The sequence below is a fragment of the Nocardiopsis sp. NPDC058631 genome (assembly GCF_042716955.1).
In the GTDB taxonomy this organism is placed as follows: domain Bacteria; phylum Actinomycetota; class Actinomycetes; order Streptosporangiales; family Streptosporangiaceae; genus Nocardiopsis.
This window is the reverse complement of the sequence record NZ_JBHXQY010000050.1, coordinates 1-48,546: the sequence shown is the minus strand read 5'-3', so window position 1 is coordinate 48,546 and position 48,546 is coordinate 1. Positions and strand designations below refer to the sequence as shown.

Sequence of the window (48,546 nt, the reverse complement as noted above, 5' to 3'; positions counted from 1 at the left end):
CTCACGATCCGGACCCTCACAGGCCGGTGACGCGCAGGCCCGCGTGGGTCTTGTACCGGCGGTTGACCGCGATCAGGTTGGCGGTCAGCGCCTCGACCTGGTGGGCGTTGCGCAGCCGTCCGCCGAAGACGCCGCGCACGCCGGGGATCCGCTCGGCCAGGGCGCGCACCGCGTCGGTGGCGGCGCGGTCCTCCCCCAGCACCAGGACGTCGAGGTCCACCTCGTCGACCGCGGGGTCCAGCAGGACCACTGCCGACACGTGGTGGAAGGCGGCCGTCACCCGGCTCCCGTCCAGGATCAGGGCCGCCTGCTGGGCGGCGCTCCCCTCCGGGACCTCAAGCGCGAAGGAGCCCTTCTTGTCGAACCCGAGCGGGTTGACGCAGTCGACCACGATCTTGCCCGCGAGGGGTTCGACCAGGCCCTCCAGCAGCTCCCTGTGCCCGTCCCACGGCACGGCGACGATGACGATGTCGCCCCCGGCCGCGGCGGCGGCGTTGTCCAGGCCCCGCACGTCCACCCGGGAGGACTCCCCCTCCACCAGTGCGCGCGCGGCCTCGTCCGCCCTCTCGGCGCTACGGGACCCGATGAGGACGGTGTGCCCGGCCAGGGCGAACCGGCGGGCGAGGCCGCGCCCCTGGTCGCCGGTCCCGCCCAGGACCGCGATGGTCTGCCCCGCGATGTCCGTGCTCTCGGGTGTGCTCTCTTCAGTCATGGCCCGATCCTGCCAGAGGCGCCTTGGCGCGGGGCCCGTCGGCCCTCACCAAGGCCCGTCCGCCTCGCGCTCGTCCTGGGTGTCCCACTCCTCGTTGCGGTCGGCCGCGATCGACAGCGCGCGGGCCGCCGTGGCCTCGTCGGCGTACGGGCCCATCCGCTCCCGGTTGGGGCACCCGGCACCGTGCTCGACCCTGTCGTGGGTCAGGCAGTACCACCAGCCGTCGTCCTGTGGGTCGCTCACGCTCGTCCGCCTCTCCGTAGGTCGTTCCTCGTCGCGGGTCTACCCGGAGTGGGGTGCTCCTCACACCCCGGGGCGGCACCTCGCCGACGCCGGGCGGGCGCACCCACGAACTACAATCAGTGTTCATGACTACTCCGCTGGTGCCTGGGCGCATCTCCCCACAACGTTCGGTCCCCTCCTCCATCGCCCGGCCGGAGTACGTCGGGCAGAAGTACCCGGTGGAGGGCGTCCTGGGGGACGTGCAGACCCCCGAGACGATCGAGCGGATCCGGGTCGCCGGGCGGATCGCGGCGCAGGCCCTCGAAGAGGTCGGCAAGAACGTCCAGCCCGGCGTGACCACCGACGAGCTGGACCGGATCGGCCACGAGTTCCTGCTGGACCACGGGGCCTACCCCAGCACGCTCGGCTACAAGGGCTACCCGAAGTCGCTGTGCTCGTCCCTCAACGAGGTGATCTGCCACGGCATCCCCGACGACACCGAGGTGTCCGACGGCGACATCGTCAACATCGACATCACCGCGTACAAGGACGGCGTGCACGGCGACACCAACGCCACGTTCCTGGCCGGGAACGTGGCGGAGGAGCACCGGCTCCTGGTCGAGCGGACCAGGGAGGCGACGATGCGCGCCGTCAAGGCGTGCCGCCCGGGCCGCCAGATCAACGTGATCGGCCGGGTCATCGAGTCGTACGCCAAGCGGTTCGGCTACGGCGTGGTCCGCGACTTCACCGGCCACGGCGTGGGCCCGGAGTTCCACTCGGGCCTGGTGGTCCCGCACTACGACGACCCGCGCGCGGACACCGTGATGGTGCCGGGGATGACCTTCACGATCGAGCCGATGATCACGCTCGGCGGCGTGGAGTACGACATGTGGGACGACGGCTGGACGGCCGTCACCGCCGACCGCAGGTGGACCGCCCAGTTCGAGCACACCCTGGTGGTCACCGAGACCGGCACGGAGATCCTCACCCTGCCGTAGGCGCGCGGTGCCCGCGGGCCCCCGGGCACGGCTCCGGGGCCCGTCCCCGTTCCCGCACCGCCGGCCGCCCGGTACGGCCGCCGGACCCGTGCCGCAAGGGGTGGGCCCGCGCCTGTGGACCTCCCGGCGGGCCGGGGCGTAGTGTCGGCCGGGTGAAGATTCTCATCTCCGCCGACATGGAGGGCGCGACGGGCGTCACCTGGCCCGCCGACGTCGAACCGGGCACCGAGCAGTGGCAGCGCTGCCGGTCCATGTTCACCAGCGACGTGAACGCCGCCGTGGAGGGGCTGTTCGAGGGCGGCGCCACCGAGGTCCTGGTCAACGAGGCGCACTCCACCATGCGCAACCTCCTGTTGGAGGAGCTGAACGAGAACGCCACCATGATCACCGGGCGCCACAAGGAGCTCTCGATGGTCGAGGGAGTGCAGTCCGGGGACTGCGACGGCGTGGTCTTCCTCGGCTACCACTGCGGCGCCGGCGACGAGGGCGTGCTCGCCCACACCTACCTGCCCAACGCGGTGACCGGTGTGTGGCTGGACGGCGAACCGGCCGGGGAGGGCCGCCTCAACGCCGCCGTGGTCGCCGAGTACGGCACCCCCGTCATCCTGGTCACGGGGGACGACCGCACCTGTGAGGACGCCGCCTCCTACGCCCCGTTCGCGCGCACCGTCGCGGTCAAGGACCACGTCAGCAGGTACGCCGCGCGCTGTCGTCCCCCCGCGCGGACCGCCCGGGACATCAGGGCCGCGGCCCGCGGCGCCATGGCGCTGGCCGGGCACCTGGACCCGACGGAGCCCTCCCCCCGGGCCGTCGAGGTCGAGGTGGACTCCGCCCAGCTCGCCCAGGCCGCCGCCATCGTCCCGGGTGTCACCCGTACCGGTGTCCGGCGGGTACGGTACACCTCGCCGGACGCCTACGAGATGATCCGGTGCTTCAAAGCGGTGACCACGCTGATATCGAATGCGATGGAAGCCCGCTACGGGTAGAACTGTGGCAGGGGATCACCATTCACCACCGTGGTCCCGCACCCAGTCAGCACCACCGCACCGAGAGCGAGGCCGAGCCCGTGGGCCACCCCGTCACACCCTCCCCAGACAGTAGCGACGGCCTCGCGGCAGCGGGGGAGGACGCACTCCACCTCGCCCGGGAACTCATCCGCCGCGACTCCACCAACCGCGGCGGCGGCGACGGCGACGAGCGCGCCTCCGCCGAGTTCGCCGCCGAGGCCCTCACCGACGCCGGTCTGGACCCCGTGATCCTGGAGTCCGCCCCCCGTCGCGCCAACGTGGTCGCCCGCATCCCGGGCACCGACCCCGACGCCTCCGCCCTGCTGGTCCACGGCCACCTGGACGTGGTGCCCGCCGACGCGGACGACTGGGCGCTCCCGCCGTTCTCCGGGGAGATCGCCGACTGCCCGGTCACGGGCGTGCCCGCGCTGTGGGGGCGCGGCGCCGTGGACATGAAGAACACGATCGCCATGGTCACCGCCGTCGTCCGCCACTGGGCACGGCACGGCCTGCGGCCCCGGCGCGACATCGTGCTGGCGTACGTCGCCGACGAGGAGGACAGCGCCGCCTACGGCGCCGACTACCTCGCGCGCGAACACCCGGGCCTGTTCGAGGGCTGCACCACGGCGATCGGCGAGGGCGGCGGGGAGACCATCCACGCCCGTGACGCGGACGGGCGCCCCGTCCGCCTCTACCCGGTGGGCGCGGCCGAGCGCGGCAGCGCCTGGCTGACGCTGCGTGCGAAGGGGACGGCGGGGCACGGTTCCCGTCCGCCGCGCGACAACGCGGTCGGCGCACTGGCGGAGGCCCTCGCCCGGATCAACCGGCACGAGTGGCCGCTGCACCTGACGCCGGTCACCCTGGCCTCGATCGACACGATCGCGGCCGCCCTGGGGGTGACCCGGACGCCCGGTGACACCGACACCGCCGAGGCCCTGGACGCGCTGGTCTCCCGGCTCGGCCAGGCCGGGGCGCTGATCGGCCCGACCACGCGCAACAGCGCGGCCCCCACCATGCTCTCGGCCGGGTACAAGGTCAACGTGGTGCCCGGAGAGGCCACGGCGGGCGTGGACGGGCGGGTACTGCCCGGGGCGGAGGACCAGTTCACGGTCACCATGAACGAGCTCACCGGCGACCGCGTGTCCTGGGAGTACGCCCACGGTTCGCCCCCGGTGGTCGCGCCCGTGGACTCGCCCGCGTTCGCGTCGCTGCGCTCCGCCCTGCTGGCGCACGACCCGGGCGCCCACGTGGTACCGGTGTGCATGGCCGGCGGCACGGACGCCAAGGTGTTCTCCCGGCTGGGGATCGAGTGCTACGGCTTCTCCCCCATGGCGCAGCCCCCCGGGTTGGACTACACCGGGCTGCTGCACGGGGTGGACGAACGCGTCCCGGTGGACGGGCTGCGGTTCGGGGTGCGCGCGCTCGACACGTTCCTGCGCGCCTGAGCGCGTCGCCGGGACGCGGTACCCGGAAACCGGACATCCTGGGGGGACCGGGTTCGGCGGGGGCTCCGGGCCCACCGCTCGGACGCCCGGCTCGGGCCGGGCGTCCGAGTAGGAGGGGCAGGGAGTGCGCGCCGTGCCCGCGCGCGGTGGGGCGCTGTGGGGACGCGGACGACGAAGGGTGCGACGTGGGCGACGTGACCGGGGTACGCGAGGAGCGGGACGGGTTCGGCACCGTGGTGGAGGAGCGTTCGGGGACGGACCCCCGTGTCCCGGGGACACGGTTCGGCGACCCGCGCGGGGTGCGGGCACTGGTCCGGCCGCCGCGGCTGCGGGAGGGCGGCAGAGTACGCCTGGTCGCGCCGTGCAGCCCGGTTCCGGCGGCGCAGCTGGACGCGGCCGCGGAGGTGCTGCGCGGCTGGGGTCTGGAGGTCGGGCTCGCTCCGCACGTGCGCGACCGGCACCCGCGTCTGCCCTACCTCGCGGGAGAGGACGCGACCCGGGCCGCCGACCTCCAGGAGGCGTGGTGCGACCCGGACGTGGACGCGGTGTTCTGCGTGCGCGGGGGCGACGGGGCGCACCGGACGCTCGACCTGCTGGACTTCGACGCCATGCGGCGGGCGGCGCCCAAGGCCCTGATCGGGTTCAGCGACATCACGGCGCTCCACGAGGCGTTCGCGGTCGAGCTGGGCGTGGCGACGGTGCACGGGCCGGTGGTGGGCACCAAGTACTTCGTGGGCGACGCGGCGGCCCAGCGGGAGCTGCACACCACCCTGTTCCATCCCGAGCACCGCACGGTCCTGACCTCTCCGGGCGCGCACGCGCTGGTGCCGGGCCGGGGGCGGGGCGTGACCTTCGGCGGGAACCTCAGCCTGCTCAACGACGGCCTGGCGACACCGCACAGCCGCCTGTCGGCCTCCGGGGGGATCCTGATCCTGGAGGACGTCGGGGAGGACGTGGCCCGGCTCGACCGGATGCTCACCCACCTGGTGCGCACCGGGTGGATGGACGGGGTGGCCGGGGTCGCGCTGGGCACGTGGACCGACTGCCCGCCGGACCCCGGCGTGATCGCCGACCTGATGCGGGACCGCCTGGCACCCCTGGGGGTGCCGGTGCTGTGGGGGCTGGAGTTCGGCCACTGCGCGGCCCAGCTGACGATCCCGCTGGGGGTGCCGGCCGTGCTCGACACCGAGGGTGCGAGCCTGGAGCTGGCCGTCCCCGGTCTGGCCTGACGGGGCGCCCGCGCCCCGGGCCGGGGGCGGGCGAGGTCCCTGGCTCCACCGTGACGCCTGCCGCGGGTTCGGCCGTCTCGGCGGTCCCGCCGTCCGTTCGCGCCGCCGCCACAGGGCTCCCCCCGGCGATACCGGTATTAATATACGCGCCTGGCGCGGGGGCGTTAGACTCGTCGCATGGTTCGTGAACCGCTTACCGCAGACCAGATCGAGCGCGGCCGCCTCCTCGGCGGGCTGCTCCGGCAGGCCCGCGCCGAGCGCACGATGGTGGACGTCGCACGTCAGGCCGGGATCTCGGTCGAGACCCTGCGCAAGATCGAGGGCGGGCGCATCCCCACCCCGGCGTTCTTCACCGTCGGATCGATCGCCGCCACCCTCGACCTGTCCCTCGACGACCTCCTGCGCCGGGTCCACTCCGTCGTGCCCGCCAAGGAACCCTCGCCCGAACCCGCCTCCCTGGCCGTCTGACCCCGGCCACCCCCCGTACCTTTGCCAGCCACCCACGACCCGTGCGTGCTCGCGCCGCCCCGGACCCCCGGTGGCGGTCGACACGCGGGGCCGCGTCAACGACGACCACCAGGGGGACACCATGACCGAACAGGCGCTGAGAGTCGACGAGGCCGAACTCCGCGGTCTGCTGGACGGCCGCTGGGCCCACGTCCGCGAACAGGCCCGTGACACCGTCGGCGGGGAGCTGTTCGCACCGGTCCACGGCCTGTCCGTGGAGGACCACCGCGCCCGCACCCTCGCCCAGCTCAAGGCCCTGGCCAAGACCGACCTGCCCGGCTACGGCTTCCCCGAGTCGGTGGGCGGCAGCGACGACATCGGTGCCTCCGTCGTCGGCTTCGAGATGCTGGTCGCCGACCTGTCCCTCATGGTGAAGACGGGCGTGCAGTGGGGGCTCTTCGGCGGTGCGATCCGCGCCCTGGGCACCGGTCGCCACCACGCCGAGTACCTGCCCGACGTGATGTCGGTGGAGCTCCCCGGCTGCTTCGCCATGACCGAGACCGGCCACGGCTCGGACGTCCAGCAGCTGCGCACCAGGGCCGTCTACGACCCCGCCGCAGAGGAGTTCGTGGTCCACACCCCGGACGAGTCCGCGCGCAAGGACTACATCGGCAACGCGGCCCGGGACGGGCGCATGGCGGTGGTGTTCGCCCAGCTGGAGGTGGACGGTGAGGACCAGGGCGTGCACGCGCTGATGGTCCCGATCCGGGACCGCGACGGCAGGCCCGCACCGGGCGTGCGCATCGAGGACTGCGGCCCCAAGGCCGGACTCAACGGCGTGGACAACGGCCGCCTCTGGTTCGACCAGGTGCGGGTACCGCGCACCAGCCTGCTCAACCGCTACGGGGACGTGGACGCCCACGGTGTCTACTCCAGCCCCATCGAAAGCAAGAACCGGCGCTTCTTCACCATGCTCGGCACCCTGATCCGCGGCCGGATCAGCGTGGCGGGCGGCGCGGGCAGCGCGGCCAAGGCCGCGCTGACCATCGCGCTGCGCTACGCCGACACACGCCGCCAGTTCACCCGGCCCGGGGTCGACGGGGAGCCCGCCCAGGAGGTGCGGGTCCTCGACTACCTGGCGCACCAGCGCAAGCTGCTGCCCGCCCTGGCCCGCACCTACGCCCTGCACTTCGCGCAGGAGGAGCTGGTCACGCGGCTGCACGAGCTGTCCCGGTCGGCCGAGGGCGACGACCACGCCCAGCGTGAGCTGGAGTCGCGGGCGGCGGGACTCAAGGCCGTGGCCACCTGGCACGCCACCGCGACCATCCAGACCTGCCGGGAGGCGTGCGGCGGCGCCGGGTACCTGTCCGAGAACCGCATCCCGCAGCTCAAGGCCGACTCCGACATCTTCACCACGTTCGAGGGCGACAACACGGTCCTGCTGCAGCAGCTCACCAAGGGTCTGCTGACCAACTTCCAGGACTCGTTCGGCGACCTCGACCAGCTGGGCCTGGCCAGGTTCATGGCGGGCAAGGTGTTCGAGACGGTCATCGAGCGCACCGCCGCGCTCCCGCTCATCGACCGGCTCATCGCGGCGGCCCCGGGGCGCGGCGAGGAGGCCAGCCTGTACAACCGGGGCTGGCAGCTGGAGCTTTTGGAGGACCGGGAGAAGCACGTCGTCGAAGGCCTGGCCGGGCGCCTGCGCCGGTCCCGCAAGGACGGCAGCGACGCCTTCGAGGTGTTCAACCAGGCCCAGGACCACGTGCTCACCGCGGGCCGCGCGCACATGGACCGGGTGGTCCTGGAGGCGTTCGTGGCGGGGATCGACCGCTGCGGCGACAAGGAGACCGCCAAGCTCCTCAACCGGCTGTGCGACCTGTACGTGATGTCGGTGGTGGAGGAGGACCGCGCCTGGTTCCTGGAGCACGAGCGCCTCTCCACCGCCCGGTCCAAGGCGGTCACCCAGGCGGTGAACGACCTGTGCCGGGGCCTGCGGCCGTACGCGGTGCGGCTCGTGAACGGGTTCGGGCTGCGCGACGAGTGGCTGGCCGCCCCGATCGCGCTGGGCTCCGAGCACTCCCGCCAGGGCGACCCGCCGCCCGCACGGGGCTGAGCGGGTTCCGGACCGGCCGGGCCGGAACCCCGCCCCCTCCCGCCGATGATCTTGTACTTGTAGCGAGTTCGGACGCCCGACCTCGCCACGGGTGCAAGATCATCGGTGTCAGAACCCTCCACGTCACACCGGCCACGATGCGGGTCGGTCCCCTGCTACTCCGCCCGCGGCGGAGCCGGGGCGACCGCCCGCGGACCTGCGCCGCCATCGCCGCGGACGTGCCGGCGAAGGAGCGGGACCGAGGATCACGGGCCTGCGGCCCCGACGGAGGTTGCGCGACAATCGTCGAATGACCGACGACCGCTTCATGCTGATCCACGACCCCGAGTTCCAAGCCAGGGACGAACGTGTCCTGGGCGCCGAGTTCAAGGCGATGAGCGAGAGGGTGCTGCGGGTCACGGAGCTGACCTCCCGCCTCAACGTCCTCCCGTTCGACGACGAGGCGGGCAAGGCGGAACTGCTGGAGCAGATTCTGGGCCGCCCCCTCCCAGCGGGGTCGACGGTCTACCCGCCCTTCTACACGGATCACGGCCTTCGCCTGGACATGGCGGAGCGTGTCTTCGTCAATCAGGGCTGCACGTTCCTGGACTACGCCGGCATCCGGTTGGGCGAGGGCGTGATGGTCGGCCCCAAGGCCACGTTCATCACGATGGGCCACCCGGTGGACCCCGACGAGCGGCGCCGGTTCCTCACCGGTGCGCCCATCGATGTGGCGGAGAACGTGTGGATCGGTGCGGGCGCGATGATCCTGCCCGGCGTCAGCATCGGTCGCGACGCCGTCGTCGCGGCCGGGGCGGTCGTGGCCGACGATGTGCCGGCGGCGAGCCTGGTGGCCGGACCCAAGGCAACGGTGCGCCGACGCTGGTAGCAGCGTGCAGCACCCCGTTGGCGCTCCCCACCGGCGGGTTCGACCCCGGTTCCCTCCCCATTGGTCAAGTGTGACGACCGGCCGGGGCCGGGCCCGCCCGCACAACTAGTCAAACTTGACTACATGCCATCGCGCCGTGCGCCGCCGGTTTCCGCGTGCCCGGGGGTCTTCCGCCCCCGGCACGCCCTACCTAACATGAGACGCATTCACGTTAGGTAGGTCACACGTGCGCACACCCCCCGCGCAGTCCTCCCCCGAACCCCGGCCACCGGTCCCGGACGCCCTGGCCGAACCGACCCGCCCCGTCCGACGCAGGTGGGTGGCCGGGATCAGCCTGGCCAACCTGGGCATGTGGATGGCCTTCTTCGGCCCGCTCCAGGTCCTGCTCCCCGAACAGGTCGGGATGATCGCCCCCGACGGCAAGGAGACGGCGCTGGCCTGGGTGACCGGGATCGGCGCGGCCTGCTCGACGCTCGGCACCCCCCTCGCCGGGGCGCTCTCCGACCGCACCACGGGCAGGTTCGGGCGCCGCCGCCCCTGGATCCTGGCGGGCGCCCTCCTGGGCGGGCTCGGCCTGGTGGTCCTGGGGCGGCAGGACGACGTGCTGGGCGTCCTCCTGGGCTGGTCGTTCGTCCAGGCGGCGCTGTCCTGCCTCAACGCGACGCTGCTCGCGGCCGTGCCCGACCACGTGCCGGTCCGCCAGCGCGGCGCGGTGTCCGGCTGGATCGGCATCCCCCAGTCGGCGGGGGTGGTGGTCGCGGTGCTCCTCGTGACCGTGGTGGTCACGGGGATCGCCCCCGGCTATGCCCTGATCGGCGCCCTGACCCTCGCGTGCGCCCTGCCGTTCGCGCTGCTGGCACCCGACCCGCCGCTGCCCCCGCAGGCGCGGCCGCCCTGGCGGGCGTTCGCGCGCGGCCTCTGGGTGTCCCCCCGGCGGTACCCCGACTTCGGGTGGGCGTGGCTGACCCGTTTCCTCATGCAGACCGGCAACGCCGTGTTCACGCTCTACCTGCTGTACTTCCTGCGCGACGGGGTCGGCTACGAGGAGCTCTTCCCCGGTTCGTCGGCGGCGGACGGCCTGCTGGTCCTGATCCTCGTCTACACGGCGGCGGTCGTGTCCACCACCGTGGTCGCCGGGTGGGTCTCGGACCGGATCGGCCGCCGGCGGGGGCTGGTGTGCCTGTCGGGCGCCGTGTCGGCGGCCCCGGCGTTCCTGCTCGCCGCGTACCCGACCTGGCCCATGAGCCTGGCGTGCGCGGTGGTGCTGGGCGCGGGGTTCGGCATCTACCTGTCCGTGGACAACGCACTGGTCACCGAGGTCCTGCCCTCGGCCGGAGGACGGGCCAAGGACCTGGGGATCGTCAACGTCGCCAGTGCCGGACCCCAGGTACTCGCCCCGGCGATCGCCGGTCCGATCGTCGTCCACCTGGGCGGCTACCCGGTGCTCTACACCGTGTGCGGGCTTCTCACCCTGCTGGGGGCCGTACTGGTCTGGCGGATCAGGGGGGTCGCCTGATCCGCCCGCCGCTCCTGCGGCCCCGCCGGCCGCGCGGGTCCCCCGTCCCGCCCCCCGACCGCTCCACCGCCGCAACCACACGAAAGGCAGGTACGTCCATGTCGTCACCGTTCCTGTGGGGGGTGGCCTCCGCCGCCTTCCAGATCGAGGGCGCCCTGACCGAGGACGGGCGCGCCGCGTCCGTGTGGGACACCTTCGCCCAGCGCCCCGGCACGATCCGCGACGGCCACAGCCCCGCCGTGGCCTGCGACCACTACCACCGCTGGGAGGAGGACGTGGAGCTGCTGGAGCGGCTCGGCGTGAACGCCTACCGGTTCTCGGTCGCCTGGCCCCGGGTGGTCCCGCAGGGCCGGGGCACCGTGAACCGGGCCGGGCTCGACTTCTACGACCGGCTCGTCGACGCCCTGCTGGAGCGGGGCGTCACACCCGTGCCGACCCTGTTCCACTGGGACCTGCCCCAGGCGCTGGAGGAGGAGGGCGGCTGGACCTCGCGCGAGACCGCGCACGCGTTCGCCGAGTACGCGGCGGTGGCCGCCGACCGCCTCGGCGACCGGGTGGGCCGGTGGATCACCCTCAACGAACCCGTGGTGCACATGGCCTACGGACACGCGTTCGGGGTGCACGCCCCCGGCAGGGCCCTGGACGTGCCCGACGTCCTCGGGGTCGCCCACCACCTGCTGCTCGCGCACGGGCTCGCCTCCCGCGAACTGCGCTCACGCGGCCTGGAGGTCCTGCTCACCAACAACTACTCCCCCGTCGCGCCCGCCACCGGGTCCGCGGCCGACGCCGGCGCGGCCACGGCCTACGACGCCCTGCACAACCGGCTGTTCACCGACCCCGTGCTGACCGGCGCGTACCCGGACCTGTCGGCCTTCGGGGCCTCGGAGGTACCCGGGGTGGTCGACGGCGACCTGGACCTCGTCCGGGCAAGCGTCGACGGGATCGGCGTCAACTACTACAACCCGAGCGTGGCCGCCGCGCCCGGACCGGGATCGGACCTGCCCTTCGACCTCGGCGAGGTCACCGGGGTCCCGACGACCGCGTTCGGCTGGCCGGTGGTGCCCGAGGGGCTCGGCGCGACGCTCGACCTGCTGGTGGAACGCTACGGCGACGATCTGCCGCCCCTCTACGTCACCGAGAACGGGGCCTCCTACGCCGACGCCGTCGCCCCCGGCGGGCGCGTGGCGGACCCGGAGCGGATCTCCTACCTGGAGGGGCACGTCGGGGCGGTCGAGGCCGCCCGCGGGCGCGGCGTCGACGTGCGCGGCTACTTCGTGTGGACGCTCACGGACAACTTCGAGTGGGCCGAGGGCTACCACCAGCGCTTCGGTCTGGTGCACGTGGACCACGCGACCCAGGTCCGCACGCCGAAGGACTCGTTCGCCTGGTACCGGGACCTCATCGCGTCCCGCACCGGTTCCTGACCGTCGCGGCGCCCCGCCCTCGCGGCGGGGCGCACGCGCACGCGGCGCGGGCTCTGCGGAGGGGGTGGCCGGCGCAGGGGCCGGGGTCAGTCGCCGACGGCGTCGAGGGTGCCGCTGTCCACGGGGTCGGGGGCGTCCTCACCTCGCCGGCGCGCGGGCTCCCACCACCACCAGTGCGTCTGCGGTACCCAGTCGGGCACCTCTTCCTCGTTGACCGGGCGCGCGCTGCCCGCCACCTCGACGAGGGCCTCGTCGATGCGCGGGATCGCGTCCAGGTCCACGGGACGGAGGAAGTCCTGCCAGGGCACGAATTCGTCGCCGATCAGCTGGAGCATGGACCGGCGCCAGCAGGCCGGGCGGTACCCCTCGTGCTGGCCGTTCTCGGCCGCCGTCTGGCTGCGCACCACGTACAGGCTGAGCCGGTCCGGGTTGTTGCCGCTGACCAGCAGTTCGGCCAGGGAGGCGTTGAACTTCCGTCCCGCCCGGGACTGGCGCTCGGTCCGCGAGGTCGCCCGGTACAGGGCGAAGAGCGCGGCGAACGCGTTGTCCATCAGGGAGTCGCGGTCCCTGCGCCGGGTGGCGCTCTCCGCGAACGCGTCCGCGGCCCGCCTGGCCAGGCCGGGAAGGTCTCGTCCCGGGTCCGCGCTCACCAGTCACACCGCCTTGTCCTGTCGGGGGTCCGGCTGCCGGGGGCGGCCTCCGGGGCTCTCACTCGCTGTCGGGTCGGCGCCCCACAGGAGTCGATCATAATCACCTTCCGTTCGGGGGTGGTAGCGGGTTCAGCCCGTCGTGCCCCGCAGCTCCGCGTCGAGCACGCGCGCCCACTGGCGCACGATCCGGCGGCGGCGGGGACCGTCGTCGGCGAGCAGGTTCGCGAGCCCCAGCCCGCGGGCCAGGTCGAGGGTGGCCTGGACGGTCTCGCGGACCCCGGGGACCGACTCGTCGGCCCCCAGCAGGGTCACGGCGGACCGGTGGACCTCGCGGCCCATCCGCTCCTCCATGGGGAGGATGCGCTCGCGCAGGGCGGGGTCGCTGGCCGCCGCCGCCCACAGTTGGAGGGCGGCCCGGAAGTCCACCCCGCTGAACGCGTCCACGACCATCTGCACCACGGCCTCGGTGCGTTCGGGACCCTCGGGGACGGCTGCCGCACCGCGCCTGAGCTCCTCGCCCCGGTTGTCGAGCATGTGCCGCAGGGCCGCGAGGAAGAGGTCCTCGCGGGTGGGGAAGTGGTGCTGGGCCGCTCCCCTGGACACCCCCGCGCGTTCGGCGACCGCGCCCACGGTGGCCCCGGCCGCACCGCGCTCGGCCAGGCAGCCCACGGCGGCGTCGAGCAGCCGGGCCCGGGTGGCCCTGCTTCGCTCCTGTCTCGGCTCGCGGCCGGCTTCGGTGTCCACGGTCGCGTCCCCTCGCTGCGCTGTGCCGGCCCCGGGCCGGTGCGGCCGCCGGACCGTGCGCGCCGCCGGTCCGCCGGACGGCGGTCAGTACGACTTGGGCAGGCCGAGGGACTGCTGGGCCACGTAGTTGAGGACCATCTCCCGGCTGACCGGGGCGATGCGCGCCAGGCGGGCGGCGGCGATCGCCGACCCCAACCCGTACTCGCTCGCCAGCCCGTTGCCGCCGAGGGTCTGCACGGCCTGGTCGACCGCGCGCACGCACGCCTCGGCGGCGGCGTACTTGGCCATGTTGGCCGCCTCGCCCGCCCCCGCGTCGTCGCCGGAATCGTAGCGGAGCGCCGCGTGCTGGGTCATCAGACGCGCCTGTTCGAGTTCGATCTTGATCTGGGCGAGGGGGTGGGCGAGCCCCTGGTGGGTGCCGATGGGCCTGTCCCCCCACACGGTGCGCTCCTTGGCGTAGGCGACGGCCTTGTCGAGGGCGTGCCGCGCGCTCCCGGTGGCCAGGGACGCGGCCATGATGCGTTCGGGGTTGAGCCCGGCGAACAGCTGGAGGAGCCCGGCGTCGGGGTCTCCGACCAGGGCGTCCCCGGGCAGGCGGACATCGTCCATGAACAGCTGGAACTGGTGGTCGGGGCTGACCAGGTCCATCTCGATGCGCCTGGCCTCGAACCCCGGGGTGTCGGTGGGGACCGCGAAGAGGGCTGCGGACAGGGATCCGGTGTCCTCGCTTCGGATCCGGGCGACCACGAGGACGGCGTCGGCGACGTCGACCCCGGAGATGAAGGTCTTGCGGCCGGTGAGGACCCAGCCGTCGCCGTCGCGGCGGGCGGTGGTGGTGATGCGGTGGGAGTTGGAGCCCGCGTCGGGCTCGGTGATGGCGAACGCCATGATGGTCTCGCCCGTGGCCAGTCCGGGCAGCCAGCGGCTCCGCTGGCCGGGTGTGCCGAAGCGGGCCAGGACGGTGCCGCAGATCGCCGGGGAGACGACCATCATGAGGGTGGGGCACCCGGCGGCGCTCAGCTCCTCCAGGACGGCGGCGAGGTCGCCGATGCCTCCGCCTCCGCCGCCGTACTCCTCGGGGAGGTTGACCCCCAGGTAGCCGAGTTCTCCGGCCCCGCGCCACAGTTCGGTGAGGTACACGCCCTCTTTGGCCCTGGCCCTGTAGTAGTCGGTCCCGTAGGCGGAGGCGAAGTCGGCCACGACGGCGCGCAGTTCGACGCGCTCGGCGGGTTCGTTGAAGGTCATGGCACCGGTCACGGCTGGAGCCCTTCGTAGTCGAGTACGGCGAGGGGTGCCCCCGCGGGCACCCTCTGGCCCGCCGTGACCGGGAGCTCCCGGACGGCACCGGCGGCGGGTGCGGTGATGCGGTGCTCCATCTTCATGGCTTCGACGCGCAGCAGGGTCTGTCCCCTGGCGACCCGGTCCCCCACGGAGACGTCCACCGCGACGACCGTGCCGGGCATGGGCGCGGGCAGGGCTCCGGGGTCGACCACGGCCTCGGGCGCGGGCAGGGGGTCGACGGGGGTGAGGGTGACGGATCCGAGGGACGAGTCGACGTGGACGTCGGGGTCGTCCGCGTACGTGTGGACGGTGAGGGCGTACCGCAGGCCGTCGACCTCCAGGGCGACGAGGCCGGGGGCGGCGGAGAGGACGCGCACACCGGGTTGTTCGGGCACGGGGGCGCCCCGGACGGTCCGGTAGGCGGTGGTGATCCGGCGCCCTCCGGTCCCGGCGACGGTGTGGCGGCGGATGTGGGCCTGGGAGGTGAGGCTGCGCCAGTTGGCGGGGATTCCGGCGGGGACGGCCCTGCCGGTTCCCGCGGCGCGGGCCGCCTCGGCCGCGGCCAGGGACGCCGCGAGCGCGGCGAGGTGTTCGGTGGCCGGGTCGGCGAGGGGCTGCGCGAGGGCGGCGAGCCGGTCGGCGTCCAGGTAGCCGGTGTGCAGCTTCCCGGGGTGCTCCGCGGCCGCCCCGAACGCGGGGTGGCGCAGCACCCGTACGAGCAGGTCCCGGTTGGTGCCCACACCGTGGACGCGTGCGGCTGCCAGGGCCGAGGCCAGGCGGCGGACCGCGTCGCGGCGGTCGCGGCCGTAGGCGACGACCTTGGCGAGCAGGGGGTCGAAGTCGGTGCCGACGGTGTCACCGGGTCCGACCCCGCTGTCCAGGCGCACTCCGGGGGCGGTGAGGGGCTCGAACCGGGCGGTGGCGTCGGGCACGTCGAAGGCGTGGAGGGTTCCGGTGCGGGGCCGCCAGCCGGCGCGGGGGTCCTCGGCGTACAGGCGCGCCTCGACGGCGTGGCCGCGCGGGGCGGGCGGTCCGCCCTCGGGCAGGGCCTCCCCTTCGGCGATCCGGATCTGCCACTCGACCAGGTCCAGGCCGGTGACGCACTCGGTGACGGGGTGTTCGACCTGCAGGCGGGTGTTCATCTCCAGGAAGACGGGGGCTCCGAGGCCGTCGTCGCCGACGGGGACGAGGAACTCGGCGGTCCCCGCCCCGGTGTAGTCGATGGCGCGGGCCATCCCCCGGGCCGCCTCGTGCAGTTGTTCTCGCAGTTCGCGGGGGATGCCGGGGGCGGGCGACTCCTCGATGACCTTCTGGTGGCGGCGCTGCACGGAGCAGTCGCGCTCGCCCAGGGCCCACACGGTGCCGTGGGTGTCGGCGAGGACCTGCACCTCGACGTGGCGCCCCCGTGGGACGTAGGGCTCGCAGAACACGGCCGGGTCCCCGAACGCGGAGGCGGCCTCGGCTGCTGCGGCGGCGGCCTCGGCCGGCAGGTCGGCGAGGTCATGGACGGCCCGCATACCGCGTCCGCCGCCCCCGGAGACGGCCTTGACAAGGACGGGCAGGTGTTCGGGGCGCACGTCGCCGGGGGCGAGGGCGTCGGAGACGGGAACCCCGGCGTCGCGGGCGATCCGCTTGGCGAGGGTCTTGGCGCCCATGCGCTCGACGGCGTCGGCGGAGGGCCCCACCCAGGTGAGCCCGGCACCGGTGACGGCCCGGACGAACCCGGCGTTCTCGGACAGGAACCCGTAGCCGGGGTGGACGGCGTCCGCCCCGGCGGCGCGGGCCGCGGCGACCAGGGCCCCCGGGTCGAGGTAGGCGTCGACGGGGCGACCGCTCCCGGGGAGGGGCAGGCGTACCGCGGTGTCGGCCTCGGCGACGTGCGCGGCGCCCTCCTCCCCGGGGGAGTGGACCGCGACGGTGCCGATGCCCATGGTGCGGCAGGTGCGGATGATCCGGCGGGCGATCTCGCCGCGGTTGGCGACGAGGAGGCGGGTGACGGGGCCGGGTGACGGGGTCTGGTTCATGGTCTCGGTCTCACATCCGGAAGACGCCGAAGCGGTCGGTGCCGCGTACGGGCGCGTTGTGGGCGTGGGACAGGCACAGTCCCAGGACGGTGCGCGTGTCGCGGGGGTCGATGACCCCGTCGTCGTACACCCGGCCCGACAGGAACAGGGGCAGCGACTCGGCCTCGATCTGGTTCTCGACCATCTCCCGGACCGCGGCGTCCTGCTCCTCGTCGTAGGGGCGCCCCCGTGCGGCGGCGGACTGGCGGGCGACGATGGACAGGACCTCGGCGAGCTGCCTGGGCCCCATGACGGCGGAACGGGCGCTGGGCCAGGCGAACAGGAACCGGGGGTCGAAGGCCCGGCCGCACATCCCGTAGTGGCCCGCCCCGTAGGACGCGCCGATGAGCACCGAGAAGTGGGGGACGGTGCTGTTGGAGACGGCGTTGATCATCATGGAGCCGTGCTTGATGATGCCGCCCTGCTCGTACTCCCGGCCGACCATGTAGCCGGTGGTGTTGTGCAGGAAGACGAGCGGGGTGTCGGCGCGGTTGGCCAGCTGGATGAACTGGGTGGCCTTCTGCGCCTCCGCGCTGAAGAGCACACCGTCGGCGTTGGCGAGGACGCCGACGGGGTAGCCGTGCAGGGCGGCCCAGCCGGTGACGAGGCCGCTGCCGTAGGCGGGCTTGAACTCGTCGAACTCCGAGCCGTCCACGAGGCGGGCGATGACCTCGCGCGGGTCGACCGGAACCTTGAGGTCGGGCGGCATGACCCCGAGCAGGTCCTCGGCGGGATGGAGGGGTTCGGGCGCGGACGCACGCGGGGCGGGCCCCTGCTTGCGGTGGTTGAGCCGGGCGACGATCCGCCGCCCCAGGCGCAGGGCGTCGTGTTCGTCCTCGGCGAGGTGGTCGGCGAGCCCGGAGACCTCGGCGTGCATGCGGGCGCCGCCCAGGGACTCGTCGTCGCTGTCCTCCCCGGTGGCGGCCTTGACGAGCGGGGGGCCGCCGAGGAACACCTTGGAGCGGTCGCGGACCATGACCACGTGGTCGCTCATGCCGGGGACGTAGGCTCCCCCCGCGGTGGAGTTGCCGAACACCAGGGCGAGGGTGGGCACCCCCGCGGCGGAGAGGCGGGTGAGGTCGCGGAAGGTCCGCCCGCCCGGAACGAAGATCTCCTTCTGCGTGGGCAGGTCGGCACCGCCGGACTCGACCAGGCTGATCATGGGCATGCGGTTGCGCTCGGCGATCTCGGCGGCCCGCGCGGACTTGCGCAGCGTCCAGGGGTTGCTGGACCCGCCGCGCACGGTGGGGTCGTTGGCGACGACGACGCACTCCACGCCGGAGACCACGCCGACCCCGGTGACGACGGCGGCGCCGACGTGGAAGTCGCTTCCCCAGGCGGCCAGCGGTGACAGCTCCAGGAAGGGGCTGCCCTCGTCCAGGAGGAGTTCGATGCGTTCGCGGGGCAGCAGCTTGCCCCGGGCCCGGTGGCGTTCGACGTACTTGTCACCGCCTCCGGCCAGGGCCTTGGCGTGTTCGGCGTCGATCTCGGCGATCTTGCCGAGCATGGCCTCGCGGGCCTGGGCGAACGCGGGTGAGGAGGTGTCGAGCCGGGTGTCGAGGACGCTCACGATCGCCCCGCCCCCGTCGTGGAGCGGTGCGGGCCGCGGGCCCCGGGGCCGGCGGGGGTCAGGGTGTTCACGGGCTCGCCACCTCCGGCAGGAGCTTCTCGGGTAGCAGGGTCCTGCGTGCGCGCAACCACTCCCCCAGGCCCTTGGCCTGCGGGTCCCCGCCTTCGCGGCGGGCGCTGCCGGGGGCGAGCATGCCCTCGATCCAGAAGTTGGCGGCGCGCAGGTTGGGCAGCAGGTGGCGGGTGACCGCGAGGTCGGCGGTCTCGGGCAGCAGCTCGCGCAGCAGGTCGACGGTGAGGGTGTGGGCGAGCCAGCGCCAGGCGTCGTCGCCGGTCGCCCACACGCCCAGGTTGGCGTCGGCGCCCTTGTCGCCGCTGCGCGCGCCCAGGACCAGTCCGAGCGGGGCCTCGCGGAGCGGCCCCTGCGGGAGGGGCGGGGGCAGCGGGGGCTCGGGGACCTCGGCGGGCTGCCGGGTCCGGGTGGCGGGAGCGACGGGGACGCGTTCCCCGTCGGGGAGGATCGCGGTGTGCTCCACCTCGTGGGCGGGCACGAACGCGTGCGTGGCGGCGACCCCGTCCGGGCGGGCGTCGCGCGGCGGTGCGGTGAGGTGGAACCCGGCGTAGCCGGCCAGGGCCAGTTCGACGGCGGCGGCCCCGAAGGACCGGCCGACCGTGGAGGCGTCGTGGTCGCGGGCGGTCACCCGCAGCCTCGCGGTCGCGGCGTCCTGGGTGGGGCCGTGCGGGTCCTCGGCGGGTACGAACTCGAAGCGCAGGTCCTGGGGTCGGCGGCGGGCGAGCGCGGCGCGCATCTGCCGTTCGGCGAGCGCCGCCTTGTCCCGCGCGTCCAGGCCGGTGACCAGGAACTCGACGTCGTTGCGGAAACCGGTGAGGTTGGTCAGACCCACCTTGAGGTCGGCGGGCGGGTGTTCGCCGCGCGTGCCGCTGATCCGGACCCGGTCGGGGCCCTCCCGGGTGAGCCGGACGGTGTCCAGGCGGGTGGTGACGTCGGGGCCGGGGTAGCGGGCGCCCGCGATCTCGTAGACGAGCTGGGCGGTGACGGTCCCGGTCGTGACGGCTCCCCCGGTGCCGGGGTGCTTGGTGATGACCGCGCTGCCGTCGGCGCCGATCTCGGCGATCGGGAACCCGGGGTGCTCCAGGTCGTGCCCGTCGCGCAGGAGCGCGGCGGCGTGGGCGTAGTTGCCGCCGGTGGCCTGGGCCCCGCACTCGATGACGTGTCCGGCGACCGTGGCCCCGGCCAGCGCGTCGAGGTCGTCGGGGGTCCATCCGAAGCGGGAGATGGCGGGTCCGACGGCCAGGGAGGCGTCGGTGACCCGGCCGGTGACGACGATGTCGGCTCCGGCGTCGAGGCAGGCGGCGATGCCGAAGGCCCCGAGGTAGGCGTTGGCGGTCAGGGGGCCTCCGAGGTCGAGCTCCTCCGCGCGGTGGAGGAGGTCGTCCCCGGTGACGCAGGCGATGCGGGGGGCGAGGCCGAGCCCGTCGGCGAGCTCGGTGAGCCTGTCGGCGAGCCCTCGCGGGTTGAGTCCTCCCGCGTTGGTGACCACCCTGACGCGGCGCTCCATGGCCAGCGCCAGGCAGTCGCGCATCTGGCCGAGGAAGGTTCTGGCGTAGCCGCGCCGGGGGTCGGTGAGCTGGTCGCGGCCGAGGATGGCCATGGTCAGTTCGGCCAGGTAGTCGCCGGTGAGGACGTCCACGGGGCCGTCCGTGAGCATCTCGTGGACGGCGGCGAAGCGGTCCCCGTAGAAGCCGGAGGCGTTCGCGACCCGCAGCGGGGGCATAGCGGTCATGGACACGAGAGTGACAGCGGACACAGCAAAAAACAAGCACTAGTGATTGTTTTCCTTGCGGAAGCGCCCCTGACCACGATATGGCCGGAAGCGGCCACCGGGCGTGGGTTACAGCTCTGCGGAGCGGGCACGCTCGCGGGGTAGTTTGGCGCGGTGAGTACCTCCCCTGCAGACACGAACCCCACCGACGACTCCAGCGGCACCGACGGCGAGGCCCCCGCGGCCGAGGCTGCCGTGTCCGAGGCCCTCGCGGCCGAGGCCTCCCCGACCGGGGCCCCCGAAGGGACCGGGGCGGGCAGCGCCTTCCTCGAAGGGACCCCCGTGGGCCCGCCACCCGCGTCGGGCGGGCTCTTCGCCGCCGAGACCTTCAGCGTCATCGGCCTGCTGCTGTTCGCCCTGACCACCCTGCACACCCGGCTGTTCGAGCTCTTCAGCTGGTTCTTCCTCAGCGGCACGGCGCCCTCCCACAGCCCCGAGCAGGCGGGCATGCTCGCCGCCGAGGTCGTCGTCGCGGGCGGACTGAGCGCCCTGTCCGTGCTCGCCGCGGCCGTGGCCCTGTTCCGGGGCGGCACCGCCACCCGCGCGTGGAGCCGCTGGAGCGCCGCCGCCACCGTCGTCGTGGGCAGCCTGCTGCTGCTCGTCTCGGTCCTGACCTTCGTCAGCCTGCCGTCCGGGGCCTGAGCCGCCCTCCACCGCACCGGCGCCGGGCGCGGGTCCCGCAGCCCCGGGAACCGGCCTCCCGAGGCACCGCCCCGGCACCGCGGCTCTTCGGCAATCCCTCCTGATCAGGCGATTCTTAGGCCCCTCTTACGGCGACCAGCATGTACGTTGGCCGCGTGAGTACCGCACCAGGAGACAACGACAGCCCCGACCGCACCCCGCCCGCCGCGAACGAGGGCCCGAAACCGACGTTCGAGCCCGGGGTCGCGCCGGAAGTTCCCGACTCCGGGACGGACCACCCGTCCGACTCCGGCGCACCGGCCGGCGGGGCAACCGACACCACGGGGGTCGGGTCCGAGGCCGCCGCGACGCCGGCAGGACAGCACGACCCGGCGGTGCGGCACGACCAGGCGGCCTCCGGCGTGTTCTCCACGGAGACCTTCGGCATCGTCGGACTCGTGCTCCTCGCCGTGACCGTGTTCTCCGGGCAACTCCTGGAGATCCTCACCAGCCTGCTCCTCGTCGGCGGCCAGCCCATCGGCGCGGACCAGGTCACACAGATCAGCACGCAGATCATGCTCGGCGGGGCCGCGGCCCTGCTCACCGTGGTGGTGTCCGCGCTCGCGCTGGCCCTCAGCGGCGCGCGGACCCGGCCGTGGGGGCGCTGGGTGTCCGCGGCGGCGCTCATCACCGGACTCCTGTTCGTGATCCTCGCCGCCGTGTCCTACCTGCTCATCCCGGACGCGGCCCCGGTGATGCCGCCGATGATGGAGTGACCACCGAACCGTACGCAGAACACTCCGGAGCGGGCCTCGGAGGGGCGGTCGCCCGACGGCCGCACCTTCCCCGGGGCCCGCTCCGCGCTCGCTTCCCCCGAAACGCCGGACCGTGCGGAGGCGGCTCCCGTCGGCCGCCCCCGGCCGTGTTCCCCGCCGGGGGTCACGGGACTCAGTCGAGGCGGTCGATGACCAGCGGGCCCGGCTCGAAGACCGCGTCGGGGTCGATGTCGAACGCGCCCTCCAGAGCCTGCGCCGCCCGCTCGAACCGCTCCTCCTCGTCCGCGTGCAGGGTGAACAGCGGCTCCCCCGCCTGCACCTCCTCGCCGGGCTTGGCGTGCAGCGTCACCCCAGCCCCGAACGACACCGCGTCCTCCTTGCGGGCACGCCCCGCGCCCAGGCGCCACGCGGCCAGGCCCACCTGGTAGGCGTCCAGGCGGGTGACGGTCCCCGCCGCCGGGGCGAGCACCACGCGGCGCTGGGCGGCCACCGGCAGCGGCGCGTCGGGGTCGCCCCCCTGGGCCCGGATCAGCCGCTTCCACGACTCCAGCGCGCTCCCGTCCCGCAGGGCCCGGGCGGGGTCCTTGACGCCGTTCTCACCGGGGGTGAGCCCCGCGGCGGCCAGCATCTCCCTGGCCAGGGCCACGGTCAGCTCCACCACGTCGGCGGGGCCGCCCCCGGAGAGCACCTCCACCGACTCGGCGACCTCCAGCGCGTTGCCGACCTGTCGCCCCAGCGGCGTCGCCATGTCGGTGAGCAGCGCGACCGTGCGGACCCCGTGGTCGTTGCCGATGTCCACCATGGTGCGGGCCAGCTCGCGGGCCGAGCCGGCGTCCTTCATGAACGCGCCCGAGCCGACCTTGACGTCGAGGACCAGCGCTCCGGTGCCCTCCGCGAGCTTCTTGCTCATGATGGACGCGGCGATGAGCGGGATCGACTCGACGGTCCCGGTGACGTCGCGCAGCGCGTACAGCTTGCGGTCGGCGGGGGCAAGACCGGTCCCGGCGGCGCAGATCACCCCGCCCGTGGCGTCCAGGACCCCGCGCATCTCCTCCGTGGACAGCGACGCGCGCCACCCGGGGATCGACTCCAGCTTGTCCAGGGTGCCGCCGGTGTGCCCGAGCCCGCGCCCGGAGAGCTGCGGCACGGCCGCCCCGCACGCGGCCACGGTCGGGGTGAGCGGCAGGGTGATCTTGTCACCGACCCCGCCGGTGGAGTGCTTGTCGGTGGTGGGCCGGTCCAGGTCGGAGAAGTCCAGCCGGTCTCCGGAGGCGAGCATCGCCTCGGTCCAGCGGCTCACCTCGGCCCGGTTCATCCCGCGTAGGAAGACCGCCATGGCCAGCGCCGACATCTGCTCCTCGGCCACCCCGCCCCGCGTGTAGGCGTCGATCACCCAGTCGATCTGCGCGGGGGTGAGCTCTCCCCCGTCGCGCTTGGCCCGGATGACCTCGATGACGTCCATGTCCTGTCCTTTCACGTGGCGGGAACCCTGGCGGAAAACAGGTCTCCCCGGCCGCCGCCGTGCGGGCGGGCGCCGGGGAGACGGTGCGCACTGACTATGTGAGGTTGTCCGGGCCGAAGGCCTGCGGCAGGATCCGTTCCATGGACAGGATCCCCTCCGGGGTGTCCACGAGCAGGTGCGGCCCGCCGTGCTCGAACAGGAGCTGTCGGCAGCGGCCGCACGGCATGAGGACCCCGCCCCGCCCGTCCACGCAGGCGAACGCCGTCAGGCGTCCTCCCCCGGAGGCGTGCAAAGCGCTGACGAGTCCGCACTCGGCGCACAGGCCGACCCCGTACGAGGCGTTCTCGACGTTGCAGCCGCTGACCACCCGGCCGTCGTCGACCAGCGCGGCCGCCCCCACCGGGTAGCGGGAGTAGGGCGCGTAGGCGTGGGACATGGCCTCGCGCGCGGCGGCCCGCAGGGCCTCCCAGTCCACCGCGTCCGAGTCGACCGGCCCGCTCGTCGTGGTGTCGGTCATGACCGGCTCGCCCTCCACTGCTTACCGATTCCGGCGGGCGGCCGGAGCCGCTGGGAGGCCAGCGAGAGCACCAGCAGCGTCGCGATGTGCGGGCTGTAGGTGGCCAGCTCGCGCGGCAGGGAGTCGGTCGAGAAGTACCAGACCAGCAGCAGGACGCCGGTGAGCACGGCGGCGACCGCCAGGCCCTTGCGGTCCTTGCGCACCTGCCAGAGGGCCACCGCGAGCAGGGCCACCGCCAGGAGCAGCAGCAGGGCGTGGATCGCCTCGCCTCCGCCGCGGATCTGGAGGGCGTCGGTGTAGCCGAACAGGCCCGCGCCCATGGCGAGGCCGCCCGGACGCCAGTTGCCGAAGATCATGGCGGCCAGTCCGATGTAGCCCCGGCCGCCGGTCTGGCCCTCCTGGTAGATCTGCGACGCGACGATGGACAGGAACACCCCGCCCATGCCCGCGAGGCCGCCGGAGATGATCACCGCGACGTACTTGAGGCTGTACACCGGCACGCCGAGGGACTCGGCGGCGTCGGGGTTCTCGCCCACCGAACGCAGACGGAGGCCGAAGGAGGTCCGCCACAGCACCAGGTAGGTCACCGGGATCATCATGATCGCGATGAAGGTCAGCGCCGACATGCGCGTGGTCATGCCGACCAGTAGCGAGGCCAGGTCGGCGACCACGAAGATCCCGCTGTTCGCGACGGGTGCCAGGACGTCGGCGAGGAACGGGAGGTTCCACACCGGGAACGGCGGCGTGGTCGGCGACTGGGCGGCTCCCGCACCGGGCACGTCGGAGTAGACCAGGATCGACAGGTAGCGCATGGCGCCGAGCATGAGGATGTTGATGGCCACGCCGGAGACGATGTGGTCGACCGCGAAGGTGACCGTCGCCACGGCGTGCAGCAGGCCTCCGGCCATTCCGGCGAGGACGCCCGCCAGCAGGCCCATCCACGGGTTGTCGGTGGACCAGGCGAAGTAGGCGCCGAACCAGGTGCCCAGGATCATCATGCCTTCGAGGCCGATGTTGATGATGCCCGCCCGCTCGGCCCACAGGCCGCCCAGGGCGGCCAGGCCGATGGGCACCGCGAAGGTGATGGTCGTGCGGATGGTGCCCGCGTCGGTGAGCATGTCCTGGCCGGTGATGACGCGCAGTCCCGCCAGGGACACCAGCACGGCGCCGAACAGGGTGAGGAAGCGCCAGCGCGACCACCCTCCCGGCCTCGGCGGTGCCTTGACCGGTTCCATCACGTTGAGTTCCTGGCTCACTGGGCCTCCCCGCCGCGCTTGCCGTCGGTGTCGGGGGCGCCGGCGCCCCCGCCGTCGGCGGACCCGTCCTCGGGCGCCGTGCCGGACGGCACGGCCTGCGCGGGTTCAGTGGTGGACTCGGCGGTGGTGCCGAGCTGGTTGCCGATCTGCTGCTGCTGATAGCGGCGGCCCCAGCGGTGCACGACCTCGTAGACCACGACGACGGTGAGCACGATGGTGGCCTGGGAGATGATCGCGATCTCCTGGGGGATGCCGTCGAAGGGCAGGATGCCCGCGGCCTGGTTCAGGAAGGCCCAGAAGAGGGCGGCGAAGACGATGCCGACCGGGTGGTTGCGGCCCAGCAGCGCGATGGCGATGCCGATGAAGCCGATGCCGGTCGGGAAGTCCAGGGCGTAGTAGTGCGAGCTGCCCAGCAGCTGGGGCAGGCCGACCAGCCCGGCGACCATGCCCGAGAAGAGCATGGACAGGAACACCATCTTCTTGACGTTGACGCCGCTGGCCTCGGCGGCGGACTGCGACTGGCCGGTGGCCCGCAGTTCGAACCCGAAGCGGGTGCGGTTGAGCATCACCCAGTAGGCGACACCGACCGCGACCGCGAGGAGGACGAACCCGAAGATCTCCTGCTCGGAGCCGAGGAAGCCCGCCGGGATGCCGGGCACCCACGACGACTCGGGCATCGGCGGGGTACCGATGTTGTTGGTGCTGATCTCCACCGCGAGGCGGTTGGTGCTGAGCAGGTAGGCGGTGATGCCGGTGGCGATGGCGTTGAGCATGATCGTGGAGATCACCTCGGAGACGCCGCGGGCCACCTTGAGGTACCCGGCGATGCCGGCCCAGGCGCCGCCCACGGCCACGGCCGTGGCGATGACGACGATCTGGCTGAGCACCGGCGGCAGGATGACGTAGCCGCCGACGGCGGCGGCGAGCAGCGCCGCGAGCCGGTACTGGCCGTCCACGCCGATGTTGAACAGCTTCATCTTGAAGCCGATCGCGACGGCGACGGCGGCCAGGTAGTAGGTGGTGCCGTCGTTGATGATCTTGACCAGGCTGTTGGGCCTGGTTCCGTACTCGACCATCCGCGCGAACGTGGGCAGCGGCGAGATGCCGCTGAGCTGGAGGACGGCCGCCGTGACGCCGATCGCGATGATCCCGGCGGCCAGGACCGCGGCGAAGGACAGTGCGAGCATCGCGGACAGCCGGTGGAACAGGGTGAACGCCAGGACGGAGCCCACCAGCGCGCCCAGCGCGGCGGCGACCGGCTCGATCAGGGACAGGTCCAGGAACCAGGCGGTCAGCAGTCCGGCGACCACCGCCAGTACCAGGGCGGTCGGCACGACCAGGGTGGTGTGGAGGGTGGTGCCCTCCTCCTTCGTACCGTCGGCTCCGGTCCGGCGCTCGTCCGGAACCAGGGGCCCGGACCAGGCCGCGAACGCGAAGGCCACCAGGACACCGATGACCAGCGCGGCCCACCACAGCAGCGCGAGGTCGAGGGCGATGGTGACCCCGACGCCGAGGACGGCGGCGACGGCCGCCGCGGCCGGGGCGGGCAGGGTCGTGCGGGGGCGGGGAATCCTACTCATGAGCCGCCCTCGTTCCCGTTGCGGTCGGCACCGTCAGCACCGCTGTCACCTTCTGTGCTCCCGTCGTCCCCGGCCAGCCCGGCTCCTGTCATGGCGGAGCCCAGCTGTTCGGGTGTGACGGTGGTCGGGTCGGCCTGCGCGACCAGGCGGCCGCGCAGGATCACGTGCAGGGTGTCGGACATGCCGATCAGCTCGTCCAGGTCGGCCGAGACCAGCAGTACCGCCAGACCGGCCGCGCGGGCGTCGCGCAGCTGCTCCCAGATGGCGGCCTGGGCGCCGACGTCCACACCGCGTGTGGGGTGGGCGGCGACCAGGAAGCGCGGGGACCCGCTCATCTCCCGGCCGATGATGAACTTCTGCTGGTTGCCCCCGGACAGGGCGTCGGCGATCACGTCGATGTTGGGCGTGCGCACGTCGTACTCGGCGACGATGCGCTCGGAGTCGGCGCGCGCCCCGGCCCTGTCGATCCAGGGGCCGCGCACGCTGGGCGCCTTGGTCTGGTGGCCGAGGATGCGGTTCTCCCACAGGGGCGACTCCAGCAGCACCCCGTGCCGGTGGCGGTCCTCGGGGATGTAGCCGACCCCCGCCTCGCGGATGCGCAGCGTGGGCCAGGCGGTGATGTCCTCCGCGCCCAGGGAGATGGTGCCCGAGGACAGCGGGCGCATGCCCATGATGGCCTCGATGAGCTCCGACTGGCCGTTGCCCTCGACGCCGGCGATGCCGACGATCTCGCCCTCGCGGATGTCCACGGTGACGCCGTCCACGACGGCGCGGCCGTCGGCGGAGTCCACGGTGACCTCGCGCAGGGACAGGACGACGTTGTCGGTGACGGTCGACTCGCGCAGCTCGGGAACGGGCAGTTCACCGCCCACCATCAGCGTGGCCAGTTCCCGGGCGGTGGTGGTGCCCGGGTCGGCGGTGGCCACGGTGGTGCCGCGCCGGATCACGGTGATCTCGTCGGCGACGGAGAGGACCTCGTCCAGCTTGTGCGAGATGAAGATGACGGTGAGGCCCTCGCGCTTGAGCTCGCGCAGGTTGTCGAACAGCTCGTCGACCTCCTGCGGGACCAGGACCGCGGTGGGCTCGTCGAGGATGATCGTCTCGGCGCCCCGGTAGAGCACCTTGAGGATCTCCACGCGCTGGCGCTCACCGACGCCCAGGTCCTCCATGAGCCGGTCGGGGTCGACCCCGAGCCCGTACTGGGAGGACAGCTCGCGGATGTGGGCGCGGGCCCGGTTGCCGATGCCGAAGCGGCGTTCGGCTCCGAGGACCACGTTCTCCAGCACGGTCAGGTTGTCGGCGAGCATGAAGTGCTGGTGCACCATGCCGATGCCGTGCCTGATGGCGTCGGAGGGCGAGTTGAGTCGCACCTCCCTGCCCCTGACGTAGATCTGTCCCTCGTCCGGCCTGTGCATGCCGTACAGGGTTTTCATCAGCGTGGACTTGCCAGCACCGTTCTCGCCGACGATGGCGTGCACGGTGCCCTGAGCCACGGTGATGTCGATGTCGTGGTTGGCCACGACTCCGGGAAAACGCTTGGTGATCCCGCGCAGCTCAACGGCGGGGGGCGCCAGGGCCCCGTTGCCCGATGGCGTGCTGCTCATCTGTCTCCTCGTGAACTTGCGGCGTGGCGCGGATCGCGGGGCCCGAACACGGCTCCCGGGGCACCACCGTCGCGGAACGGCAACCGGGGCGGCACCGGACGCGGGGGGCTCCCCCTGTCCGGTACCGCCCTTGGATGCGGCCGCCGCGGGTCCCACCCGTGGCGGCTCCGCGCCGGGCGCGGTCCACGGACGCCCATCCTGCCAGGCGAGGGGCGGTGTCCGCGGAACGCACCCGTGGGCGCGGTCTACGGCTCGGTCGGGACCTCGATCTCGCCGTCGATGATCTGCTGCTTGATCGCGTCCAGCTCCTCCTGGACCGGGCTGATCGCCTCCTCGTTGGAGGTGGTGTAGTCGACGCCGCCGTCGGCCAGCTCGAAGCGCTGGATGCCGCCCTCGGGGGTGCCGTCGACCGCGACCTGGATCAGCTCGAACACGGCCACGTCCACCTGCTTGATGGCGGAGGTGAGCACGTGCGGCTTCTGGTCGTCCTCGGCGTTCTCGTACTGGTCGCTGTCGACGCCGATGAAGGTGAAGTCGTTCTCCACGGCGGATTCCAGGACACCGTTGCCGGAGGCGCCGGCGGCGTGGTAGATCACGTCGGAGCCGCGGTCGTACTGGGCCTGGGCGAGCTCGCGTCCCTTGGCCGGGTCGCTGAAGCCGCTGAAGTCCGGCGGCTGGCTGAGGTAGTCGACCTCGACGGTGATGTCCTCGGTGACGTGCTCGGCGCCCGCGACGTAACCGGCCTCGAACTTGTGGATCAGCGGGGTCTCGACGCCGCCGATGAAGCCGACGTGGTCCTCCTCGGAGCTCAGCGCCGCGGCGGCACCGGCCAGGAAGGAGGCCTGCTCCTCGGCGAAGACGAGGCTGGTGACGTTGTCGACGTCCTCGATCTCGGAGTCCACGATGGCGAAGTGGACGTCCGGGTACTCGGGTGCCACCGCGCGGACGGCGCCGTCGTAGGCGAACCCGACGGCGATGACGAGGTCGTAGCCCTCGTCCGCCATGGTGGCCAGGCGCTCCTCCTTGGCGGATTCGGCCTCACCGTCGGTCGGCTCGAAGTCCTGGGTCTCGACGCCGAGCTCCTCGGCGGCCTGCTCCAGGCCGCGGTAGGCGGAGTCGTTGAACGAGCGGTCGCCACGGCCGCCGACGTCGTAGGCCAGACCGATGCGTACGTCGGCGGAGGCCCCCTCGTCGCCGTCGCCGGAACCGTCGGCCTCTTCCGCCGCGCTGTCGCACGCGGTGAGGGCCAGCACACCCGCCGCCGCCACCGCGGCGAACCTGATTGCGTTGCTGCGCTTCACTGGTAACTCTCCCCTTCGCCCTCTCAGCGGCCCACATTCCGTACGACCGAACTGAGTTCTGCGGTCGGACAATATCCGGTAGCCGAAAGTACATCTAACCAACAGGCGGAGTTGTTATGAAGGCGAGAGCGGAGCGAAACGGGGTCTTACCCGGAAGTTACCGGGCGCGCACCGGAAGCGGCGGGCCCGGTTTCTGTTCCCGGTTTTGACCTCCCGTTCCCCCGGACCGAGAGGCATTACCACCCGCTGCTCGGACGTGATCACCCGGCGTCACACCAGCACGTGAGGGCATGCCGGTCCAGACCGGTCGGGACCTCCTCAGGGGGCGAGGAAGTCCAGGACCGCCTGCCGGAAGGCCCGGGAGGAGACGGCGTTGCCGTGGTCGCGCCCCGGAACCTCCACATGGACGCCGCCGCAGCGCTGGGCGAGCTCCGCCGCACCCTCCGCGATCGCGTCCCGGGCCCCCGAGACGAGCAGGAGCGCGGGCCCGCCCAACAGCGGGTCGGCGGTGAAGGGACGGGACGCCTGACCGCGCGCGCAGGCCGCGAGTGCGGCGGGGTCGTTGCCTGGCAGTGCGGCGACCGTGCGATAGACGCGGTCGAACGGGGAGTCCCCGGAACCGGGGTCGGAGAGGTCCGTTCCCGCGAAGGCGTTTACGGGTCCGAAACCGCCGAGAGCCACGCGTCCCACGCGCTCAGGGGCGGTCAGCGCCAGTTCCCATCCCAGGCGGGAACCCATCGAGTAGCCCACCACGTCGACCCTCTCCACGCCCAACTCGTCGAGCATCGAGATAAGGTCTGCGATGTAGTGTTCTGGCAGGTAGGAAGCACTTTCTACCGGTTTGTCGCTGGCCCCGTGGCCGCGCAGATCCGGACCGATCACCCGGCGCCCTGCGGCCTCCAGGGCCTGGGTCCACCCGGTGGCGCGCCAATTCATGTCGAAATCGGTGCCGAAACCGTGCAGCAGAAGAACGGGGACCGCGTCCGCCGGGGCCCGTGGGGGCAAATCCACATAGCGCATTGTCACGTCACCGGTGAGATTCGCGGACATGAATCCTTCACTCCATTAAATTCTGACAATTTTACCGGGCCGCCCGAGGCTTTTCGGATAATCCTCTCAGCGGAAGACCCCCGAAGGGGCCTCCGTTCGTGCGGACATCCGAAAGGCCTCCGACGGCGCGGACGGGGCCGGCCGGGGGGTCAGTCGGTCGGGGGCTTCAGCCGCACCCGGCGGGCCGGCCGGGCCTCCTCCTCGGGGATCCGGCCGACGATGCCGGCCCGGGGGGCCTCCTCGGCGGCCTCTACCGCGAAGGTCACCAGGGGGTCGCCCACGGGGACCACCTGGTCCTCCCCGGCGTGCAGTTCGACGATCCGGCCCGCCTTGGGCGAGGGGATGACGACCGCGGACTTGGTGGTCTCCACCTCCACCAGGGGGGCGTTGCGCTCGATGACGTCGCCGACGGCGACCTGCCACTCCAGGACCGTCGCCTCGACGAGTCCCTCGCCCAGGTCGGGAAGGGTGAAGGTGATGTTCTCTTCTGCCATGGTGTGTCTAGTACTCCAGGGTCCGTTGGACCGCGAGCAGGATGCGGTCGATGGTCGGCAGGTACTGCGCCTCCAGGGGCCCGGCCGGGTAGGGCACGTCGAACCCGGTGACGCGCTGGACGGGGGCGGCCAGGTCGCGGAAGCAGTTCTCGGTGACCAGCGCGGCGACCTCCGCGCCCAGACCGGCGGTGAGCGGGGCCTCGTGCACGACCACGGCCCGCCTGGTACGGGAGACCGAGGCGGCCAGCCCCGCGGCGTCGACGGGCTTGAGCCAGCGCAGGTCCAGGACCTCCAGGTCCACCCCGTCCTCGGCCGCCAGTTCGGCCACCTGGAGGCACTTGTGCACCATGGCGCCCCAGGCGACGAGGGTGGCGTGGCTGCCGGCGCGCACCACACGGCTCGTACCGATGGGGTCGCCGGGCTCGCGCAGCCGCACGGGCCTGCGGTCCCAGTAGCGGGCCTTGGGCTCCATGAAGACCACGGGGTCGTCGGAGCGCACCGCCTGCAGGAGCAGGGTGTAGGCCTCGGCCGGGTCGGAGGGGGCCACGACCTTGAGCCCCGGGGTGTGCGCGAAGAGCGCCTCCAGGCTCTCGCCGTGGTGCTCGGGTGCCTGGATGCCCCCGAAGGAGGGCAGGCGCAGCGTGATCGGCATGGGGGCGGCACCGCGGGTCCGGTAGTTCATGCGCGCCACCTGGTTCACGATCTGGTCGATCGCCGGATAGGCGAAACCGTCGAACTGGAGCTCGGGGACGGGCCGCCAGCCGTTCATGGCCAGGCCCACCGCCATGCCCATGATCGCGGACTCGGCCAGGGGCGTGTCGAAGACACGCTTGTCGCCGAACTCGCGCTGGAGCCCGTCGGTGACGCGGAAGACCCCGCCGAGGGCTCCGACGTCCTCGCCGAAGACCAGGACGTCCGGGTCCTCGGCGAGCAGGGTGCGCAGGGCGCGGTTGACGGCCTGCTGCATGGACAGCTCGACCGCGGGGTCCTGCGCGGTGTCGGTGCCGGTGCCGGCCCGTTCGATCAGCTCGGTCACAGCTCGACCTCTTCCTGCCAGGTGCGGCGCTGCCGGGCCAGCTCCTCGGTGCCCTCCCGGAAGACGTGGGTGAACAGGTCGGAGCCGTCGGGCTCCGGGGCCCCGGCGACGCCGTCGCGGATCTCCTCCGCGCGCCTGGCGGCTTCGGCGTCGACCTCGGCGAGAGCGGGCTCGTCGGCGTGCCCGGCCGCGACCAGGGCCGCGCGCAGCAGCACGAGGGGGTCGCGGTGCACGCGCCAGCGCTCGGCCTCGGCGTCGTCGCGGTAGCGTCCGGGGTCGTCGGAGGTCGAGTGCGGCTCGACCCGGTAGGTGAGCGCCTCGATGAGGGTGGGCCCCTGGCCGGAGCGGGCGCGGGCGACCGCGTCGGCGGTGGCCTCGTACACGGCCCCCGCGTCGTTGCCGTCGACGACGAGTCCGGGCATGCCGTAGCCCTGGGCGCGCGCGGCGACGGAGCCGCCGGCGACCTGGCGCTCGTTGGGCACCGACAGCGCCCACTGGTTGTTCTGGCAGAAGAAGACGACGGGCGCCCCGAAGACCCCGGCGAAGTTCATCGCCTCGTGGACGTCGCCCTCGGAGCTGGCGCCGTCGCCGAAGTAGGACAGGGCGACGCCGTCGCCGCCGCGCAGCCCCTCACCCACGGCCCATCCGACGGCGTGCGGGACGGGACCGCCGACCACGGCGTTGACGGCGCCGAACCGTGAGGCCATGACGTCGTAGAGGCCCCCGTGCCACAGGGCGCGGTGGCTGGCCATGTAGCCGACCATGTCCACGCCGTAGGCCAGGGCGGAGGCCATCTCCCGGTAGGTCGGGAAGACGAAGTCGCGTCCGGGGTCGAGCGCCGCGGCACTGGCGACCTGGGCGGCCTCCTGGCCGCGCACGGACACGTACGCGGGGAACACCCCCTGGCGCTGGAGGGCGACCGCCTCGGCGTCGAGGTCCCGGGCGGTGCGCATGTCCCGGTACAGGGCACGGGTGAGGTTCGCGGGCAGGTGGTCCACGGAGACGGTTCCACCCCCCGTCGGCTCGTGGGCGGGCGGAACCGGGCGCACAGCGCCTCCGTCGGAGGCGGTGGGCCCGCGCCTCCCGCCGAGCGGGCTGCGGAGCGGTGGCGGGCTGCGGTCGGGCATGTCGAGCGGCTCCCAGCGTGGTCCGCCGCGCGTGGTCGCGCACCGGACCGGATGGTGACTGTCCTGTCTGTTGATTCTCCGCATGATTCGACACTTGCGCCAGATATCAGCGAACAGTTGCTACAAACAAGCACGAAGACTGCATTTTCGTTCCCAACTGTCCAACATGCCACGCGGTTCAACTGCGAAAACGACACAGTGACCTCTACACCGCTTATCGCCACCAAACTTCACGAACCCCAGAGCATCGCCTGAAAATCACTCGGTTCCGTCGGTGGCAGGGCCTATCATCACGGAACAATCGCGGTTGGCCACCGGGGGTGCGTGTTCGACGCCGAGCGCGTACGTTCGGAGCCACCCGACCACCGAGCCAGGGATCCGCCCCCACGACACGACACACGAGGCCGAAATCGGCCACCGGCCGAGAAGCCCCCACGCCCCGGACGCTTCGGTGCGGTTACCCGCCAGTCAGGGAAACCCTTCACCCACCGACCGCGTCAACCATGGGTACAGTCGGATTCCCCCGACACCCACCCCCGCCCGCCGGATCTCCCGAGACGGTTCCCCCACACGCTCCCCGCTCCCGGTACGCCACCTCCAGGTGACCGGTCGTGCACCCATCCGGTACCCCGTCTCGCCGACTGAGACTCCGATGGACGGAAACAGCGTTTACCTGGTAATTCGTTAGCCCCGGTCGACAATGACGGCAGGGGCTCCATCCTGAGAACAAGAGCACACGAGGAGACCCACATGGCCATGGGCGACCAGCGTAGGAACGGCCGGCGGCCGGACACGACCGACCAGACGATCCTGAGCGCCCTCGCCAAGGACGCGCGAACCGGTATCACCGAGATCGCCGCACTGGCCAACGTCTCCCGGGCCACGGCCTACAACCGCATCAAGCGGCTCACCGACGAGGGCGTCATCCGCGGGTACTCCGTGGTGACCGACCACTCCAAGATGGGGCTCGGCGTCACCGCGCTCGTCCTCATCTCGGGCAGTCAGCCGGACTGGCGGGCCAACCGGGAGATCCTGTCCTCGTACCCGGAGATCGAGTACTGCTGGTACGTGGTGGGTTCGGCGGACATCGTCCTCCTCGTCCGCGTGGCCAACACCAACCAGCTGCGCGACCTCATCCTGACCCGTCTGCAGTCGCTTCCCGGTGTGACGTCCACCCAGACGCTCACCGTCATCGACGAGGTCGTACACCGGCCGGTCGTGGAACCCTCCGACAGCGAGTGAGGCCGCTCATCCCCTGACCACCTCGGCGACCGAGGCCATCAGCTCGGAGAGCAGTTCCGAGCCGCGCGCGCGGATGGCCGCCACGTCGCCGTCCACCTCCAGCACCACCTCGGCGTACGCCTTCAGCTTGGGCTCGGTTCCCGAGGGCCGCAACGTCACACGTCCCCACGCCCCGCCCTCCAACCGGAAGCGCAGGGCGTCCGTCGGCGGCAGTCCCGCGTGTCCGCCGGCGAAGTCGTCGACCCCCGCCACCCCGAGGGGGCCGAACGCGGCGGGCGGTTCGGCGCGCAACCGCCGCATCGCCGCGGAGATCACCGACAGGTCGTCCACCCGCACCGAGAGCTGGTCGCTCAGGTGCAGTCCGTACCTGCGGGCCTGGTCGTCGAGCAGGTCGACCAGGGTCCTGCCCCGCGCCTTGGCGTCGTCCGCGAGCGCCGCGGCCACCAGGGCCGCGCTCACCCCGTCCTTGTCGGCGACCGGGCGCCCCCCGTCCCCGCCCACGCAGTAGCCGAGGGCCTCCTCGAACGAGAAGACCCGGCGCTGTCCGGGCCCCCCTGCGCGGGCCAGCCACTTGAAGCCGGTGAGGGTCTCCTCGTAGTGCACGCCCCGGTCCGCGGCGATCTTGCCCAGCAGGCTGGAGGAGACGATCGAGGTGGCCACCACGCGGTCCGGCCCGGTGGTGTGGTCCAGTACGTACTCGGCGAGCAGTCCGCCGACCTCGTTGCCGGTGAGCAGGCCGTGCCCGGGGACGGCGAGCGCCAGCCGGTCCGCGTCGGGGTCGTTGGCGATCACCAGGTCCGCACCGTCGGCGGCACCGGCCGCCGTGGCCAGGTCCATCGCGCCGGGTTCCTCGGGGTTGGGGAACTCCACGGTCGGGAAGTCGGGGTCCGGGTCGAACTGGGCGGCGACCACGGAGGGGCGCGCGAACCCGGCCCGCTCCATCGCGGCCACGAGCACCCTGCCGCCCACCCCGTGCATGGCCGTGTAGGTGGTGGCCAGCCCGCGACCGCGCCGGGGGACGAGCGCGGTGACCGCCGTGAGGTAGCGGTCCACGACCTCCTCCCCCAGCACCGCCCACCCCCCGCCCAGGGGAAGGGCACCGACCGGGCCCACGGCGTCGATGGCGGCGGAGATCTCGGCGTCCACCGGTGAGACGATCTGGGCGCCCGCGTCCTCACCCGTGCCGCCGACGTACACCTTGTATCCGTTGTCCTGCGGCGGGTTGTGGCTGGCGGTCACCATGATCCCGGCGTCCGCGCCGAGGTCGCGGACGGCGAACGCCAGCACGGGGGTGGGCAGGGGGGCGGGCATCAGGGACACCCGGTGTCCGGCGCCGGTGAGCACGGCGGCGCTGTCGCGGGCGAAGTCCGCCGACCGGTGCCGGGCGTCGTAGCCGACGACCACGTGCGCACCGCCTCCGCCACGGCCGCGCAGCCAGGCGGCGATCCCGGCCGCCGCCCGCATCACCACCACCCGGTTCATCCGGTTGGGACCGGCGCCCAGGGCGCCGCGCAGCCCCGCGGTGCCGAACTCCAGGCGCGAGCCGAAGCGGTCGGCGAGATCGGCCAGGGCGGCGGCCTCACCCCTGTCGGCGCGCTCCAGCAGCCCCTCCAGCTCCTCGCGGGTGGCGGGGTCGGGGTCCTGGGCGAGCCACTTACGGGCGAGGGCTGCGGTGTCGGCGGTCATCGGTCCCGTTCCCTCAGAGCTTGGCGACGATGTCGGCGAGCAGGCGGCCGACGGTCCCCGCGGCGTCCCTGCCGGTGGCGAGCACGTCCTCGTGGTCGAGGTTGGCGCCCTCCAGCCCGGCCGCGATGTTGGTGACGAGCGACAGGCCCAGGACCCGGGCGCCCGCCTCGCGTGCGGCGATGGCCTCCAGGACGGTGGACATGCCGACCAGGTCGGCGCCCATGGCGCGGAGCATGCGGATCTCGGCGGGGGTCTCGAAGTGCGGGCCGGGCATGGCCGCGTACACGCCCTCGGGCAGGTCCGGGGCGACCTCCCGGGCCAGTTCCCGCAGGGCCGGGGTGTAGGTCTCGGTGAGGTCCACGAAGGTCGCGCCGGTGAGCGGCGACTTCGCGGTCATGTTGAGGTGGTCGGCGATCAGCACCGGGGAACCCACCGCGTAGGCGGGGTTGATGCCGCCCGCGGCGTTGGTCAGGACGATCGTCCGGGCCCCTGCGGCCACGGCCGTGCGCACGCCGTGCACCACCGCCGCGGTGCCGTGGCCCTCGTACAGGTGGGTGCGGCCCAGGAAGGCGAGCACGTTGCGGTCGCCGTCGCCGATGCTGCGGATCGTGCCGCTGTGCCCCTCCACCCCCGGGGGCAGGAAACCGGGAAGGTCGGAGGCGGCCAGCTCGTGCCGGGAGTCCCCGAGGAGGTCGGCGGCGGGCGCCCACCCCGATCCCATGACCAGGGCGACGTCGTAGGCGTCGACGCCGGTGCGCGAGCGCAGTTCCGCTGCGGCGTCCTCGGCCGCGGCCCGGGGTGTGCGAGTCACTGGGTGTTCTCCGTTCGTTCGTGCCGCGCCGTCGGCGCGGGGCGGGGCGGTTCTGCGCGGGAGGGCCCGTCCGTCGTCGGGCACGGCGCGGGCCGGCGGCCCCGCTGCGGGGCCGCCGGTCCTCGGGTTCCTACACCCCGACGGGGTGCCACACCGTCTTGGTCTCCAGGAAGGGTGTCATGCGCGAGGTTCCCGGGTCGGGGTCGAGCCAGGCGTCCTCTCCTGCTCCGGCGGTGGGCCCGGGGCGCAGCACCCGGGTGAGGGTGGTCGCCGCGGCCCGCTCGAACTCGACCGCGAGCTCCCCGGTCCCGGCCAGGTCCAGGGCGTTGACGTCGGCGTGGGAGGCCAGGTGCGGGCCGATCTCGCCCACCCGGCCGGTCAGCAGGTTGACGACGCCGCCGGGCAGGTCGGAGGTGGCGAGCACCTCGGCCAGGTCGACCGCCGCCAGGGGCGCGGCCTCGGAGGTGAGCACCACCGCGGTGTTGCCCGTGGCGATGACCGGCGCGACCACGGAGGTCAGCCCCAGCAGCGGCGCGTCCTGGGGTGCGAACACCGCCACCACACCGGTCGGCTCGGGCGCCGAGTGGTTGTAGAAGGGCCCCGACACCGGGTTGGCGCCGCCGAGCACCTGGGCCACCTTGTCGGTCCAGCCCGCGTAGTACACCCACCGGTCGACGGCGGCGGAGACCACGCGGTCCGCCTCCTGGCGGGACAGGCCCTGGGCCGCCACGGCCTGGGCCGCGAACTGCTCCCGGCGGCCCTCCAGGACCTCGGCGACCCGGTACAGGACCTGGCCCCGGTTGTAGGCGGTGCGCGAGGACCAGCCGCCGAAGGCCTTGCGGGCGGCGGTGACGGCGTCGCGCGCGTCCTTGCGCGAGGCGAGGGAGGCGTTGGCCAGGTGTTCGCCGTTCGCGGAGGTCACGGGGTAGCTCCTGCCCGACTCCGAGCGGGGGAAGGCCCCGCCCACGTAGAGCTTGTAGGTCTTGCGGACCGCCAGGCGCGCGGGGACCGGGGGTGCGGCGGACTTCGCTTCGCCGGCCCTACCCCTGTCCCCCGCCGCGCCCCTGCCGGCCTTCCCGGTGCTTCGCCGCTCAGCCAAGGTAGGCCTCCAATCCGTGCCGTCCGCCCTCGCGGCCGTATCCCGACTCCTTGTAGCCGCCGAAGGGGCTGGTCGGGTCGAACTTGTTGAACGTGTTGGACCAGATCACGCCCGCGCGCAGGCGCTCGGCGGTCCACAGCATGCGCGAACCCTTCTCGGTCCACACCCCCGCGGAGAGGCCGTAGGGGGTGTTGTTGGCCTTCTCGACCGCCTCCTCGGGCGTGCGGAAGGTCAGGACGGACAGGACCGGCCCGAAGATCTCCTCCCGGGCCACCCTGTGGGCCTGGCTGACGCCGGTCAGGACCGTGGGCGCGAACCAGTAGCCGGTCTGCGGCAGGTCGCAGGCGGGCGACCAGCGCTCGACGCCCTCGGCCTCGCCGGTGTCGGTGAGCTCGCGGATGCGCTCCAGCTGGGCGGCGGAGTTGATCGCCCCGATGTCGGTGTTCTTGTCCAGGGGGTCGCCCAGGCGCAGCCGGGAGATCCGCGCTTTGAGCAGCGGGAGGAACTCCTCGGCGATCGACTCCTGGACCAGCAGCCGGGACCCGGCGCAGCACACGTGGCCCTGGTTGAAGAAGATGCCCGAGACGACGCCCTCGACGGCCTGGTCGATCGCGGCGTCGTCGTAGACGATGTTGGCGCCCTTGCCGCCCAGTTCGAGGGTGAGGCGCTTGCCCGTGCCGGCGACGGAGCGGGCGATCTGGCGGCCGACCCCGGTGGAGCCGGTGAAGGCCACCTTGTCCGTGCCCGGGTGCTCGACGAGGGTGCGCCCGGTCTCGCCCGCGCCGGTCAGGATGTTGACCACGCCCGGGGGCAGGTCGGCCTCCTGGCAGATCTGCGCGAAGAACAGGGCGGTCAGCGGGGTGGTCTCCGCGGGCTTGAGGACCACGGTGTTGCCGGTGGCCAGGGCGGGGGCGATCTTCCACGCGAGCATGAGCAGCGGGAAGTTCCACGGGATGACCTGGGCGGCGACCCCGAGCGGTTTCGGGTCCGGGCCGAGCCCGGCGTGCGCGAGCTTGTCGGCCCACCCGGCGTAGTAGAAGAAGTGCGCGGCGACCAGCGGCAGGTCGACGTCGCGGGTCTCCTTGATGGGCTTGCCGTTGTCCAGCGACTCCAGCACGGCCAGTTCGCGCGAGCGCTCCTGGATGATGCGGGCGATGCGGAACAGGTACTTGCCGCGCTCGGCACCGGTCATCCGGCCCCACACGGTCTCCTGGGCACGGCGGGCGGCGGCGACGGCGCGGTCGACGTCGGCGGGCCCGGCGACGGCGACCCGGGCGAGCTCGGTCTCGTCGGCGGGGTTGAGGGTGGTGAGGTACTCCCCTCCCTCGGCCGGGGCGAACCCGCCGTCGACGAACAGGTCGTAGGTCTCGCGCAGGGCGACGACGGAGCGGGACTCCGGTGCGGGCGCGTACTCGAAGATCACGGCTCTAGTCCAGCGTGTAGTAGTCGGGGCCCGGGTAGGTGCCCGTGGTCAGCCTGGTGCGCTGCATGAGCAGGTCGTTGAGGAGGCTGGAGGCGCCGATCCGGAACAGGTCGGGGGTGAGCCAGTCGGGGCCGGCGACCTCGTTGACCATCACCAGGTTGCGGATGGCGTCCTTGGTGGTGCGGATGCCCCCGGCGGGTTTGACGCCGACGTGCCGTCCGGTGGCCGCGTGGTGGTCGCGGACGGCCTCCAGCATGACCAGGGTGACCGGCGGTGTCGCGGCCGGGGACACCTTGCCGGTGGAGGTCTTGATGAAGTCCCCTCCGGCCCGGATCGCCAGGTGGGAGGCGCGTCGGACGTTGTCGTAGGTGACGAGTTCCCCGGTCTCCAGGATGACCTTGAGGTGCGCGGCCCCGCAGGCCTCCTTGACGGCGGTGATCTCCTCGAAGACCTTGAGGTAGTCGCCGGACAGGAACGCGCCGCGGTCGATGACCATGTCGATCTCGCTCGCGCCGTCGGCGACCGCGCGGCGGGTGTCGGCGAGCTTGACCTCCATGGGCGCCCGGCCGGACGGGAAGGCGGTGGCCACCGACGCCACCCCGATCCCGGTGCCGCGCAGCGCCTCGACGGCGGTGGCGACCATGTCCGGGTAGACGCACACGGCGCCCACGCGGGGCACGGTGCGGTCGGCGGGGTCGGGGTTGGCGGCCTTGGCGCACAGCGCCCTCACCTTGCCGACGGTGTCGGCGCCCTCCAGGGTGGTCAGGTCGACCATGCTGATGGCCAGGTCGATGGCGCGGGCCTTGGCGGTGGTCTTGACGGACCGGGTCGCCAGGTCCTGGGCGCGGGCGCGCGCGCCGACCTCGTCCACGCCGGGGAGTCCGTGCAGGAACGTCCGGAGTGCGCGGTTGGTCGTCGCCTCGGGCGCGAATGCGGTGTGGGGCACGGGCACCTACAGCTCGTTCGGGTTGCTGGCCGGTCCGTCCGCCGTGGCCGGCGGAAACGGTGCGGGGAACGGTGCGCGAGGACCGGTCCCCAGGCGCCGGCAGGGGGTCGTCCCCGGTGCCGGGCCGTCAGGCAGTCACCCTAACCCCGGGCGGAGCGGCCGTCAGTACCCGCCCGGACCGCGCCGCCGAAGGTTGGAGAAGCCTCCAACCTGGGACGGGGGGCGCCATGGTGCTTTCCTCCAACCGGGCCGGAAAAATCCCTGGAAACGGAGGCTCGGACCGGGCCCTCCCGCGACAGGGGGACACGCGCGGTCCAGACCGGGGTGCTCCGCCGGGCCCTCGGGGCGGAATGCGAGACTTGCCCGGACCGGGTCCCCGCCGGGCTCCGGCGACGGGCCCGGCAGAGTCGACAGGAGCGAGCGGTGGCACCAGCGAACACGCCGGGGCGGACCGGCCCCCGCACGGGCACGGGCACCGCCGACCCGTCGGGCGCGCACGGCGGCCGGGGGGACGGCCCCCCGGATCTGCGCCTGGTGCGCCTGGACCGGGACACCGCGGAGTCCGTCCTGCTCAGACAGGCCGTGCTGGGTCACCGCCCGCTGCCCGGGCAGCGCGGGTACGTCCGCGCGCCCGTGGCCACCCTCCCCCTCGCCGACGCCGACCCGGCACGCACCCCCTTCGCGATCGTGGCGGACCGGCGCCCGGTGGCGGACGCGGGCGCGGCACGGGCCGCCTGCGCGGGGTTCGGCGTCCTGGACCGGGCGGTGCACACCCGGGACCTGGTGCCGGACCCGGCGCACGCCGTGCTCCTGCGCGCCTTCTACGTCGCCCCGGACTGGCAGGGCAGGGGGGTGGGGCGGGCCTCGTGCTCGGCCCCGCTCCTGGACGGGCTCGCCGCCGAGGTCTCCCCCGGCGCCTCCGAGCTGGTGCTGTGCGTCGACGAGGCCAACCACCGGGCGGCGCGGGTGTACGGCGCCGCCGGTTTCTCGTTCACGGGGCACCGCCTCTTCACCGGGCCCGACGGCATCCAGCTGGTGATGACCCGGCCGCTCTCGACCGGTGGCGGGCCCTGACCGCGGACCGCGGGGGTCGGCGTACGCTTGTCCCATGGCGGAGTTCCGGATCAGCACTGACGACGACCGCGTCGACCTGCGCAGGATGGCGTCGGCCCTCGTCGAGTCCCAGAGGTGGGCCCGCGACGACGTGAGCATCTGGGACAACCGCCGGGGCGAGGTGATCGTGACGGTCGACGACGCGCTGCTGCGCAAACCCGAGGCCGACCCAATGCACCGCCCCCGGCACACGCCCCGGGACGTGCACGACGCCTGCGAGACCCTGCGCCGGGAGGACCCGTCCCTGCGCCGGGTGGACTTCCGCTTCCTGCGGGAAGAGACCGCGCGCTTCTTCTCCGCCGGGTGGACCATCGCCGACGTGCTGCACGCCCTGGCCCACCGCCCCGACGGGTCGGCGTGGCCCCAGGGCCCCGACCGCCAGGGCACCGGCTGGCTGAGCGAGCGCATGAGGGCGTGGCGCACCCCCGACGGGGACATCCGCCCCTCGCAGTCGCAGGAGGGCGCGCAGCTGCGGGTCATCAGCCGCGCGGGGCTGCCGATGGACATCGGCCTCCCCGAGGACGCCGAGGTGTCGCAGCGGCCCGTGGCGAGCCCCTCGGTGGCGCGGTCCGCGGCGGACGACGCCAGGCGGCTCATCCGGCAGAACTCGCGCACCAGCAGCGACTCCCTCGCCCACCGCGACCGCACGTCCGCCCACATCACCCGCCGGGACGGCCTCCGGTAGGAGGGGCCCGCCGCGCGTGCGCCGGCCTCACCGGCCGGGGCGGCCTCCGGCGGCCGACCTGCGCTCGTCGACGAGGGAGACGACACCGTCGGCCGCCTCGCCGAGGAGGAGTTCGGCCGGGCCCCTGCCGACGAGGAGCCTCCACAGGGTCGCGAACACGAGGGCCCCGAGGACGAACCACTCCAGCAGCCACGGGGTGGCCCATGCGGAGCCCAGGACCCCGATGACCACCGCCAGGACCAGGATGTGCCCGCTGTAGACGGTCAGCGGCATCCGTCCGACCGAGGTCAGCGGGTACATGGCGATCCGGAACCGGTCGCACAGGAACATGCAGGCCACGAGGATGATGAGCCCCTGGCCGACGGCCTCGGCCATCTCGAAGGTGGTGCCTGTGTGCGGTGTGTTGACCGCCAGCCACCACCAGGAGTCGGTGGGGACCTGACCGGAGATCGACTCCGCGTGGTCGGTGACCGCGTACCGCACCTGTTCGGCCACCGCCGGGTCGGCGGCGGCCCCGGGCGAGAGCCCGGTCAGCCCGGGTCCGCTGACCGCGACGAGCCTGTCCAGGCCGCCCAGGGGTCCGAGCAGCAGCCACGACCCCCCGTAGGCGAACACGGACAGCGCCACACCGGTGACGGCCAGGCGCAGCCGGACGGCGGTGGAGGTGAGGTCGAGGCGTCCGAGCGCCATGCCCGCGAACACGTAGACCATGAAGGTGACCGCCGGGTAGTAGCCGGTCAGGAAGAACTCCGTGAGGGTCGGTACCGCCCCGCTCCTGAGCTCGGATGCGAAGAAGGCCTCGCGCAGCGCGAACGACAGGAACGGTCCGACCACGGCCAGCCCGCCCGCCACGGCCCACAGGGCCCCCGAACGCAGCTTCACCACCGGCAGCGCCAGGAGGAAGAACCCGGCGTAGTAGGTGAGGATGATCGCGATCGGCACCGCCATGATGTCGAGCACCGCGCCGAGGAGCCCGATGAGCACGGCCCGGGTGAGGATGCGCGTCACCGCCCGGAGCAGCGGTTCCCCGCCGGCGGGCGCGGTGCGGCCGGTCATCATCGCCAGGGAGACCCCGGCCAGGAGGGCGAAGAGCGCGGAGGAGTTGCCCCGGACGATGCCGTGCAGGTCCCACGCGTAGTTCTCGGGTGAGAGGAAACCCATCGATTCCACCCCGAGGTGGACGACGAACATCCCGAAGACGGCGAGGGCGCGGGCCGCGTCGATGCCGTCGATCCGCCCCTTGGGGGACGGCGTGCCTACGGGGGCCGTGGAGGTGTCGTCAGACTGGTTCTGTGCCACATCCGTCAGGCTATGCCCGTTGCGTCCCGGGCAACAATGCGCCGGGGCGCCACCGCGTGGCCACAGACGGCCACCCGGGGCCCGTGTCCGGTCAGCGCGGTGCCGGGGAGGGGGACGCGGCGAGGAGGATGTCGAGCAGACCGGGGAAGCGCGCGTCGATGTCCGCGCGGCGCAGCGCGAGGTAGAGCTTGCGCCCGTCGGGGCGCTGGCGGATGACCCCGCTCTCCCGGAGCACCCGCCAGTGGTGGGTCATGCTCGACTTCGGGATGTCGGGGACGACCTCGCCGCAGAACCGCTCCTCGCCGTCGGCCAGCGTGCGGGCGACCTCCATCCGGACGGGGTGGCCCAGGGCTGCGAGCACGTCGACGAGGGCGATCTCGGCGGCGTCGGGGTGGTGGAGTCCTGCCATGCCACCACTGTACGGGGTTCCCGTACGGATCCCGGCGCAGGATTCCCGACAACCGCGGCCCAACCGTACGATTATCCCGTACTATTCGACTGTACGACTCTTCCGTACAAACGGACGATCACCATCCCCGGACAGAGGACCCCCACACATGACCACGGTCGACCCCCTGAGCGACACCGCTCTCGCACACTCGCTCGACGGCGGCTTCTCCAGCCACCACGCCGACGTCAACGGCGTCCGACTGCACTACGTCTGCGGCGGCGGCGGGGACGGCGAACCCCTGTTCCTGCTGGGCGGCTGGCCGCAGACCTGGTGGCAGTGGCACAAGGTGATGCCCGCGCTGGCGCGCCGCCGCCGGGTGATCGCCGTGGACCTGCGCGGCATGGGCTCCTCGTCCAAACCCGACGGGGGCTACGACAAGAGGACCATGGCGCACGACGTCCACGCGCTCGCCGAACACCTGGGACTGACCCGCTTCGGCGTCGCGGGCCACGACATCGGCGCCATGGTCGCCTACGCCCACGCCGCCCTCTTCCCGGAGTCGACCAGCCGGGTCTGCCTCCTGGACGTCCCCCACCCCGACGAGAACTGGTCCGCCTTCGGCCTCCTGCCCGGACCGGACCAGCACGTCGACCCGGGCCACGGGAACCCGGCCGGGCCCTACCTGTGGTGGTTCGCCTTCAACCAGGTCCGGGGCCTACCGGAGGCGTTGCTGGAGGGCCGGTTCTCCCTGCTGGGCGACTGGCTCTTCGACTACATGGCCGAGGACCCCGCCTCGATCGGCGAACACTCCCGACGGGTGTACGCACGCGCGTACTCCAGCGCGGACGCCGTCCGCGCGGGAAACGGGTGGTACCAGGCGTTCAACACCGACATCGCGGACGAGCGGACCTACGGCAGAGTGGAGGTGCCCCTCCTCGCCCTGGGCGGCGACGGGAGCAACCACGCGTTCCTGAAGGAGCTGATGCCCTCCAAGGGCACCGACGTCCGGGTGGTGGAGATCGCCGACTGCGGCCACTACCTCCCCGAGGAGCAGCCGGAGGCGGTGGCCGACGCGCTGGAGGCCTTCCTGTCCTGACGCCGCCCGGACCCGGCCCCGGGCCCGCACGGGGAAGGGGCCGGGGCGGCGGGTGGGCGGGATCCTCCCCGCCTCCGCCCCTTCCGCCCCGGCCCTCCCCGTCCTCGCGGCGCCCGGGTCAGCCCTTCAGGCCGCTGAAGTAGTCCAGCGCCTCAGGGTTGGCCAGGGAGTCGCGGCTCGCGACCTTCTCGGGGTCCTCACCCATGAGGATGCGCTTGACCGGGACCTCCAGGACCTTCCCGGACAGGGTCCGGGGCACGGCGGCGATGGCGCGCACGCGGTCCGGCACGTGGCGGGGCGAGCAGTCGGAGCGGATGCGCCGGGCGATCTCCCCGGGGAGGCCGCCCTCCAGGTCGGCGCCCTCGCGCAGGACGGTGAACAGCTCGATCCTGGAGGAACCGTCCTCCTGGGGCACGTCCACGACGAGAGCGTCCACGACGTCGTCGAGGGAGAGGACGGCCCGGTAGATCTCGCTGGTGCCCATGCGGACGCCACCGCGGTTGATGGTGGAGTCGGAGCGGCCGTAGATGATCGCGGTGCCGCGGTCGGTGATCTCGATCCAGTCGCCGTGCCGCCAGATTCCCGGATAGACGGAGAAGTAGCTGTCACGGAGGCGTTCTCCGTCCTCGTCGCCCCAGAAGAAGACGGGCATGGACGGTGCCGGCTGTGTGACCACGAGCTCGCCGACCTCACCCGTGAGCTCCTTGCCGTCGGGGTCCCAGGAGGCGACGGCCATGCCGAGCGCGCGGGACTGGATCTCGCCCTCGTAGACCGGCAGGGTGGGCGTCCCGCCGACCAGGCAGCTGCACACGTCGGTGCCGCCCGAGGTGGAGAACAGCCAGAGGTCGCCGCCGAACTCCTCGTAGGTCCAGGCGAACGCCTCGGGGCTGAGCGGGGAGCCGGTGGAGCCGATGGCCTTGAGGCGGGAGAGGTCGCGCCCCTCACGGGGGTGGACGCCCTCCTTCATGGAGGAGGCCAGGAAGCCGGCGCTGGTGCCGAACACGGTCACCCCGGCGTCGGCGGCCAGGTCCCAGAGCGCGCCCATGTCGGGGGCCGCCGGGCTTCCGTCGTACAGGACGATGGACGCCGGGGTCAGCAGGACGCTGACCAGGAAGTTCCACATCATCCAGCCGGTGGTGGTGAACCAGAAGACCCGGTCGTCCTCATGGGCGTCCAGGTGCAGGTGGAGGTTCTTGAGCTGCTCCAGGAGGATGCCGCCGTGCCCGTGGACGATGGCCTTGGGCAGCCCCGTGGTCCCGGAGGAGTAGAGCACCCACAGGGGGTGGTCGAAGGGGACGGGGGTGAACTCCAGTTCGGCCCCGGCGCCGGACTCCTCCAGCTCCTCCCAGGACAGGGTGCCCTCCAGGGGGACGCCGGGGGCGAGGTGGTCGAGGAGGACCGTGTGCTCGACGGTGGGCAGTGCGGCGCGCAGTTCGCCGACGACGGGGCGGCGGTCGAAGTCCTTGCCCCCGTAGCGGTAGCCGTCGACGGCGAGGAGGACCTTCGGCTCGATCTGCGCGAAGCGGTCGATGACGCTGCGCACCCCGAAGTCCGGTGAGCAGGAGGACCACACGGCGCCCAGCGAGGCGACGGCGTAGAACGCGGCGACCGTCTCGGGGAGGTTGGGCAGGTAGGCGACGACGCGGTCGCCGGGCCCCACTCCCCGTTCGCGCAGCCCGGCGGCGATGGCGGCGGTGCGCCGCCGCAGTTCGCCCCAGGTCCACTCTCCGAGCTCGCGCAGCTCGGTGGCGTGCCGGATGGCGACGCGCGCGTCGTCGCGGCCCTCGAAGACGTGCCGGGCGTAGTTGAGGGTCGCCCCCGGGAACCAGGACGCCCCGGGCATGGCGCGTTCGGCCAGCACCTGCCCGTAGGGGGTCGCGGACCGGACGCCGTAGTACTCCCAGACCGCTTCCCAGAAGCCGTCGACGTCGGTGACCGACCAGCGCCAGAGGGAGTCGTAGTCGAACGACGCGGACGGGGTGCCCTCCTCCGCGCCGAACGCCCGGACCCCCTTGTTCTCCGCGGCCCACCGGGCGAACGCGACGATGTTCGAGGCTTCGATCTTCGTCTCGTCGGGCTCCCAGAGCACACGGGGCACACTGCTCTCCGTCATTGGCCCGCCTTCCCCATCGTGTGGCTGTGTGTTGCTGTGAGACCCATCTAACAACACCCCGTGGCGACCGCGACGCCCCGGCCTCTCGATAGGGAGAACCGGGGCGCGTGCTGTGCGTGCAGGTCACCGGCACCGCGGCTGCGCGTGTGCGCACCCCGCGCCGGACCGGGACCGGCGGGGTGGGGACCGCCCCCTGACAGCCGGGGCGCTCCCGTGGGATCCGGTGACCGGATGTCCGTGTCCGTGGGGGGATCAGGCTGCGCGCAGGGCGGCGACGGCGGCCACCGGGGAGTCGAAGACGGGCGACCCGGTGGCCTCCAGGCGTTCGCGGGCCATCAGACCGCTGGTGACCAGGATGGAACTGGCCCCGGCCTCGCGGGCGGCGCGCGCGTCGTCGTCGATGTCGCCGATCAGCACGACCCGGGACGGGTCGATGCCCTGGGCGTCGAGGTGCCTCACCAGGTGCTCGGCCTTGGAGTCGTGCTCGGTGGCGAACTGGCGGCCGTCGACCCGCGTGAAGTGGGAGGTGAGCCCGCGCTCGGTGATCAGGGGCACGAGGTGTTCGTGCGAGGCCATGGAGAGCAGGGACTGGGTGCCACCGCCGCCGGCCCAGTCGTGCAGCACGTCGGGGACGCCGGTGCTCAGCTCACAGGTGTGCAGGTACTCCAGGTAGCTGCTGTCGTAGAGCCGTTCCGCGTGCTCCCACTCGCCGTCGGCGAAGGGGCGTCCGAGGAGTTCCTCGTAGCAGGGGATGAGGGGCCGCCGGAAGACGGAACGCCAGTAGTCCATCTCCACGGGCTCGCGGCCGAACTGCGCACAGACGGCGTTCACCGCCGCGAGGTTGGCGTGGTTGTCGTCCAGGAGGGTGCCGTTCCAGTCCCAGACGATGTGGGTGATACCGGTTCGGTCAAAGGTCGTCTCAGTCATTGGCAGCACTTTACGGCCCCTTGCCCCGGTTCGAAAATGCGTTTTCGGCCACCTCAGCCCGGGTGCCCGTGGTCGGGGACACCCTGGTCGGGGGCGCCCTGGTTCCGTGCGGCGTGCCGCTCGGCCCGGGCCCGGCGGACCCGGCGGACCAGCAGCACACCGCCGACGACCATCACGGGGAACAGGATGAGGATGAGCAGGGGCACCAGGATCGCGAGCAGCGAGGTGACCAGGCTGACGAAGTCCTCGGCCAGGGAGACGAGCGGCGCCGAGCAGCCGAGCGACACACCGTTGGTCACCACTCGCGTCATGGCCTTGGCGACGTGGAAGAGCAGGGCGACCACCACGCCCGCGATCACCGGTACCCAGGAGATCCCTGTCCCGTCCCCCGCCACGGCCCCGGACGCGGCACCGGTGATCTCGGACAGCTCGACGGTCGAGGCGCCCGCACCGAAGACGATGCCCCCGGAGGTGGGCCGCACCACGGTCTGGATGACGTCGTTGACGCTGTCGACGGCGGGGAACTTGTCGGCGGCGAACTCGACGACCAGCAGCACCGCGAGGGTCACGAGGGTGACGGGGTGCTCGATCCACAGCCAGGCGTCGCCGAGCGGGACGAGGTCGGTGAAGCGGGCGAGCAGGCCGACCGCGAGGAGGGGGATGTAGGCGTTGAGACCCGCTGCCGAGGCCAGGCCCAACCCGGTGAGTGTGGCGAACATGCTCTTCTTTCTGTGCTCCAGACGGGGCGGGGGCCGTGCG

General features: G+C 73.0%; 43 protein-coding genes. 15 read left to right on the top strand and 28 right to left on the bottom strand.

Annotation, left to right across the window (positions count from 1 at the left end; genetic code table 11):
* Positions 1 to 16: 16 nt before the first annotated feature.
* Both npdG and ACFWTE_RS17660 read right to left on the bottom strand, forming a co-directional pair.
* Positions 17 to 712 carry an NADPH-dependent F420 reductase gene (gene npdG, locus ACFWTE_RS17665; RefSeq protein WP_378780553.1) on the bottom strand — a complete coding sequence of 232 codons (696 nt, stop codon included), beginning with the start codon at positions 710 to 712 and terminating at the stop codon, positions 17 to 19.
* Between the two features lie 45 nt (positions 713 to 757).
* Positions 758 to 955, bottom strand: a complete 198-nt coding sequence (locus ACFWTE_RS17660; protein WP_378780551.1) for a hypothetical protein — start codon at positions 953 to 955, stop codon at positions 758 to 760.
* Positions 956 to 1,080: 125 nt separating this feature from the next.
* Here ACFWTE_RS17660 and map point away from each other — a divergent pair, with 125 nt between their 5' ends.
* From map to ACFWTE_RS17615, 9 genes are all read left to right on the top strand, one after another.
* Complete coding sequence (map, locus tag ACFWTE_RS17655) at positions 1,081 to 1,932, top strand: type I methionyl aminopeptidase (protein ID WP_378780550.1); 852 nt, start codon at positions 1,081 to 1,083, stop codon at positions 1,930 to 1,932.
* A 152-nt stretch (positions 1,933 to 2,084) separates the two neighbouring features.
* Positions 2,085 to 2,918 (top strand): M55 family metallopeptidase, encoded by an 834-nt coding sequence (locus ACFWTE_RS17650; protein ID WP_378780548.1) that lies wholly within the window; start codon positions 2,085 to 2,087, stop codon positions 2,916 to 2,918.
* Positions 2,919 to 2,998: 80 nt separating this feature from the next.
* Positions 2,999 to 4,384, top strand: coding sequence for a M20/M25/M40 family metallo-hydrolase (locus tag ACFWTE_RS17645; RefSeq protein WP_378780547.1), 1,386 nt, complete (start codon positions 2,999 to 3,001; stop codon positions 4,382 to 4,384).
* 236 nt (positions 4,385 to 4,620) lie between these two features.
* Positions 4,621 to 5,613 carry an LD-carboxypeptidase gene (locus tag ACFWTE_RS17640; RefSeq protein ID WP_378780556.1) on the top strand — a complete coding sequence of 331 codons (993 nt, stop codon included), beginning with the start codon at positions 4,621 to 4,623 and terminating at the stop codon, positions 5,611 to 5,613.
* Between the two features lie 177 nt (positions 5,614 to 5,790).
* Positions 5,791 to 6,081, top strand: coding sequence for a helix-turn-helix domain-containing protein (locus ACFWTE_RS17635; RefSeq protein WP_378780546.1), 291 nt, complete (start codon positions 5,791 to 5,793; stop codon positions 6,079 to 6,081).
* 121 nt (positions 6,082 to 6,202) lie between these two features.
* Positions 6,203 to 8,173, top strand: coding sequence for an acyl-CoA dehydrogenase (locus ACFWTE_RS17630; protein ID WP_378780555.1), 1,971 nt, complete (start codon positions 6,203 to 6,205; stop codon positions 8,171 to 8,173).
* 289 nt (positions 8,174 to 8,462) lie between these two features.
* Positions 8,463 to 9,041 (top strand): DapH/DapD/GlmU-related protein, encoded by a 579-nt coding sequence (locus ACFWTE_RS17625; protein ID WP_378780545.1) that lies wholly within the window; start codon positions 8,463 to 8,465, stop codon positions 9,039 to 9,041.
* A gap of 226 nt (positions 9,042 to 9,267) precedes the next feature.
* On the top strand, positions 9,268 to 10,557 hold the full coding sequence (locus ACFWTE_RS17620) for an MFS transporter (RefSeq protein WP_378780544.1): 1,290 nt from the start codon (positions 9,268 to 9,270) through the stop codon (positions 10,555 to 10,557).
* 98 nt (positions 10,558 to 10,655) lie between these two features.
* On the top strand, positions 10,656 to 11,981 hold the full coding sequence (locus tag ACFWTE_RS17615; RefSeq protein ID WP_378780542.1) for a GH1 family beta-glucosidase: 1,326 nt from the start codon (positions 10,656 to 10,658) through the stop codon (positions 11,979 to 11,981).
* 86 nt (positions 11,982 to 12,067) lie between these two features.
* Here the strand turns inward: ACFWTE_RS17615 and ACFWTE_RS17610 are convergent, their stop codons facing one another.
* From ACFWTE_RS17610 to ACFWTE_RS17585, 6 genes are all read right to left on the bottom strand, one after another.
* Positions 12,068 to 12,631, bottom strand: coding sequence for a hypothetical protein (locus tag ACFWTE_RS17610; protein WP_378780541.1), 564 nt, complete (start codon positions 12,629 to 12,631; stop codon positions 12,068 to 12,070).
* 129 nt (positions 12,632 to 12,760) lie between these two features.
* A complete protein-coding gene (locus ACFWTE_RS17605) occupies positions 12,761 to 13,375 on the bottom strand; it encodes a TetR/AcrR family transcriptional regulator (protein WP_378780540.1) in 615 nt (204 codons plus the stop codon).
* Between the two features lie 84 nt (positions 13,376 to 13,459).
* Positions 13,460 to 14,632 (bottom strand): acyl-CoA dehydrogenase family protein, encoded by a 1,173-nt coding sequence (locus ACFWTE_RS17600; RefSeq protein ID WP_378780539.1) that lies wholly within the window; start codon positions 14,630 to 14,632, stop codon positions 13,460 to 13,462.
* On the bottom strand, positions 14,629 to 16,680 hold the full coding sequence (locus ACFWTE_RS17595; protein WP_378780538.1) for a biotin carboxylase N-terminal domain-containing protein: 2,052 nt from the start codon (positions 16,678 to 16,680) through the stop codon (positions 14,629 to 14,631). The genes ACFWTE_RS17600 and ACFWTE_RS17595 overlap by 4 nt, the downstream gene beginning before the upstream one ends.
* A gap of 10 nt (positions 16,681 to 16,690) precedes the next feature.
* Entirely contained in the window at positions 16,691 to 18,289 is a 1,599-nt protein-coding gene (locus ACFWTE_RS17590; protein WP_378780536.1) for an acyl-CoA carboxylase subunit beta, read from the bottom strand.
* Between the two features lie 67 nt (positions 18,290 to 18,356).
* A complete protein-coding gene (locus tag ACFWTE_RS17585; RefSeq protein ID WP_378780535.1) occupies positions 18,357 to 20,117 on the bottom strand; it encodes an acyclic terpene utilization AtuA family protein in 1,761 nt (586 codons plus the stop codon).
* Between the two features lie 129 nt (positions 20,118 to 20,246).
* On the opposite strand from ACFWTE_RS17585, the gene ACFWTE_RS17580 reads away from it, so the two are divergent.
* Together ACFWTE_RS17580 and ACFWTE_RS17575 are read left to right on the top strand one after the other, a co-directional pair.
* Positions 20,247 to 20,774, top strand: coding sequence for a hypothetical protein (locus ACFWTE_RS17580; RefSeq protein WP_378780534.1), 528 nt, complete (start codon positions 20,247 to 20,249; stop codon positions 20,772 to 20,774).
* Between the two features lie 155 nt (positions 20,775 to 20,929).
* Positions 20,930 to 21,529 (top strand): phage holin family protein, encoded by a 600-nt coding sequence (locus ACFWTE_RS17575; protein ID WP_378780533.1) that lies wholly within the window; start codon positions 20,930 to 20,932, stop codon positions 21,527 to 21,529.
* A gap of 172 nt (positions 21,530 to 21,701) precedes the next feature.
* Here the strand turns inward: ACFWTE_RS17575 and ACFWTE_RS17570 are convergent, their stop codons facing one another.
* The 10 genes from ACFWTE_RS17570 to ACFWTE_RS17525 all read right to left on the bottom strand — a co-directional run bounded on the left by ACFWTE_RS17570 (position 21,702) and on the right by ACFWTE_RS17525 (position 32,827).
* The gene (locus ACFWTE_RS17570; protein ID WP_378780532.1) at positions 21,702 to 22,991 is read right to left on the bottom strand and encodes a thymidine phosphorylase; all 1,290 of its coding nucleotides are present in this window, start codon (positions 22,989 to 22,991) and stop codon (positions 21,702 to 21,704) included.
* Between the two features lie 94 nt (positions 22,992 to 23,085).
* On the bottom strand, positions 23,086 to 23,526 hold the full coding sequence (locus ACFWTE_RS17565) for a cytidine deaminase (protein WP_378780531.1): 441 nt from the start codon (positions 23,524 to 23,526) through the stop codon (positions 23,086 to 23,088).
* Positions 23,505 to 24,764 (bottom strand): ABC transporter permease, encoded by a 1,260-nt coding sequence (locus ACFWTE_RS17560; RefSeq protein ID WP_378780530.1) that lies wholly within the window; start codon positions 24,762 to 24,764, stop codon positions 23,505 to 23,507. Before ACFWTE_RS17560 ends, ACFWTE_RS17565 begins: the two co-directional genes overlap by 22 nt.
* Complete coding sequence (locus ACFWTE_RS17555; RefSeq protein WP_378780529.1) at positions 24,761 to 26,344, bottom strand: ABC transporter permease; 1,584 nt, start codon at positions 26,342 to 26,344, stop codon at positions 24,761 to 24,763. The genes ACFWTE_RS17560 and ACFWTE_RS17555 overlap by 4 nt, the downstream gene beginning before the upstream one ends.
* Positions 26,341 to 27,948, bottom strand: coding sequence for an ABC transporter ATP-binding protein (locus ACFWTE_RS17550; protein ID WP_378780528.1), 1,608 nt, complete (start codon positions 27,946 to 27,948; stop codon positions 26,341 to 26,343). Before ACFWTE_RS17550 ends, ACFWTE_RS17555 begins: the two co-directional genes overlap by 4 nt.
* Positions 27,949 to 28,193: 245 nt before the next feature.
* The gene (locus tag ACFWTE_RS17545) at positions 28,194 to 29,249 is read right to left on the bottom strand and encodes a BMP family protein (RefSeq protein WP_378780527.1); all 1,056 of its coding nucleotides are present in this window, start codon (positions 29,247 to 29,249) and stop codon (positions 28,194 to 28,196) included.
* A 318-nt stretch (positions 29,250 to 29,567) separates the two neighbouring features.
* Positions 29,568 to 30,299 carry an alpha/beta fold hydrolase gene (locus tag ACFWTE_RS17540; protein ID WP_378780526.1) on the bottom strand — a complete coding sequence of 244 codons (732 nt, stop codon included), beginning with the start codon at positions 30,297 to 30,299 and terminating at the stop codon, positions 29,568 to 29,570.
* Between the two features lie 149 nt (positions 30,300 to 30,448).
* Positions 30,449 to 30,793 (bottom strand): biotin/lipoyl-containing protein, encoded by a 345-nt coding sequence (locus tag ACFWTE_RS17535; RefSeq protein WP_378780525.1) that lies wholly within the window; start codon positions 30,791 to 30,793, stop codon positions 30,449 to 30,451.
* A 7-nt stretch (positions 30,794 to 30,800) separates the two neighbouring features.
* Positions 30,801 to 31,829: an alpha-ketoacid dehydrogenase subunit beta gene (locus tag ACFWTE_RS17530; protein WP_378780524.1), complete on the bottom strand. Its 1,029-nt coding sequence runs from the start codon at positions 31,827 to 31,829 to the stop codon at positions 30,801 to 30,803.
* Complete coding sequence (locus tag ACFWTE_RS17525) at positions 31,826 to 32,827, bottom strand: thiamine pyrophosphate-dependent dehydrogenase E1 component subunit alpha (RefSeq protein WP_378780522.1); 1,002 nt, start codon at positions 32,825 to 32,827, stop codon at positions 31,826 to 31,828. The genes ACFWTE_RS17530 and ACFWTE_RS17525 overlap by 4 nt, the downstream gene beginning before the upstream one ends.
* 879 nt (positions 32,828 to 33,706) lie before the next feature.
* Between ACFWTE_RS17525 and ACFWTE_RS17520 the strand changes: the two genes are divergently transcribed.
* Positions 33,707 to 34,198, top strand: coding sequence for an Lrp/AsnC family transcriptional regulator (locus ACFWTE_RS17520; protein WP_378780520.1), 492 nt, complete (start codon positions 33,707 to 33,709; stop codon positions 34,196 to 34,198).
* Between the two features lie 6 nt (positions 34,199 to 34,204).
* On the opposite strand, the gene ACFWTE_RS17515 is transcribed toward ACFWTE_RS17520, so the two are convergent.
* From ACFWTE_RS17515 to deoC, 5 genes are all read right to left on the bottom strand, one after another.
* Positions 34,205 to 35,884 (bottom strand): phospho-sugar mutase, encoded by a 1,680-nt coding sequence (locus ACFWTE_RS17515; protein ID WP_378780519.1) that lies wholly within the window; start codon positions 35,882 to 35,884, stop codon positions 34,205 to 34,207.
* Between the two features lie 13 nt (positions 35,885 to 35,897).
* A complete protein-coding gene (locus ACFWTE_RS17510) occupies positions 35,898 to 36,695 on the bottom strand; it encodes a purine-nucleoside phosphorylase (RefSeq protein WP_378780518.1) in 798 nt (265 codons plus the stop codon).
* 130 nt (positions 36,696 to 36,825) lie between these two features.
* Positions 36,826 to 37,794, bottom strand: coding sequence for an aldehyde dehydrogenase family protein (locus ACFWTE_RS17505; protein ID WP_378780517.1), 969 nt, complete (start codon positions 37,792 to 37,794; stop codon positions 36,826 to 36,828).
* Positions 37,787 to 39,217 (bottom strand): aldehyde dehydrogenase family protein, encoded by a 1,431-nt coding sequence (locus tag ACFWTE_RS17500; RefSeq protein WP_378780516.1) that lies wholly within the window; start codon positions 39,215 to 39,217, stop codon positions 37,787 to 37,789. The genes ACFWTE_RS17505 and ACFWTE_RS17500 overlap by 8 nt, the downstream gene beginning before the upstream one ends.
* Positions 39,218 to 39,221: 4 nt before the next feature.
* A complete protein-coding gene (gene deoC / locus ACFWTE_RS17495) occupies positions 39,222 to 40,169 on the bottom strand; it encodes a deoxyribose-phosphate aldolase (RefSeq protein WP_378780515.1) in 948 nt (315 codons plus the stop codon).
* Between the two features lie 417 nt (positions 40,170 to 40,586).
* On the opposite strand from deoC, the gene ACFWTE_RS17490 reads away from it, so the two are divergent.
* Positions 40,587 to 41,237: a GNAT family N-acetyltransferase gene (locus ACFWTE_RS17490; protein WP_378780514.1), complete on the top strand. Its 651-nt coding sequence runs from the start codon at positions 40,587 to 40,589 to the stop codon at positions 41,235 to 41,237.
* A gap of 34 nt (positions 41,238 to 41,271) precedes the next feature.
* Positions 41,272 to 41,961: a hypothetical protein gene (locus ACFWTE_RS17485; RefSeq protein WP_378780513.1), complete on the top strand. Its 690-nt coding sequence runs from the start codon at positions 41,272 to 41,274 to the stop codon at positions 41,959 to 41,961.
* 27 nt (positions 41,962 to 41,988) lie between these two features.
* On the opposite strand, the gene ACFWTE_RS17480 is transcribed toward ACFWTE_RS17485, so the two are convergent.
* Complete coding sequence (locus ACFWTE_RS17480) at positions 41,989 to 43,260, bottom strand: heparan-alpha-glucosaminide N-acetyltransferase domain-containing protein (RefSeq protein ID WP_378780512.1); 1,272 nt, start codon at positions 43,258 to 43,260, stop codon at positions 41,989 to 41,991.
* Positions 43,261 to 43,351: 91 nt separating this feature from the next.
* The gene (locus tag ACFWTE_RS17475) at positions 43,352 to 43,669 is read right to left on the bottom strand and encodes an ArsR/SmtB family transcription factor (protein WP_378780510.1); all 318 of its coding nucleotides are present in this window, start codon (positions 43,667 to 43,669) and stop codon (positions 43,352 to 43,354) included.
* A gap of 148 nt (positions 43,670 to 43,817) precedes the next feature.
* Between ACFWTE_RS17475 and ACFWTE_RS17470 the strand changes: the two genes are divergently transcribed.
* Positions 43,818 to 44,747: an alpha/beta fold hydrolase gene (locus tag ACFWTE_RS17470; protein ID WP_378780508.1), complete on the top strand. Its 930-nt coding sequence runs from the start codon at positions 43,818 to 43,820 to the stop codon at positions 44,745 to 44,747.
* Between the two features lie 118 nt (positions 44,748 to 44,865).
* Here the strand turns inward: ACFWTE_RS17470 and ACFWTE_RS17465 are convergent, their stop codons facing one another.
* From ACFWTE_RS17465 to ACFWTE_RS17455, 3 genes are all read right to left on the bottom strand, one after another.
* Positions 44,866 to 46,860, bottom strand: coding sequence for an acetoacetate--CoA ligase (locus ACFWTE_RS17465; protein WP_378780506.1), 1,995 nt, complete (start codon positions 46,858 to 46,860; stop codon positions 44,866 to 44,868).
* A 252-nt stretch (positions 46,861 to 47,112) separates the two neighbouring features.
* Positions 47,113 to 47,787 carry an HAD family hydrolase gene (locus ACFWTE_RS17460; RefSeq protein ID WP_378780505.1) on the bottom strand — a complete coding sequence of 225 codons (675 nt, stop codon included), beginning with the start codon at positions 47,785 to 47,787 and terminating at the stop codon, positions 47,113 to 47,115.
* A gap of 53 nt (positions 47,788 to 47,840) precedes the next feature.
* Positions 47,841 to 48,506, bottom strand: a complete 666-nt coding sequence (locus ACFWTE_RS17455; RefSeq protein ID WP_378780554.1) for a DUF4126 domain-containing protein — start codon at positions 48,504 to 48,506, stop codon at positions 47,841 to 47,843.
* Positions 48,507 to 48,546: the final 40 nt, after the last annotated feature.

What these genes read in the sequence shown, in the direction of transcription:
- ACFWTE_RS17615 (WP_378780542.1), top strand. Translation starts at nt 10,656, where the DNA reads ATGTCGTCACCGTTCCTGTGGGGGGTGGCCTCCGCCGCCTTCCAGATC.
- ACFWTE_RS17455 (WP_378780554.1), bottom strand. Translation starts at nt 48,506, where the DNA reads ATGTTCGCCACACTCACCGGGTTGGGCCTGGCCTCGGCAGCGGGTCTC.
- ACFWTE_RS17625 (WP_378780545.1), top strand. Translation starts at nt 8,463, where the DNA reads ATGACCGACGACCGCTTCATGCTGATCCACGACCCCGAGTTCCAAGCC.
- ACFWTE_RS17630 (WP_378780555.1), top strand. Translation starts at nt 6,203, where the DNA reads ATGACCGAACAGGCGCTGAGAGTCGACGAGGCCGAACTCCGCGGTCTG.
- ACFWTE_RS17540 (WP_378780526.1), bottom strand. Translation starts at nt 30,299, where the DNA reads ATGTCCGCGAATCTCACCGGTGACGTGACAATGCGCTATGTGGATTTG.
- ACFWTE_RS17595 (WP_378780538.1), bottom strand. Translation starts at nt 16,680, where the DNA reads ATGAACCAGACCCCGTCACCCGGCCCCGTCACCCGCCTCCTCGTCGCC.
- ACFWTE_RS17470 (WP_378780508.1), top strand. Translation starts at nt 43,818, where the DNA reads ATGACCACGGTCGACCCCCTGAGCGACACCGCTCTCGCACACTCGCTC.
- ACFWTE_RS17535 (WP_378780525.1), bottom strand. Translation starts at nt 30,793, where the DNA reads ATGGCAGAAGAGAACATCACCTTCACCCTTCCCGACCTGGGCGAGGGA.
- ACFWTE_RS17515 (WP_378780519.1), bottom strand. Translation starts at nt 35,884, where the DNA reads ATGACCGCCGACACCGCAGCCCTCGCCCGTAAGTGGCTCGCCCAGGAC.
- ACFWTE_RS17555 (WP_378780529.1), bottom strand. Translation starts at nt 26,344, where the DNA reads ATGAGTAGGATTCCCCGCCCCCGCACGACCCTGCCCGCCCCGGCCGCG.
- map (WP_378780550.1), top strand. Translation starts at nt 1,081, where the DNA reads ATGACTACTCCGCTGGTGCCTGGGCGCATCTCCCCACAACGTTCGGTC.
- ACFWTE_RS17485 (WP_378780513.1), top strand. Translation starts at nt 41,272, where the DNA reads ATGGCGGAGTTCCGGATCAGCACTGACGACGACCGCGTCGACCTGCGC.
- ACFWTE_RS17460 (WP_378780505.1), bottom strand. Translation starts at nt 47,787, where the DNA reads ATGACTGAGACGACCTTTGACCGAACCGGTATCACCCACATCGTCTGG.
- npdG (WP_378780553.1), bottom strand. Translation starts at nt 712, where the DNA reads ATGACTGAAGAGAGCACACCCGAGAGCACGGACATCGCGGGGCAGACC.
- ACFWTE_RS17520 (WP_378780520.1), top strand. Translation starts at nt 33,707, where the DNA reads ATGGCCATGGGCGACCAGCGTAGGAACGGCCGGCGGCCGGACACGACC.
- ACFWTE_RS17570 (WP_378780532.1), bottom strand. Translation starts at nt 22,991, where the DNA reads ATGGACGTCATCGAGGTCATCCGGGCCAAGCGCGACGGGGGAGAGCTC.
- ACFWTE_RS17550 (WP_378780528.1), bottom strand. Translation starts at nt 27,948, where the DNA reads ATGAGCAGCACGCCATCGGGCAACGGGGCCCTGGCGCCCCCCGCCGTT.
- ACFWTE_RS17635 (WP_378780546.1), top strand. Translation starts at nt 5,791, where the DNA reads ATGGTTCGTGAACCGCTTACCGCAGACCAGATCGAGCGCGGCCGCCTC.
- ACFWTE_RS17465 (WP_378780506.1), bottom strand. Translation starts at nt 46,860, where the DNA reads ATGACGGAGAGCAGTGTGCCCCGTGTGCTCTGGGAGCCCGACGAGACG.
- ACFWTE_RS17475 (WP_378780510.1), bottom strand. Translation starts at nt 43,669, where the DNA reads ATGGCAGGACTCCACCACCCCGACGCCGCCGAGATCGCCCTCGTCGAC.